This is a genomic window from Lentzea sp. NPDC006480 (assembly GCF_040611995.1).
Taxonomy (GTDB): Bacteria; Actinomycetota; Actinomycetes; order Mycobacteriales; family Pseudonocardiaceae; genus Lentzea.
The window spans coordinates 1-56,862 of sequence record NZ_JBEXPJ010000002.1; the positions used below are offsets into that span (position 1 = coordinate 1).

Consider the following 56,862-nt stretch of genomic DNA (forward strand, 5'->3'; position numbering starts at 1 on the left):
GCAGGTGCCCGCCGGGTGGCAGGTCGTCCACGGCGTCGCGTGCAAGCAGTCCTGTGTGGACTACGTGAACGCGGGCTGGGCCTTCAGAAGAGGCTCGGCGGCGCGGGCGTCCAGCAGCAGCGGGATGATCGAGCGGGCTTCCTGGCGAAGGGGCACGATGCGGTCGCCGCCGCGCAGGTACAGGGATTTGATGCCGTGCAGGCCGAGCTCGTCGGAGAACTCGCGGTACTGCGCACCGGTCAGCACGTAGCCGCACGGAGGCGTGGCGAGCACATCACCGGGCGCCGGAGGCTGGTTGTCGGCGCCGCCGAAGTAGATCGGGCCGGACCGGACGGCGCGGGAAGCGGCGTTGGCGGCTTCGATCTCCGCACCCCGAGCACGCACGAACGACTGGGTGCCGTCCAGCGCCTTCAAATGCGAATCGACGCGGAACGCGGGAGCGCCGTCGGCGTTGGTCTCGACGAGCAGGCCCATGCCGTGCTTCAGGCCGCCGGTGTTGCGGAGGATGCGTTCCTGGTGGTCGCCCGCCACCTGGCGGACGGGCTCGCCGGTCACCGGGTCCACGTAGATGCCGTAGACGCCCGAACTGCGGCCGGCCGCCTCGACCGAAGGCCGGACGTAGGAGCGCGACAGGGACTCGGAGAGCGAGTGGACCCCGGCGGCAACGTTGAGGTTGCGCGGCCACAGCCAGAGGACGTCCTTCACGTAGTAGGGCGCGGACGGGCCGAACTCGTGCAGGTCGTGGATGACGTCGGGCTGGTAGTCGCGGATCACGGCGGCCATCGCGCGGGCCTCGGCCGATCGAAGCAGCAAGTGGTCGCGGTTGATGTCGATGCCGGCGGAGTTGCCGCGGGTGTCAAGAACGCGGCCGTCCGGGTTGGCGTTCGGCACGAACAGGTAGGTCACCGAGGAAGAGCGCGGCAGCGAGCGCATCCGGATCAGGCAGGCTTCGCGACCCGCGGGCTCGTCGCCGTGCTGCGAGCAGATGAAGAGCACCACCGTGCGGGCCGACCGCGAGCCGACGCGCACCAGCTGGATCGGACGGCGTTGAGCAGTCACACCGATCTGGGCGACAGGAAGGCCCGTAGCAGTCAGGTAGGCCTGCTCCTCGGCCTCGGTGGTCCACTTGCCGGTCTTCTCGAAACCCGTCCGCGGCTCGGCAGTGGCCTGAGCGGGCACGGGCACCAGCAACGAAACAGCAGCCAGTAAAGCGATCAGTCCCCTCATAGAGGAGACTTTGCCGCCTGTGTCAACCGGCGGGCGGTGCGGTTCCAGTCGACGAAACCGTGGATCACCAGGCCCGCGAAGACCACGTACACGAGCGCGCTGAAGTACAGGCCCGACTGGATCTGCAGTGGCACGCCGACCGCGTCGACGGCCAGCCACACCAGCCAGAACTCCACCAGGCCCAAGCCCTGCAAGGCGAACGCGAGAACGGTGCCGACGAAGATCGCGGCGTCCGGCCACGGCGCCCACGAGGCGTGCAGCCAGTCCAGCACCAGCGCGAAGGCAACGGTGCCGGCCACGAACACGCCGGCCACGACCGAGCGTTCGAGCCAGGAACCCTTGCGCACCACCACACCGAACACCGGATCACGCCGGCGCACCCACGCGTACCAGCCGTAGACGGCGATCAGCCCAACGACGATCTGCCGGGTGGCGAGCCCGCCCAGGTGCGCGGACGCGTAGACCGTGAACAGCAGCGCGACCGACACGAGCTGAACCGGCCAGGTCAAGAGTGAACGACGTTGTGCCAGGAAGACCACCGCCAACGCGAGGACCTGCCCGAACAGCTCCGTGTACGCGATCTTCTGCCCGAAGATCGTCAGTCCCAGCTCGTACCACACGGCTTGTTCTCCCGCGGTTCAGTCGCCGTACACCGGTGTTTTCTACGTTCCCACCATGTCATCTTCCTCAGCGCTGGCGCTCGTGCCTTTGTTCCTCACAGGGCCTGTTTCCGCGCCCGCGACTCCCGTCATCACACCGACGGCGATCACGCAGACGTTCGAGGAGCCCGCCGACGCGGACGACCCGGCCATCTGGGTGAACCCGCGCAACACCGAACGCAGTGTGGTCCTGGGCACACTCAAGGAAGGCGGCTTGGCGGCGTTCGACCTGAACGGCCGCACGATCGGCGTGTACCCGGCGCCGCTGCCACCCACGCCCGGCACCAAACCGGGGCGCTACAACAACGTCGACGTGCTCGGCGACCGGGCGTTCGTCAGCGACCGCGGCCGTGACCGCATCCGGGTGTTCCAAGTGGACGAACACGGCGCGAAGGACGTCACGAACCCGGCCACCAAGCCGGTGTTCAGCAGCACCGAGCAGGAAGTCGACAAGCAGCACACCGTCTACGGCCTCGCCGCCGGACGCGTGAACGGCAAGGACGTCGTCGTCACCAGCCGCCGCAGCGAGGCCACCATCGCGCTCCTGCAGGCGACCGGCGACGACACCAGGAAGGTGTCCACTCTGGACCTTCCGAGCACCTTCACCCTGCCCAACGGCAAGCAGTGGACGGTGTGCACCGAGCCCGGCGAGGGCCCGCAGGTCGAGGGCATGGTGATCGACGAGCGCACCAACACCCTGTACGCGGCGCAGGAAGACGTCGGCATCTGGCGCATTCCGTTGCGCGCCAACGGCTTCGGCAAGCCGCAGCTGGTCGACAAGGTCAAGACCTGGGGCGCGCCGCAGAGGTACAACCCCGACACCGAGGAGTGCGAAGCGGACGGCCCCGACCCCGGCTTCGGCGGCAAGTGGCTCGAAGCCGACGCCGAGGGCCTCACCATCGCGGACGGCGTGCTGCTCGCGTCCAGCCAGGGCGACTCCCGGTTCGTCGCCTACCGCACGGCGGACATGAAGCCCCTCAAGGACTTCCGGATCAAGGACGTCGAACACTCCGACGGCGCCGACATCGTCCTCGGCAAGCTCAACCTGCTCGTCGTCCACGACGGCGAACGCCCGAATGGCACGGGTTTCGCGTTCATCAGGTTCTAACCTGTCCCCCATGGGGACCCAGCTGAGCCAGGACGCCCTCAACCGGGCGCTGATCGAACGACAGATGCTGCGCGAGCGTGCCGACATCGGCGCGTTCGCCACCATCGAGCGCCTTTTCGGCATCCAGGCACAGGAACCCAAGTCCCCGTACGTCGGCCTGTGGACGCGACTCAACAACTTCCAGCCGCACGAGCTCGAAGACCTCCTCATCAGCAGGCACGTGGTCCGAATCCTGCTGATGCGCGGAACGATCCACCTGGTCAGCGCCCAGGACGCCCTCGCACTCAGGCCCCACACCCAGCTCAAGCTCGACCGCGAGCTGCAGAGCGGCCCGTTCGCCAAACCACTGCGGGGCCTCGACCTGGACGCCGTCGCCGAAGCCGGTCGCAAGATCCTCGAAGACACCCCGCAGGGCACCGCGGAAGCGGGCAAGCAGCTCAAGGAGCTCTGGCCCGACCGCGAACACACCGTGCTGGGCAACGCACTGCGCAACAAGCTCGCCCTGGTCCAGATCCCTCCAAGAGGCCTGTGGCACAGGAGCGGCCGGGCGATCTGCACGACCCTGGAGTCCTGGCTGGACCAGGAACAGCACCCCATGAACCGCGAAACGCTGGTGCTGCGCTATCTCAAGGCATTCGGCCCGTCGACCGTGATGGACGCCCAGCAGTGGTCCGGCCTCACCCGGCTCGGCGAGGTCTTCGAAGAACTCAGGCCGCAACTCGTCACGTTTCAGAACGAGGCCGGCAAGGAGCTGTTCGACCTCCCGGATGCGCCGCGCCCCCACCCGGAAACCCCGCTCCCGGTGAGGCTTCTGCCCGAGTTCGACAACATCCTGCTCGCCCACGCCGACCGCAGGAGGGTCATCGCGGACGACCGGCTCGGCGTGGTCGTCGGCGGCAAGCCCACCGTCCTCGTCGACGGCTACGTCGTCGCCACCTGGTCCGTGGCCAAGGACAAGAGCATCACCGTCGACTACCTGGACAAGCTCCCGAAGAGCAGGCAGAAGGCGGTCGCCGAGGAGTGCGACCGCCTTCAGGACTGGATGAACCCTTAAGCAGCGACCTCGACGTGCGCGCCGTCACCGACGACCAGCCGGTGCTGGCGAGCGGACCCCACCCGAGCCTTGCGCCCGATCAACGACGTCTCGATCCCGGACACGTTGTGCACGGACGCCTCGTTCAGCACGATCGAGTCGGCCACCCCGGACTCGGTGATGCGGCAGTCCGCGCCGACCGACGCGTACGGCCCGACGATCGACTCCTCGACCAGCGTGCCCGGACCGATGATCGCGGGCCCGACGATGCACGACCGCACCACCCGCGCGCCCTCCTCGATCACCACGTCGCCGATCAGCCGCGACTCGGCGTCGACGACGCCCTGGACGTCCGCCCGCAGTCCCAGCAGCAGCTCGCGGTTGCACTCCAGCACGTCCTCGATCTTCCCGGTGTCCTTCCAGAACCCGGAGTAGCTCGACGCCCGCACATCGCGCTCGTGCGTGACGAGCCACTGCAACGCGTCGGTGATCTCGAACTCGCCGCGCCACGACGGCTCGATCGCGTCCACGGCGGCGTGGATCGCGGAGGTGAAGAAGTAGACGCCGATCATCGCGAGGTCACTGCGCGGTTCCCGCGGGCGCTCGATCAGCCGCGTCACGCGCGAGTTCTCGTCCACCTCCGCGACTCCGTACAGCCGCGGGTCCTCCACCTTGTCCACCAGCACCTGCGCGGACGGCCGCAGCCGCTCGAAGTCCTCGGCGATGTGCGAGATCCCGTCGGCGAACACCGTACCGCCCAGGTACAGCACGAAGTCGTCGTCTCCGAGGAACGGCCGGGCGAGCCGCACCGAGTGGGCCAGCCCGAGTGACGTCCTCTCGTCGAGGTACGTGAGCGTCACGCCCAGCACCGACCCGTCGCCGAACAGCTCCGCGACCTCGTGCTCGCCGTCCCCGATGACGACGCCGATCTCGGTGATCCCGATGTCCCGCAGGTTGTCCACGACGTACTGGAGCACCGGTTTGTTCGCGATGGGGACGAGCAGCGCCGGCAGCGAGCATCCCGCGGGACTTGTTCCCGCACCTCCGGACAGCACAAGGGCTTTCATGGGTCCTCCACCGGCAGCGGACAGTTCGGGTGAGTACGAGCGTCCGTGCGGTCACTGGACGACAGCTGGAGAACCGTCAGAACACGAAGAAGGGGCCCCAGAGCTGGGGCCCCTTCGACGAAGTGAGAACTACTTCTCGCCCATCGGCATGCCCGACGGCGGCGTCGGGGCGTCACCCATGCGGCCGCCCACGTTCGCGGGCATCTCCTGCGACGCGCGCGGCATCGGCGACTGGACGTTCGCCTCCTCCTGCATGCGGTTCAGCCAGCCCTCCCAGCGCGCCTGCATCGGGCGGACCAGACCGCCGCCCACACCGATGATGATCACGCCGGCGACCGTGGCGAGCACGGCGATCAGCACCGGCATCGTCACCGAGATCGCGATGCCCAGCTGGTTGAGCGCCGCGATGATGCCCAGCGCCATCACGAAGCCGTAGGTGATGTTGCCCAGGATCTTCGTGTACGAGCGCTGGCCGAGCGCGCCGGTGACGAGGCCCTTGAGCGCGGTGCCGATGGCCGACGCCACGATCACGAGCACCATCGCCACGACGATGCGCGGCAGGTACGCGATGACCTCGTTCAGCAGCGTGCTGACCGGGTTCGACGCGCCGAACACGCCGAACGCCAGCTGCAGCGCGATCAGCAGCACGAAGTAGTAGACGATCTTGGCGATCAGGCCGGACGCGTCCATCGGCGACTGCCTCATGGCGCTGTTCAGGCCGGAGCGGTCGACGAGCTTCTCGAAGCCGACGCGCTTGAGCAGGAACTGGACTGCCTTGGCGAGAGCCTTGGCGATGAACCAGCCGATGACCAGGACGAGCAGGAAGCCGAGGAGCTTCGGCACGAACGTGGCGATCATGGCCCACGCCTGGCCCAGGCCCTCGGTGATTTGCGAGCCCACGGGCCCTCCAAAGAACGATGTTGCGGTGAGTGAATATCCGACCAGTTGATCGTTTCGCGGTTCACCCCGCTCGGCAACTTCGACACTGTGACACGAAAGGGTGGCTGACGTGGATTTTTGTCTCAATACAGTCCAGAGTGGAACTACCGGTGGGGACCGGGGAGAGGGAAGCGCCCGACACGGAGAGTGCCGGGCGCTTCCACATATTCAGGGCCTCGCGCTGAGGCCGCGGCCGTCCAGATACGTCTGCAGCCGGTCCGGCGACAGAGCCGGAGCCGCACCGCCCTGGCCGTCCTTGGGCACGTCCGGCCGCGGGTCGCCGGCGCATTCGGAGCTGCTGCCCGGCAACGCCCCGTCGATCAGGTACCGGTTGACCTTCGCGTCTACGCACTTGTTGCCGCCGTTGTAGAGCCCGTGCTTGCCCTCGTCGACGACGGTGATCAGGTTGTCCCCGAGCCGCGCCGCCATCGCGGGCCCGCTCGCGTACTGCGTCTGCGTGTCACCCTCGGACTGCACGACGACGCCGACCGGGTACCCGTTGCGCGCGAGCTTGACCGGCTCCTCCGGCGGCGTGAACGAGCGGAACGTGCACGTCATCGGGGCGGCGCGGACGATGCCGAAGCCGAACGGGTAGCGCTCGCGGAAGGTCCGCATGTCCTCGTAGTACAGGTGCAGGTCGGTCGGCCAGTCCGACTCGCAGGTGACCGTGTCGAACACGCCGGACCGCAGCTCCTGCAGACCGGTCTTCGCGAGCACCTGCCCGGCCTTCGCGCCCTCGGTGTTCGCCGGCTTCTCGCCCGACCGCAGCTTGACGACGATCGCTGCCAGATCCGACCACAGTGGACGGTAGCGGGCACCCACACCCATCGCGCCGTCGAAGGAAGAGCGGTTGTGCTCACCGATCGGCGTGCCGTGCAGCTTCGCGGCGACCTTCTCGACCTCGGCGATCACCTCGTCCTGCGACTTGCCCAGGCCGAACTTCTCGTTGCGCTCCCCGACCCACGTCGCCCACATCTCGACGTCGTGCCGGTACGCCACGGCCTGCTGGCGGAACTGCTCGTGCCACACCCACTCCGGGTGCACCGCCGAGTCGAGCACGCTGCGGTCGAGCCGGTTCGGGAACAACGTCCCGTACACCGCGCCCAGGTACGTGCCGTAGGAGTAGCCCAGGTAGTTGATCTTCTGCTCACCCAGCACGGCCCGCACGACGTCCATGTCCCGCGCGGTGTTCGCGGTGCTGATGAACTGCCGGATCCCGCCGGCCGACTGCTGGCACGCCTCCTCGGCCTCGCGCGCCTCGGCCGCCCACTTGCCGAACTCGGCGTCCGCCGGCCGGGACTCCGGGTCGGCGATCGCGGGCGCGGCCCGGCAGTTCAGCGCCGTCGAGCCGCCGACGCCGCGCGGGTCGAAGCCGATCACGTCGTAGACCTGCGCGAGCTCGGACTTCGCCAGGAACAGCGGCAGGCTGAGCCCGGAGCCACCAGGTCCACCCGGATTGGTGAACAGCACGCCGCGCCTGCGGTCCTGCGCCGCCGCCTTCCTGCGGCTGATGGTCAGGTTGATCCGGTCGCCGGCCGGCTTGGTGTAGTCGAGCGGCGCCATGAGCGTCGCGCATTCCAGCTCGCTCAGCTTTCCGCTGCACTGCGCCCACTTGACCGGCTGGGCGTTGTACTCGGCGAGGGGGTCGGGAGGGTCGGCCGAGGCGGTCACGCCCGTGGCGGTGAGCGCGACCACGCCGAGGACGAAAACCAGGAACCTGCGCAAGACGAAACCTCCGTGCCGGACGAAAAGACCTCTGCTGCCCGACGGTATGGCCGTTGAAACGGCTGAGACGGTTCTGTCACCCGTCCCGGTGATGTCACCCGATGGGCCTTAAGCTGCGGATATGACGAAGGCAGCCAAGGCGAAGGAGGAGCACCCGCCGACCCTCTCCGCCCGCACGATGCGCAAGATCGAGCGCGCGTCCGGATCGCTCGCCACCGCGAGCGTCTCCGAGATGGAGGAGCGGCTGCCGTGGTTCGCCCGGATGCCCGCGGACCAGCGCGCGAGCGTGCTGCTGCTGATCCAGAACGGCGTGGCCGGCTTCGTCGAGTGGCTGCACGACCGGCAGCAGGCGATCCGGCTCAGCGCGGACGCGTTCCGCAGTGCCCCCAAGGACATCTCCCGCTGGGTCAGCCTGCGCCAGACCGTCGAGCTCGTCCGGATAGCGCTGGAGCTGTTCGAGGAGCAGATGCCGGAGATGGCGGCCGACGAGACCGAACGCGCGCTGCTCATGGAGGGCGTGCTGCGGTACGGGCGGGAGATCGCCTTCTCCGCCGCCACCTCCTACGCGACGGCCGCCGAGGCGCGCGGTGCGTGGGACGCCCGGCTGGAAGCGCTGGTCGTGGACGGCATCGTGCGTGGCGACCCGGAGGAGTCGTTGCTCAGCAGGGCCGCCGCGCTGGGCTGGGACCCGGCGCTCGAAGCCACCATCCTCGTCGGCAACCCCGGTGGTGAGGATCCGCCGGCGATCGTCTACTCGGTGCGCAGCAAGGCCGCCCGCGCGGGACGGCCGGTGCTGCTGTCCGTGCAGGGCTCGCGGCTGGTCGTCGTGCTCGGCGGGCCGACCGAGACCGGCGAGGACGTGCTCGGCCGGATAGCCGAGGGCTTCGGCGAGGGTCCGGTCGTGGCGGGGCCCACGGTGGCCAGCCTGTCCGAAGCCCACCGCAGTGCGAGCGACGCGTTGAGCGGGCTGCGGGCCGTGGTGGGGTGGCCGGCCGCGCCCAGGCCGGTCCGCTCGCTCGACCTGCTGCCGGAACGCGCGCTCGCGGGTGATCCGGAGGCCGAGTGGCAGCTCGTCGACAGGGTTGCGAGGCCGCTGGAGGACGCCGGGGGCGCGCTGCTGGAGACCGTGGACGCGTTCCTGGAGGTCGGCGGCGTGCTGGAGACGTGCGCGAAAAGACTGTTCGTGCACCCGAACACGGTCAGATATCGCCTTCGGCGCGTTCAGGAAATGACGGGAAGAAATGCACATGACGCTCGAGACGCGCTTGTGCTTCGCGTCGCTTTGTCTGTAGGACGCCTTGCTCGTTCCCGGGGGCTGTGGTAGCGAACCGGTTGTGACCGACTTCGCACACATCCGTTAGGGTGAGAGCCAAACGACCTTGCCACACGCTGACCTGCGGCGACGTCGGGCAGCGTTCACCTGGCTGACACTTTTGTAGGGTCTCTACAAATACGATCGCAGTACTTCGTTCTTTACGGCATGGGGTACCGGTGGGTTCACCAGCTTTAGTAATCGACGTGATCGCACTCCTCGCGCCCGGACAAGGGTCCCAGACGCCCGGCATGCTCGCCCCCTGGCTCGAACTGGAGGGGGCCGAGAAGCAGGTGCGCGCGTGGTCGGAGATCACCGGTCTCGACCTCGTCCGTCTCGGCACCACCGCGGAGGCCGAGGAGATCGTCGACACCGCCATCACCCAGCCGCTGGTCGTGGCCCTGGCGCTGCTCGCTTTCGGTGAGCTGCGCCGCCGCGTCGAGCTGCCCGCGGACGTGATCGTCGCGGGCCACTCGGTCGGTGAGCTGGCCGCCGCGTCGATCGCGGGCGTCATCAGCGCCGACGACGCGGTCGCACTGGCCGCCGTGCGCGGTGCCGCGATGGCCCAGGCGTGCGCGCTGGAGCCGACCGGCATGGCCGCGGTGCTCGGCGGCGACGAGCCGGAGGTGCTCGCGCGCCTCGAAGAACTCGGTCTCGTGCCCGCCAACCGCAACGGCGCCGGCCAGATCGTCGCGGCCGGCCCGCGTCCCGCTCTCGACGAGCTCGCGGAGAACCCGCCGGGCTCGGCGAAGGTCCGCAAGCTGGCCGTCGCGGGTGCGTTCCACACGAAGTACATGGCGCCCGCAGAAGACGCTGTGCGCGCGCGTGCCGCCGAAGTCACCACGCACGACCCGTTGATGCCGCTGCTGTCCAACAAGGACGGTCAGGCCGTCACCGAGGGCACCGAAGTGCTGCGCCGCCTGGTCTCCCAGGTCACCAGCCCGGTCCGTTGGGACGTCTGCCAGGCAACTCTCGTCGAGAAGGGTGTGTCCGGTTCCGTCGAACTGCCGCCCGCCGGCGCTCTCACGGGTCTCGCCAAGCGTGCGATGAAGGGCACGGCCACCCTCGCCCTGAAGACCCCCGACCAGCTCGAGAAGGTCGCGGAGCTCTTCGACACCGTTGGAGCCACTAAGTGACGACATTCCAGGCCCCGCAGGCATCTGCGGGTAGCCGCATCATCGGCCTCGGCAGCTACCAGCCCGAGACGGTGGTGAGCAACCACGACCTCGCTCAGCGGATGGACACGTCCGACGAGTGGATCCGCGACCGCGTCGGCATCGTGAACCGGCGCATCGCGGCCAAGGACGAGGGCGTCGTGGACATGTCGGTCACGGCGGGCACCAGGGCGATCGAGGACGCGGGCCTGACCCCCGCCGACATCGGCGGCGTGATCGTGGCGACGTGCACGATGCCGTCGACCATCCCGAACGCCGCCGCCCAGGTCGCGGACAAGATCGGCATCAAGGCGGCCGCCGCGTTCGACCTCAACGCCGCGTGCGCCGGCTTCTGCTACGCCGTCGCCACCGCGTCGGACATCGTCCGCGCCGGCACGCTCAAGAACGTGCTCGTCATCGGCGCCGAGAAGCTCACCGACTGGACCGACCAGGACGACCGGTCGACCGCGATCATCTTCGCGGACGGCGCCGGCGCCGTCGTGATCAGCGCCAGCGACGAGAACCAGATCGGCCCCGTCGCGTGGGGCTCGGCCGGTGACATGGCCGATGTCATCAACATCGTCGACCGCGACTCCTTCATCCACCAGGAAGGCCAGACGGTCTTCCGCTGGGCGACGACCCAGATCGCGCCCATCGCGATCCGCGCCGCCGAGCTCGCGGGTGTCGAACTGTCCGATGTGGACGTGTTCGCCCCGCACCAGGCGAACCTGCGGATCATCGAGGCGATCGCCAAGCGCCTGCGCAACAATGGTGCGCGCGAGGACCTGAAGGTCGCTCGAGACATCGTCGAATCCGGCAACACCTCTTCTGCTTCAATCCCCATGGCGCTGGACCACATGCGGGCGGCGGGCGAGATCTCCAGCGGAGACGTGGTGCTGATGGTCGGGTTCGGCGCGGGCCTGTCCTACGCGGGACAGGTGGTCCGGTGCCCGTGAGTACCACCCACGGTTTTTCCATCGTTTCAATCGAAAGGGAACTTCAGTGAGCGACAACGTCCTGTCCGGTCTTGCCGAGATCGTCGAAGAGGTCGCCGGCGTTGCCGCCGACGACGTCACCGCTGAGAAGTCCTTCGTGGACGACCTCGACATCGACTCGCTGTCGATGGTCGAGATCGCCGTCCAGGCTGAGGACAAGTTCGGCGTGAAGATCCCGGACGACGAGCTGGCCAACCTCAAGACCGTTGGTGACGCGGTGAACTACATCACCAGCAACAAGTGACTTCGGGCATCGAGGTCGTCATCACCGGGCTGGGTGCCACCACCCCGCTCGGTGGTGACGTCACGTCGACCTGGGACGCGCTCCTGGCCGGCAAGTCCGGGGTCCGCCCCATGACCCACGACTGGGTCGAGAAGTACGACCTGCCGGTCAAGATCGCCTCACAGCTCGTCGTCGACCCGACCGAGGTGCTCCCCCGAGTCGAGGCACGTCGCCTGGACCGCTCCGAGCAGGTCGCCATCGTGGCGTCCCGCCAGGCGTGGTCCGACGCCGGCCACAACGACGACACCGTCGACAAGCAGCGCCTGGCCGTCATCATCGGCACCGGCATCGGCGGCGCGATCACCCTCCTGACCCAGGACGACCTCCTGGAGACGCAGGGCCTGCGCAAGGTGTCGCCGCTGACCGTGCCGATGCTGATGCCGAACGGCCCAGCCGCCCACGTGGGCCTGGAGCTGAAGGCCCAAGCAGGTGTCCACGCCCCGGTCTCCGCCTGTGCCTCAGGCGCCGAGGCCATCGCGTGGGCCTACCGCATGATCATGTCCGGCGAAGCCGACGTGGTCGTCGCGGGCGGCGCCGAAGCGTGCATCACGGCGATCCCGGTCGCGGGCTTCTCCCAGGCCCGCACCATGAGCACCCGCAACGACGAGCCGGAAAAGGCCTCGCGCCCGTTCGACACGGCCCGCGACGGCTTCGTCCTGGGCGAAGGCGCGGGCGTCATGGTCCTGGAACGCCGCGAGTTCGCCGAGGCCCGCGGAGCCAAGATCTACGGCCGCCTGGCGGGCATCGGCACCAGTGCCGACGGCTACCACATCACCGCGCCGGACCCCGAGGGCGTGGGCCAGTCCCGCGCCATCGCCGCAGCCCTGCGCAGCGGCAACATCGACCCGTCCGACGTTGGCCACGTGAACTGCCACGCCACCTCCACCCCGGTGGGCGACGTCGCGGAAACCGTGGCAATCCGCAAGGCGATCGGCGACCACCCGGTCCTGACCGCCCCGAAGGGCGCCCTCGGCCACCTGCTCGGTGCCGCGGGCGCGGTGGAAGCCATCGTCACGGTGCTTTCCATCCGCGACGGCGTGGTTCCCCAGACGCTCAACCTGGAGAACCTCGACCCGGCGGTGACCCTCGACGTGGTCGCGGGCGAACCGCGCAAGGTCAAGCTGGACGCCGCGGTGAACGACTCGTTCGGCTTCGGCGGCCACAACGTGGCCCTGGCCTTCACCCCGGCCTAGTCCACCACCGCCAGCACCACAACGCCCCGGTCAGCTTCGGCAGACCGGGGCTTCGTGCTGTTGGCGGTGGTCACCGACGTTTTGATCATGAGCTGGTGGTACTCGCAGACGCCCGGACCAACCCGGCGCGCGTGAAGCGCTCAGCACTTCTCCATCTGGGGAGTCCGGTTCTCCGGAGCCTCATCCACCTTCAGCTCCCCGCCCTCCCACACCATCACGTACACGACCCGCCACCGGATGCACCTCTCCGGCAACGCGACCGGCGCCTTCTCCACGTCCTGAGTGGACACGAACGAGATCAACACCCGCAACCGCCGCCCGACCACATCGGACTCGACGCGCTGCACCACCACCCCGCCATCCCGAGTGGTCTCGTACGCAGCAGCCCAAGTCGACTCCACGGTCTGCGAAACCCGCCGTGCCGACACAGTCCCCCGCCACCGGGCGAAATCCCGCCGGTTGATCGCGTCGAAGAACCTCTGCAGCACCGACTGCACCGCGGTCCGATCCGGGTGGAAGAACGAGTCGGGGCTCAACCGAACCTGCGAGTTCCCGGGCAGAGGCTCCCCGGACACCACGGCGGACGACGCCACCACCGGGTCACCCTGAGCCTCGGGGGGACGGGAGTAGAGCGTCCGCCCCACCATCCCGGCCGCGACAGCAGCTCCGCTGATCACCACCACGGCCGGCACCAGCCACCGGCTTGCCCCACTCGCCACGCAAACAGCCTAGCCGTCACCCCCGCGCGGCAGCGCCCGGACAGCAGAGGCTCACTCACAAACGGTTCCGTTACATCGAAACATAAAACTTCACCCTAAAGACTACATTTCTCGCAGATGCAAGTTGCATGTAGCAAGACAATGATTGCTACATAAAAGTGCATGCACAATCTCATCCTCCGAATGAGTTCTTTCAGGTGAGTCCATACCGCCGATCAGCGGTACCAAACACGCATTCGTCGCGATTCTCGACTTCACCCGAAAAGAGCACAGAACACAGCGCGTGCACGAAGGTTGTGTACACCCAACTATAGGTCGAGATCCACTTGGAATACCGCAGCTCACCGCGTTGCACTCATGTGGAACGATACAGTGCCGTTTAGCATAACTGCACGACAGGTGCGCTGACTCACCAGTCAGCAAACCTCGCAGCCGGGTGAGATGGATCCAAACCTCATCACCAGCTGTCACATACGCGCCGGTAACCATGTCTCATTCGGACACGAACGGGGTACCCATATACCTCGAATGGCGGATTGGCCATAGCGGCTGAATTGTGGCCGAATATGCCGCGTCAACAAAACGCAAAACAGTCGAGGAGGGAATTCGGTGGACCTCAGATACGAGGCGTTCTGCTTCGCGGATCGACGGTTCTACGATCTGCAGAGCAGCACCGAAAGCGACCTCCCCGGTGACGACTTTTCGCGTGAGCTGCCCGAACTCCCGGCAGACTGGGTACAGGTCGAGCGCAACGTCTGGCGCCACCTGCACCCCCACGGAGTGCAGCTGCCGAAGCAGGGCTGGAAGATCCACGTCTCCGCAGGTCTCGACAACGCGGGCAAGGTGCTGAAAGCCACTTTCGACTACTGCGTCGAACGCCGAATTCCGTTCAAGTACCTGCCGACGATCTCGATCGTGCTGGCCCGCAACTCGAAGTACGCCCCCCGCGAGGGCAGCGGCAAGCTGATCACGATCTACCCGGCCGACACCGACCAGCTCCAGCAGATCTGCGCCGAGCTCGGCGCGATCCTGAACGGTGAGCACGGCGCCTACATCCTGAGCGACCTGCGCTACGGCAAGGGCCCGCTCTACGTGCGCTACGGCGGGTTCTCCGAGCAGTGGCTCGAGGTCGACGGCCAGCAGGTGCTCGCGATCGAGGGGCCGGACGGCAAGCTCGTCGCGGACAAGCGCAAGCCCGTCTTCAGCGTGCCGGAGTGGGTCGAGCTGCCGGAGTTCCTGGCGCCTCACCTCGCCGAGCGCAACGCCGGCGACCCCGGACAGTTCCCGTACCAGATCAAGCGTTCACTGCACTTCTCCAACGGCGGCGGCGTCTACCAGGCCACCCGCAAGAGCGACGGCAAGGAGGTCGTCCTCAAGGAGGCACGGCCGCACGCCGGGCTCGACCGCGAGGGCCGCGACGCCGTGGCACGACTGGAGCTCGAGCACGAGATCCTCACAAAGCTCAACGGTGTCAAGGGTGTGCCGGAGGTGTACGACCGCTTCACCGAGTGGGAGCACCTCTTCGTCGCCATGGAGTTCATGCCGGGCAAGTCGCTCGGGCAGTGGCTCGGTCACAACTACCCGTTGACGCACAAGGAAGCGACCGACGAGACGCTCGCCGAGTACAAGGAGCGCGCGCTCACCCTCGTCGGCAAGGTCGAGGACCTCATGAACAGGGTCCACGAACGCGGAGTCGTGTTCGGCGATCTGCACACGCTCAACATCCTGGTCGATGACGACGACGAGATCTCGCTGATCGACTTCGAGCTGTCGTCCACGATCGAGAACGTGCACCGGCCGACGCTGGGCGCGCCCGGTTTCCAGGCCCCGCCGGACCGCGAGGGCTTCGAGATCGACGAGCACCCGCTCGCGGCGCTCAAGCTGTGGATCTTCATGCCGCTCAACACGGTGCTGGAGCTCGCCCCCGCGAAACTCCCCCAGCACGTGCAGGTGATCAAGCAGCGCTTCGGGCTCTCCGACGAGTACGGCCAGGCGATCATCGACGTGCTCACCCCGCGCGTCGACCCGCCGACCGATCCGGCGTTCACCGAGTTCGACGAGGAGAACCCGGACTGGACGGTCGTGCGCAAGGAGATCGCCACGGCGATCCTGCACAGCGCGACTCCACAACGGACGGACAGGCTGTTCCCCGGTGACATCGAGCAGTTCGAGGTCGGCGGCACGTGCTTCGGTTACGGCGCGGCAGGCGTGCTGCACGCCCTCGCGGAAGCAGGCGAGGGGCGCTACCCCGAGCACGAGGACTGGCTGATCAAGACGGTCCGGCAGGACCCGCCGAAGCAGCCCGGTTTCTTCGTCGGCGCGCACGGTATCGCGCACGTGCTGGAGAACTTCGGCCACCACGACATCGCGACCGAGCTCGTCGAGACGTACGCGGCGCTCGTCCCCTCCACGAATGACCACGGGCTGAGCGCGGGGCTGTCCGGCATCGGGCTGAACCTGCTGCACTTCGCGGACACCCGCCACGACGACAGCTTCGCGATCAAGGCGGAACTGCTCGCCGAGCGGCTCGCGAAGCAGCTGGCCGACGTGGCAGGACCGGGCGACAAGGCACGGGCCGGACTGCTGCACGGCTGGTCGGGACCGTCGTTGTTCTTCCTGCGGATGTTCGAGCACACCACCGAACGACGCTGGCTGAAGCTCGCGGAGCAGGCGCTCGAACGCGACCTGGCCGAGACGATGGTCGCGCTCGACGGCTCGCTGCAGGTGCGGGACGGCACGTTCCGGAGCCTGCCGTACGTCGGCATCGGCGGCGCGGGCATCGCGCTGGCGCTGACCGAGTTCGCGAAGGTCGCACCCGAACGGCCGTGCGTCGAGAAGCTGCCCGATCTGCTCAGCGGCTGCACAGGAGAGTTCGTCATCCAGCCCGCGTTCACGCTGGGCAGGGCCGGTCTGATGGCCACCCTCGCCCACGCGGTCAGGACCGCACCGGACGAACGGCTCGAACGCTCTGTCCAGAAGCACCTGCGGGCACTCGGCTGGCACGCCGTGCGCTTCGGCGACGGGCTCGCGTTCCCGGGCGTCCAGCTGCGAAGGCTCTCCATGGACCTCAACACCGGCGGCGCGGGCGTTCTGCTCGCCATAGCGTCCACTGTGGACGGCCGTGCACCACTGCCCTTCCTGGGCTCACGAACGCCGGTCCCCAGCGACCGGTAGCAGTAACAGATCGATCCCTCGAAATTAGGAGATTGTCATGGGCTTCATCCTCGACATGCAGGAGCTCGAGACCCCCGAGGCGCCGAGCAACGCGATGGCGTCGGGCGGCGGCGGCGGTGGCTCCACGACGGCCTCCAACGCGTCGCTGCTGCTCCCGTGCTCGCACTCCACCGTCAGCCTGCTGGCCTGCTGACAACGCCTCAACTGAAACACCGCGGTGAGTGAGCGGCATAGGCGAAGTATGCCGCTCACCCGCCAACTGCAGGGCCCGGCAGCCGGCCAGCTGTCGGGCCCTCGCTCATGATGCGCCTTGACGACTTCCGGAGGAACAGAGATGGCCAAACCCGGTGACGCTCTGCTGTTCTCCACGGTCAGACGCGACTTCCGCCCGTGGCTGCTGCTCCTCAACGCCGCCGTGGCGACCACCGGCGGCCTTCTGCTCCCCACCGCGCTCGCCGCCGCCGTCGACATGGCGTTGAGTGGAACGTTCGTGCTGGTCACCGTCCTGTGGTTGCTCCTGCTCGCGGCCACCGAGATCGTCGGTGACGCGATCGGCATCGTGCTCGCCGCGAGCATCACCGCCCGGGCCACCGCGTGGCTGCGCAAACGGCTCTCCCGCCACCTGCTCGCGCTCGGGCATCCGTCCCGGTTCGCCGCCGGCGACGCGGTGAGCCGGTTGACCGGTGACTGCGGCAACGCGGGCAGCGTCGTCGTGACGCTGATGTCCTTGGTCATCACGGTGGTGTCGTCGGCCGGATCGATCATCGCGCTGGCGTTGCTGGACTGGCGGCTCGCCGCGGTGTTCGCGGTGAGCGTGCCGCTGGCGATGTTCCTGGTCCGTTCGCACATGCAGCTCACCGCCGACGACGTGCTGGCCTACCAGCAGGTTTCCGGCGAGATCTCGGCCCGCCTGCTCGACGCGGTGGCCGGCAGGCACACGATCGCCGCTGCGGGCATCGCCGACCGCGAGTCGGAACGCGTGCTGCAGCCGCTCCCCCGTCTCGCCGCGGCGGGTGCGGGCATGTGGCGCACCCAGGCGAAGATGATGTGGCGGGCGGGACTCCTGCTGCCGGCCGTGGAGCTGGCCGTGCTCGTCGCCGCCGGTTTCGGCATTCTCGAAGGCAGGCTGACCACGGGCGACGTGCTCGCCGCGCTCGGCTACACGGCGCTCGGCATGGGCATCGTCGGCCAGATGCCGCAGCTCACGGTGCTGGAACGCACGCGCGCCTCCGCCACCCGCATCGCCGAGGTCCTCGACACCCCGGTGCCCGCGCGCCCAGAACTCCTGCCCAGCACCGGCATCGAGTTGAAGAACGTCAGCGTCGACGGCGCCCTGCACGACGTGAGCCTCACGATCCCCGACGGCGCGTTCGCCGCGGTCGTGGGCAGCTCCGGCGCGGGCAAGTCGACGCTCGCCGCGGTGCTCGGCGGACTGTCCGCAGTGGACGACGGCACGATCGCCAGGGAAGGCGCTGTCGGTTACGCCTTCGAACGGCCGGCCCTGCTCGGCACGACGATCGGCCGTTCCATCGGCTATGGAACCGACGCCGACGAGATCCAGGTGCGGGACGCGGCGGTCGCCGCTCAGGTGCACGACGTGCTGATCCGCTTGCCACAGGGCTACGAGACCCCGGTCTCCGACGCACCTCTGTCCGGCGGTGAAGCGCAACGGATCGGGCTCGCGCGCGCAATCGTCCGCGATCCGAAGGTGTTGGTGCTCGACGACGCCACCGCCAGCCTCGACACGGTCACCGAGGCCAAAGTGGACGCCGCACTGACAACCGCTCTACCAGGCCGGACACGGGTCGTCGTGACCCATCGACCAGCCACGGCAGCACGAGCGGACGTCGTGGTGTGGCTGGAGAAGGGCCGGTTGCGAGGCACCGGCACCCACCAGGAGCTGTGGGACCACGAGGACTACCGCGCCGTGTTCACCGGGGGCGAGTGATGCGTTTCTACCTCTCCACGCTGGCCGGACACCGCCGAGGTGTCCTGATCCTGCTCGGCTGGTCCATGCTCGAAGGCGTGCCGGCGTTCTTCGGCGGCAAGCTCGTCGGCACCGCCGTCGACCAGGGCTTCGCCGCGGGTGATCCGCTGTCCGGTGTCCTGTGGCTGCTCGCCTTCGCGGCGCTCGCGGTCGCCGGGGCACTCGGCCAGCGCCAGGTCTTCGCGCGGCTCGGCAGCGTCGTCGAACCGATGCGCGACGCGCTGGTCACGCAGGTCGTGAAGGGTGTGCTGAACGACCCGACGCACCGCCGCACGCCGGATGCCAGCGCCGTAGCCATGATCACGCGGCACGTCGAGGTCGTGCGCGACGCCACCGCGGGTGTTCTGGTGCAGGCTCGCGCACTTCTCGTCACGACGGTCGCCGCACTGATCGGCCTCGCGACCACGGCGGCCGCGCTGATCTGGCTGGTGGTGCTGCCGATCGTCGCCGCGCTCGTGCTGTTCGGGCTCATGCTTCCCTCACTGGCCAAACGACAACGCGACGCCGTGATAGCCGACGAGCGCACCGCGGAAGCGTCCGGCGCGGTGCTCACCGGCATGCGCGACGTCGCCGCCTGTGCCGCGTCCGACGAGGCCTACCGGGACATCTCGAAGCAGATCGACCGGCAGGCCAGGGCGTCGGTCGTCGTCGCGTGGGCGAACTCGTTGCGCGCCACGGTGATCGCGATCGGCGGGTTCGCCCCGATCGTGCTGCTGGTGGCGTTCGCGCCCCCGCTCGTCGCGTCGGGCCAGCTGACCAAGGGTGCCGTGCTCGCCGCGGTCGTCTACCTCACCAGCAGCGTGAACCCGGCGCTGCACGGCCTGGCCCGCACCACCAGCACCGTCGTGATGCGCCTGATGGTCGCGCTCAAACGACTTCAGGAAGCCGCGCCGGAGAAAACCCGGGAGACAGGCCGGGAAGCTCCGTCCAACGGCGAATTCGTGCTGAAGGACGTCACGTTCGGCTGGAGCCCGGACGCGGAACCCGTGGTGCGCGGCCTGTCGTTCGGCCTCAAGCCCGGCGACCACCTGGCCGTGGTCGGACCGTCCGGCATCGGCAAGTCCACAATGGCCAGTCTGCTCACCGGCCTGATGCCCCCGGACAACGGCTGCGTCCTGTTCGGCGGTGCCCCCGTCGACCTGGTGGTTCCCGCGGTGAGGCACCACGCGATCGCGCTGATTCCGCAGGAGACGTACCTGTTCACGGGCAGTGTGCGGGAAAATCTCACACTGCTCGCGCCGTGGGCCACTGACGAAGATCTCGTCGAAGCGGTGAAAAAGGTTGGCGCCAAACCACTTCTGGACCGGCTGGGCGGACTGGACGCTCCGCTCGGCCACGCGGGCGAAGGACTTTCCGCTGGTGAGGCACAACTTCTGGCACTCGCGCGGGTCTACGTCACGTCCGCGAGCGTGGTGATCCTCGACGAGGCGACCTCACACCTCGACCCGGCCGCGGAAGCGCGGGTCGAACGGGCCTTTGCCCAAAGGGACGGAATTCTCGTGGTGATCGCGCACCGGTTGAGCTCGGCGCTGCGGGCGAACCGCGTGCTGGTCATGGACGGCGGGAAGCCGTTGCTCGGCACCCACGAGCACCTGTTGCAGACCTCGCCGCTCTACGGACAGCTCATGCTGGCCTGGGACCCCACGCGGCACGAGGAAACCCCGCTGCCCAAACGGTAGCGGGGTCCACTCAGGACTAACCGACCCAGAACTCAGCCAACACGGTGCAGCCAGGTCACCGGCGCGCCGTCTCCCGCACGCCGGAACGGTTCCAGCGCGTCGTCCCACGCCGCGCCGAGCAGTTCATCGACGCCGTGAGCGAAGGATTCACCGCCACGAGCCCTTGCGGCCAACGTGCGCAACTGGTCCTCGTTCACGACTATGTCGCCATTTGCCGAGGTCCGCGCGTGCCACAGGCCCAAAACGGGCGCGAAGCAGAAGCGCTCGCCGTCCTGACCGGAGGAGGGTTCCTCGGTCACCTCGAAGCGAAGCATTGGCCACGCGCGAAGCGCAGCCACGAGTTTCGCGCCGGTACCTGCGTCACCGGTCCACGCGCATTCGGCGCGCAACTGGCCTGGTGCCGCGGGTTGCGCTGCCCATCTGAGGTCGACTCGTTCACCGAGGGTGCCCGAGATCGCCCACTCGACGTGCGGACAGACCGCAGACGGCGACGAGTGGACGTAGACCACGCCACTGGTGCTGCCACGGGTGCTCACTGCTGACCTCCGCTACTCGACGAGGGACGTCTTCCCCTACGCCTTTGCCGAGTGAGGTGATCACCGTGATTCCCGTTCGCTGCATTCTGCCTCGACTTGAGGCATGTCCGCCATAAGAACCAGCTCGATCATCACCCGACCGGGGCAGATACAGGTCTTAAGTCCCGATCTCCCCGGCCGAGCGATGCGTGATCGTGATCTACAGAGCGTTTACCGCGGCCACGACGTCGACTAGGCCGGTGCCCTTGTCGAACGACGTCGTGTACGGACCCACCTGCTGGTAGCCCGTGCCGTACTTGTGGGCAGAGGACTTCAGCGCCCGCTCGATGTCGGCGGGGGTCGCGGAAGGCTTGGCCTGGAACAGCTGTGCGACGATGCCGGCGATCTGCGGCGCCGCCATCGACGTGCCGCTGATCGTGTTGTACGTGCCGAGGTCGAGCAGTCCGGGCCCGTTCTGCGGGGCCAGGCCGGTGGAGCAGATCGGCAGGTACAGGCGGCAGGCGGAGACGATGTTCTCGCCGGGAGCCGAGATGTCCGGCCAGGTCGAGGGATCCGTCTTCAGGCCGCGCGACGAGAAGTCGGACAACGTGCCGTCACGGGTGCCCGTGCCCTGGTCGTTGTACGAGGCCGCCGAGATCACGCCGGGCGTCTGGTCCTGGCCGGGCGGGTTCGACAGGTTCGCCGTGCCGTCGCCGCCGTCGTTGCCGTTCGCCCACACGACGACGACACCTTCGGCCACGAGCTGGCGCTGCAGCTTGACCGTCACGGACTCGGGGTCGAACGCACCGCCGCCGGTCGGACCGTAGGAGTTGTTGATCACCTTGATCGGCGGGCACGTCGACGCCGGCACCCCGGCACCGCACGGGGCGTTGTGGTTCTCCAGCACCCAGTTCAGGGCCGCGTCCGCGCCGAGGATGAGGATCGCCGCGCCGGTCGAGATGACCACGCCCTTCGCACCCGGCGCCGAACCGCCGACCACGGTGCCGTCGGCGAGCTGGTACGGCGTGCCGATCGCGATGCCGGTGACGTGCGTGCCGTGGCCGCCCAGCGACGTCGTGTCCGTGTCGATGATGTTCGGCACCGCCACGATGCAGCTGGTGTCCGTCGAGTTGTCGGCGACGCACAGGCTCTTCAGGCTGCGGACGATCTTGCCGCCCGCGAACGCCGGGTGCGTCGGGTCCACGCCGGAGTCGATCACCGCGACCGAGACGCCCGCGCCGGTCAGCCCGGACGCCTGCTGGGCCTCCCGGCTGCGCGTGGCCGCGGTGCCGGACGAGCCCAGGAACTTGGCGGCCTTGGCCAGCTCGACGTTGCTGACGCCCGGCTTCGTGCGTGCGGAGGAGATCTGCGTCGTGGTGCCGCGAGCGGCGACCACGCCGATCTTGCGGAAGCTCGTGAGCTTCTGCAGGCCGGCAGCCTCCACCGCGCGTTCGGCGGAGGCGAGATCAGTGCCGTGGACGTAAACCGTCGAGGTCGCTTGGGCAGCCCCGACAGGGGTAGAGGCAGCCACGAGCACTACGGCGAGCAAAGCGGCGCGTTTGAACATGGACCCTCCGTGAACATAGGCAGGCAATCCATCTAACGAGTGATCCACATACCGGTGACGGGTGTCACGCAACGTCTCGACTGGGTGCGTTCGGCCGACCCCGGACCGCTACCGTGTCCACCCGTGCGGAAAGGTGGGGACTCGTGCGGTTGATCCGTCTGGGCGCTGAACCCTCGGCCATTGGGGCGGACGTCCGTGCCGCGCTGACGGCGATCGGCGCCGGAACCGGGGTCCTCGGCGGCGTCGCGCTGATCGGCGTCCAGCCACCTGACTGCCCGGTGCCGCTGGACGCGATCGTCGTGCTGCCCAAGGGCGTGCTGGTGATCGTCGGCGTCGACCTGCCCGACCCGGCGGTGAAGCTGGAGGCGCCGCTCGGCGGTCAGTGGAAGATCGACGGGTGGCCGCTCGTCAGCCAGGACGGCGCGCCGAACCCGGCGACCGAGGCGGTGGCGGCGGCGACCGCGGTGGCGCAGCGGATCCAGGCGATGCGCGCGGAGCCGTTGCCGGTGAGCACGGTCGTGGCGGTCGGGCCGTTCGTGAGCCAGGTCGTGCAGCCCACGTCGGATCTCAACCGCGGTGTGCGCGTGCTGCATCCCAAAGTGTCCACTTTGCTCTCCGCGGCCCGTGAGCTCGCCACGTCGTCGGTGCCGTGCACGGCGGATCACGCGGTGAAGCTGCTCGCGATCCTGCAGACGACCGGGACTCCACCGGACGCGCGGATGTTGCTCGCCGAGGGGTTCAGCGACGCGGTCTCCCCCGATCTCGCGGCCGCGCACACGATGCTGATCCCCAAGGTCCACGCCCGGATCCCGATGCCGCGCAAACGCTTGCCCACCAAGGCGGTGTACCTGGCGCTGGGCGGTCTGGTCGCGCTGCTCCTCCTCATGTGGCTGCTGGTGGCGTTGCCCGGTGACGACAAGCCGGCGGACGCGACTCCCACGCCGTCCGCTACGCAGCCGACGACGGTGGTCGTGGACGGCACGACGTTCGTGCCGAAGGACACCAGGAAGGACAAGGACTGCCAGGCGCAGGCGTTCGGCGACGTGAAGGCGTGGCTCATCGCGAACGAGTGCGCTGAGCTGCAGCGCGCCACCTACGAGACGACCGTGCAGGGCAAGCAGGCCACGGTGCTGGTGGCGGACCTCGACCTGCTGGACGTGCCGAGCGCCGCCGCGTTCCACAAGGTCGTCGCCGCGCCCGGTTCCGGCGGCGTGAACGGGCTGGACGGAAAACCGGTGCCGAACGCGACGTTCTCGGCCGGGGTCAAGGGCACGCGCGTGCAGCTGACGTTCGTGGTGTGGTCCGGCGGCGCGGGCGACCCGGCGCTGGACCCGATCGCCAAGCAGGCGTTGCGGCTGCCGACCGCCCGGTAGAGGGTGGAGGCATGGTCGGACAACTTCGTTCTGTCGTGCTCGACTGCCCGGACCCCTCCGAGCTGGCGTCCTTCTACGAGAAGCTGCTGGGCGCCGAACGCCTCGCCGGCGGTGACGACACGTGGGTGGTGATCGTCGCTTCCGGCACGCGGATCGCGTTCCAGCTCGCGCCCGAGTACCAGCCGCCTGTGTTCCCCGATCCGCACGGTTCTCAGCAGTTCCACCTCGACGTGCTGGTCGACGACATCGAGGAAGCCGAGCCGCGCGTGCTGGAACTCGGGGCTCGGTTGGTGCAGAAGGACAACGACGACACGTTCCGGGTCTACGCGGACCCCGTCGGGCATCCCTTCTGCCTCGTGTGGCTTTCTTGATCGAGGCCTAATGTGGGCCGCATGGACTTCGACGTCATCGTCATCGGTGGTGGGCCCGTAGGTGAGAACGTGGCGTGGCGGACGGCCGCGGGAGGCCTGTCCACCGCCATGATCGAGAAGGAGCTGGTCGGCGGCGAGTGCTCGTACTGGGCGTGCATGCCGTCGAAGGCGTTGCTGCGGCCTGGTCACGCGCTCGCGGCCGCCCGGCGCGTGCAGGGTGTGCAAGCGGGTTCGCTGGACCCCGCCGAGGTGCTGGCGCGGCGCACCAGCTTCACGTCCAACTGGGACGACTCCGGCCAGGTCAAGTGGGCCGAGTCGGAGAACATCACGGTCATCCGCGGTGATGGCGAGGTGACCGGCGAGCGCGAGGTCACGGTCGGCGGGGAGGTCTACCGGGCACGTCAGGCTGTGGTGGTGGCCACCGGCAGCGTGCCGAAGATGCCGCCGCTGGACGGCATCGCCGACACTCCTGTGTGGACGTCGCGCGATGCCACCTCGGCACGCGAGGTGCCGGACTCGCTGGTCGTGCTGGGCGGTGGCGTCGTCGGTGTCGAGATGGCGCAGGCGTGGGCGCGGCTCGGGTCGAAGGTGACGCTCGTGGTGTCGGGCGACCGGCCGTTGCCGCGGCTGGAGGAGTTCGTCGGGCCGCTCGTCGTCGAGGGTCTGCGGGAAGACGGCGTCGAGGTGCTGCTGAACGCCCGTGCGTCGGCGATCGCGCCGGGTGCGCTGACGTTGCGGGACGGCCGGGTCGTGAAGGGCTCGGAGATCCTGGTGGCGACCGGACGGGTGCCGGCGACCAAGGACGGCAAGCCGCTGACCATCGACGACTCCGGCCTGGTGTCCGGAGTGGACGGACGCTGGCTGTACGCGTGCGGTGACGTCACCGGGCGGGCCCTGCTGACGCACCAGGGCAAGTACCAGGCACGGGCGGTGGGGTCGGCGATCCTGGAGCGGTCGCGCGGGTTCGAGCCCAAGCAGTGGTCGGCGGGACAGGCGTGGGCGGACCACGTGGCGGTGCCGCAGGTGGTGTTCACCGACCCCGAGGTGGCGTTCGTCGGCCACACCGCGGAGGAGGCACGCGCGGCCGGGCGCGAGGTCAAGGTGGTCGACCTGGACATCGCGGTGGCCGGCTCGTCGCTGCACGCCGACGGGTACAAGGGCAAGACGCGCATGGTCGTGGACGAGCGCACGCGGACGCTGGTCGGCGTCACGTTCGTCGGCCAGGACGTCGCCGAGCTGCTGCACTCGGCCACCGTCGCGATCGTCGGGGAAGTCACCGTGGACCGGTTGTGGCACGCGGTGCCCTCGTACCCGACGATCAGCGAGGTGTGGCTACGGCTGCTGGAGGCTTACGGCCTCTGAAGCCGGTGGTTCCAGAACTGCTCCGAGCATGCCGGTGAGCAGCTCGTTCGCCGTGCCGACCACGTACGCGCGGTCGTCGGAGTCGACGCGTTCGGCGAGCTTGAACAACGCGTCCGCGGTCTGCACGGCGATCCGGAAGGTGAGCATCACCGGGGCGTCGCCGTGCGCGCCGAACCGGTTGACGAACATCTCCGCCAGCCGTTCGGCCATGAGCTCGTACTGGTCGACGCTGGAGTCGAGCCGGTGGCTGTCCAGCATGTCGCTGAACCGCACCCGGCCGAAGCCGGGCACGTCCGTCAGCATCCTCATGTAGACGCTGACGATCTGCGTCATGGCCTCGCGCCACGTGTCCGCGATGAGGTCCGTGGCGAAGAGCTCCTCGACCTCGCGGAGATAGGTCTCCATCCCGCGAAGTGCCAGCGCGTGGACAACAGATCGTTTGTCCGGGAAGTACTGATAGAAGGAACCAATGGGCACACCGGCCACATCGACGATGCGCGCCGTGGTGATGTCGTCGTAGTCGTATTCGTTCAGCAGGCTCGCACAAGCGTCCAGGATCGCGGAGACAGTAGCCGCGCCACGCTGTTGCACCGGCTGTCGACGCATCACCCTGGCTAACCTGCCTTTGGCCGGGTCTTCATGCACGCGAACATCTTTATCCATACGACCCGCCAAGCCCAAGCACAGGTTCCCGACAGGTTTCAGCCTGGATCTCCACGTCGTTTGCGATGAACTACCCAACCGAAGTCCACAACGCAGACAACGGCGAGTAGTAAAAGGATGATCCCGAGCGGGACGAGGTCAGCTCTGAGCGCCAGCCACCCGGCCACCGAGTTGAAGACCAGGCCGAACCCGGCGAGCCACAACCGCAGCGTCAGCGCACTGCGCGGGGGTGCCGGGGGTGGCAGGTAGTCGCTCACGTCACCCGGTTTCCCTCAGCAGGGGCGTCTCAACCCGTCGCAGAGGCCTCGGAGGTTTCGTCACATAGGGCCTAACGAGACGCGTCAGGGCCAGACCAGGAGCGATGAGCGGGACCACGGCGGTCAGCACGGCGGCTGTGATGCCGGCTCGCATCACGTCCCCGGGCATGACGGCGATCTTGTCGACGACGAACGCCCGCCGCCCGGCCAGTGACACGACCGCGAGGATGATCAGGAACACGACCATGCTGAGCATCGCGCGCTGGACCGCGTGTTCGTATCCGGCTGCTTCTCCTGCGATCAGCACCGCGAGCCAACCGGCGAGCGCGGGCAGCTGACCCTGCTCGGTGGTCGCGGCCCAGCTCAGGCCACCCAGGGTGGCGAGCCAGGCGAGAACGCTCGCACGCTCCTGCACCCAGACGGATGCCGCGTCGAGGGGAATACCGGTCCAGGCGAGTACGCCGAGCGGGGTGAGGGGTGTGTCGGCGAGTTGGCCGAGCACCCAGGCGAGCGTCCACGCGGACAGCAGAACCGCGAGGACGAGCTGCCACCTCGGCCGGCGCACCACGCAGCGGGCGAGCCGGGCGATCTCCGCACGCGTCATACCCCCACCATGCCGTTTCCAGGTGGTTTGCGGAGAAACGTCACCCCAACGCTCACCCTCCTGGACCTCTCGCAGGCGGGTTGATCACACAGCGCAATCCACGATCGGGGGACAGATCTTTTCTATGCTGAGCACATGAGCATTGATCAGCTTCTGCGGCTGCCCAGCTACCTGATGCTCCAGCTGGTCAGGGAAGCCCGCCGGCTGGCGCGGGGCGACCTCCGCCCACCGCACGTGACCGTGCTGGCGTTCCTGGCCGAGCAGGAGGCGGTGGCGCAGAAGCGGATCAGCGACGGCGTGCGGATGGACCCCAGTGATCTGGTGTCGGTGCTCGATGATCTTGAGGGGCGCGGGTTCGCCCAGCGCAAACGGGATGAGCGGGACCGTCGCCGCTTCACCGTGTCGATCACCGACGCAGGTAGACGGGCCCTGCACTCGCGGCTGGAGGCGGCTCGGGCGCACGAGGAGGAGCTGCTGGCGCCGTTGACGTCGCAGGAGAGGGTTGAACTCACCACACTGCTGCGGAAGGCGTACCTGCATCACGCTGATTTGCGTGTAGATTAGTCAGTCTGCGCTCACACGAACGGAGTGCGGGCAGGGAGATGTGGAACGGGATTAAAACCCGACGCCGCATTGTATCGAGAAATGAGGCAAGTTGTCAAGCCCCTCCGATGACCTCCGGCTCGCCGAAATGGAGCCGGAGCAGGAATACGTGGCCATGTTGTACGGCCGGCTCGACGACCTCCGTGAACAGACGTCGAAACGACTCGCACAATCGTTGCGACAAACTGGCGGCACGCACCAGATGCGGTCAGAGCGCGACACCTCGGTCGCGATGTACACAGATCAATTGGCTCAGTACAGCGCGGTGGAGAACGGGCTCGCGTTCGGGCGGCTCGATTTCCACAACGAAGACCGCTTCTACATCGGCCGAATCGGTCTGTTCGACGAGGACAAGGAATACGAGCCGCTGCTGATGGACTGGCGCGCGCCCGCCGCCAGGCCGTTCTACCTCGCGACCGCCGCCTCGCCCGACGGGGTGCGCCGCCGCCGGCACCTGCGCACCCGCTCGCGCAAGGTCATCGGCCTCGACGACGAGGTGCTCGACATCAACTCGGCCGACGTGTCCCGCAGCGAGTCGCTGACCGGCGAGGCGACACTGCTCGCCGCGCTGAACGAGTCGCGCACCGGCCAGATGAGCGACATCGTCGCGACGATCCAGGCCGAGCAGGACGTCATCATCCGGTCCGAACTGAACGGGGTCGTCGTCGTGCAGGGCGGACCCGGCACCGGCAAGACCGCCGTGGCCCTGCACCGCGCTGCATACCTGCTGTACACACACCGTCGACAGCTGGCGAAACGCGGCGTGCTCGTGGTCGGCCCGAACACGACGTTCCTGCGATACATCAGTCAGGTCCTCCCGTCGCTCGGCGAGACCGGCGTCCTGCTGTCCACAGTCGGCGAGCTGTATCCCGGCCTGACCGCCACCGGTCGCGAGTCGGCCGAGGCGGCGGCCGTGAAGGGCCGCATCCAGATGGCCGACGTGATCGCCGCGGCCGTGCGCGACCGCCAGGAGGCCCCGGCGTTCGTCGAGATCCGCTTCGACAACGACACGCTGCGCCTCGACCGCCGCGCGATCGCCGAGGCACGCGGCCGAGCCCGTCGGACCCGTCGCGCACACAACGAGGCCCGCCGCACGTTCGCCCGCGAGATCGTCTCGACGCTGGCTTCGATGGTGGCGTCTCGGCTCGGCGGACATCTTCTGGACAAATCCGACATGGACGACATCCGCCGCGAACTCCGCGAGTCCCCGGAGGTCCAGGCCGCCATCTCGTCGCTGTGGCCGGTCCTCACCCCGTTCTCGCTGCTCTCCGAGCTCTACGCGAACCCGAAGCGCCGCAACCGCGCCATGTCCAAGTTCACCCGCGAGGAACGCGACCTGCTCCAGCGCACCACGGACGACTGGACCCCGGCCGACGTCCCGCTGCTGGACGAAGCGGCGGAACTGCTGGGCGAGGACGACACCGAGGCCAAAGCGCGCGCCGAACGCCAGCGCCGCCAGGCCATCGAGTACGCCCAGGGCGTCCTCGACATCCTCGACCTGGAGGACGACGCCGACCCGGACATCCTGATGGCCACGGACCTGATGGACGCCTACCGCCTGGCCGAACGTCACGGCGTCGACCGCTACGAGACCGCGGCGGAACGCGCCGCCGCCGACCGCACCTGGACCTTCGGCCACATCATCGTGGACGAGGCCCAGGAACTCTCGGCCATGGCCTGGCGCACCCTGATGCGCCGCTGCCCTTCGAAGTCCATGACGGTCGTGGGCGACATCGCGCAGACCGGCGACATCGGCGGCGCCACCTCGTGGGACACCGTCCTGTCCCCGTACGTGCAGAACCGCTGGCGTCTCACCGAACTGTCGGTCAACTACCGCACCCCGGCCGAGATCATGGAGGTGGCCGCGGACGTCCTGGCCTCCGTCGACTCGTCCTTGGTGCCGCCGACGTCCGTGCGCGAAACCGGTGTGCCGCCTTGGGTTTCGCGCGTTCCATCTCTGGTCTCCGAGCTCCCGTCGCTGATCTCCGACGAGGTCACTGCAGTCGGCGACGGCAAGGTGGCGGTCATCGTGCCGGCCGCTCTGCTTCCGTCCGTCGGTTCAGCTGTGGTGGCCGCTGTGCCGGGGTCGTCCATGGGCAACGACCTGGAAGAGGCTCAGGTCGTGGTGCTCGGGGTGACCGACGCCAAGGGTCTGGAGTTCGACTCGGTCGTCGTGGTCGATCCGGTTGGAATTCTTGAGGAGTCGCCGCGTGGCGCCTCGGACCTGTACGTGGCTTTGACCCGCGCGACGCAACGGCTCGGCGTCGTGCACACCGGCACGCTGCCGGACATGTTGTCCCGCTTGAAGGACTGAGGCCGGCTGTCCTCCTCCGCGAAACGATCCCGGCCTGCTCGACGACAGGCCGGGTGACGCGGAGGGGGACGCTTGCCCAGCATCGAGTCAGCGGTCATCCGAGTGGTTGCCGATGTCAGCGAGTCGCTCGCGGACCGGCTGGCCGCCACGCTGGAACCTGAGCCTGTCGAGTTCTCGGTTCCCCGAGCAGAAGAACTCCTTCAGACTCTCGGTGCCGACGCCGAGAAACTGCTGCACTACCTCGACTCTCTCGACTTCGCAGCCGTAGCGGCCCAGTGCCGCATCCGTCCCACGCTGGGAGATGACGCGGAAAACCAGGTGCGGCAAGGCCTTCGGCTGGCCGGCCTGCCGGAGGCGCTCCTGGAGCAGACCTCTCGCGTAGTCCATGACACGCTCATCCTGGCGTGCGAGGAAGTCGCACCGCTGTTCGGACGGCACAACGGGCGCATCGACCAGATCGACATCGCCGCCTCGGCCGCCACCAGCAGCCGCATGCTCGGGCGGCTCAAGTCGCTCACCAGGTTCCGCGCCTTCGCGGCCCGCATGTGCGACCAGGTCGCAGCACTGCACAACAGCATCCGGCTGCCGCACATCGGCGTCAGCAGGGCGGTGCGCTACAACCAGCTCTACGTACGTCCGGACATCATCTCCGACGACCAGTTCCGGTTGGGCGCCCCCGGCGACCGCACGGTCATCCTCGGCGATCCGGGCGCGGGCAAGTCGACGCTCGCGGCCAAGTTCGCCCACGACATCGCCCGCGACGGTTCGGGCCGAGTGCCGTTCCTGGTGGTGCTCAGGGAGTTCACCGGCACCTTCGACCAGGGCGGTCATGATCTCCTGCACTACCTGGAGATGGTGAGCCAGGCGCCGTACAACGTCAAAGCTCCCCCGGACGCCGTCGAGTACCTGCTGCGCACGGGACAGGCCGTCGTGGTGCTGGACGGACTGGACGAGGTGGTGCAGACCGAGCTGCGCCGCCGGGTCGCGGCGCTCGTCGAGGGCTTCGCGCACCTCTACCCGTTGGTGCCGATCGTGGTCACGGCACGGCGGATCGGGTACGAGGAAGCACCTCTCGACAAGGACAGGTTCGCGACCGCGCACATCCAGGAGTTCTCCGACGAGCAGGTGAAGACGTACGTCCGCCGGTGGTTCGTGCTCGACGAGGCCACCTCTCCGGCCGAGCGCAAGCGGCTCACCGACTCGTTCATCGAGGACAGCGACCAGATCGTCGAGCTGCGCAGCAACGCGCTGCTGCTCGCCTTGTTGTGCGCCATGTACTCCAGCGACCGCTACCTGCCGCGGAACCTCGCCCAGGTCTACGAGCGGTGCGCGGTGATGTTGTTCGAGCAGTGGGACGCCAAGCGCGGAATCCCGCTGCCGCTCAAGTTCCACGGCCGGCTGCGCGGCGCGGTCCAGCACCTGGCCTGGACGATGTTCACCGCACCGGAGTCCGGCCGGGCCCAGTCGCGCACCAGGATCGTCAACATCCTGACGCGATACCTGGAGGACAAGCTCGACGACCACGACGAGTCGATCGCCACCGCGGAGCAGTTCCTCGCGTTCTGCACCGGTCGTGCCTGGATCCTCACGGACGTGGGCGCTACCGACACCGAACCCCAGTTCGGTTTCACGCACCGGACTTTTCTCGAGTACTTCGCCGCCGAGTACCTGGTGCGGACTCATCGCACCGCTGCGGATCTGTGGGAGGCCCTGCGTCCGAACATCGGCCAGTGGGAGGTCGTGGCGCAGGTCGCGTTGCAGCTCTACGACCGCAACGTCGAGGGCGGTGCCGACGAGCTCCTGACGGAGGCGGTTGCCGCTGGAGGTCTGGACTTCGCCGCCAGGTCACTGCACCACATGCATCCCAGCACCCGGACCGTCCGGCGGATCGCCGAGGAGGCTCTGCGGCAGTCGGTTCTCCTGCCTATCGACCACAGAACCCAGATCGGCCTGGCCACTTCTACCACGAGGATCTTCGACGGAGCGCTGTACACCTGCATGTACGGCTGCTCACCCACGAACCTGTCTGCCGTCGAGCACACCGTGCAGTCCGGCTTGGCGACGTTCCTCGAACGCGGCGAACCCGGCGCGATCGTGGTGCTGGAGTTGATGTGCAGCACCGACCCTGAGGTCGACAGCGACCCCTGGCCCGGCATCCGGTCAGAGCTGGCGGTGAAGCACGCGGTCAGGATCAGCGAATCGACCACGTCGTCCCCATGGGGCGCAATCGGTCTATCCCACGATGCCGAGTCCCAGAGACAGATCATCCAGCGGTTCGGGGCACGCGCCATCTATCTGAACTGGAGCTACTACAACATCACCCTCCACAGTCTGGGCGTGAGGCACCTGAATGGAGCCGCTGCACCGCACACGACGCAGTCGGCCGAACTGCTCGCCACAACGCTGGCAGAACAGCCCACGCCGTGGGCACGCTTGGACGAGTTCAAGGACGCCGAACGGATGTTTGACAAAATCGGCGAGGCCAGCAGCCTCACGCTGATGCTGTCACTCCCGTTCCTCGAGTTGGCAACCAGCGGTCGGTCCAGCTTCACATGGCCTCAGTCGTACTCCCGACTCCGGCAAGGCCGGTCGGAGCCCAGCGATCGCAACGCCGCTTTGCGGTGGCTGGAACTCGCGGAGCTGCATGCCGTCGTACGTGAGTTCCTCGACCGCTGGGTGCGCGGCGAGATCAGCGTGACAGCAGAACCCCCAGAGCCGCCGCAGGAAGACCAAGAGCAAGACTCACCAGAACGTTGAGCAGTGCCAGGCGGTACTTCCCGGCTTCCAGCAGCTTCACCGTCTCGTAGCTGAACGTCGAGTACGTCGTCAGCCCACCGCAGAACCCCGTCCCGAGCAACGGCATCCAGTCCGTGCCAACGAAGAACCCGATCAGAAAGCACCCCACGACGTTGACCGTCAAAGTGCCCCAAGGGAAGTCGGACTCGTGCTTCGACTGCACGAACCGGTCCAGCAGGTACCGGCAAGGAGCACCCAAAGCCGCGCCGAGGAACACCACAAGCGCTGTCATCGCGTCACCCGCAGCCCGAGAAACGCCGCAGCCACAGCGCAAACCGGCGTCAGCAACAAGAACACGGACCACGACAGCGCGTACGACGAGAAGGTCGTGAACCCGCCGAGAAGCCCCACCCCGAAGAAGGCGCGCACCAACGGCCGAGGCACCAGTCCCATCAGCACCCCGATGAGGAACGACCCCAGCACGTTGATGACGAACAGCCCGAGAGCACCCGGCACCGCCAACGACAACCCGTACCGCGCAACACCTCCGAGGCCGCCGCCCAGTGACACCAAAGCCACGAACGGCAAATGCAACTCAGTGCGTTGAGCCGGGACGTGCAGGTCGACGTCCGGGTCGACCGGCTCAGGTGGGTTCGGCAAGGTGCTCAACCAGGTGGTCGAGGGCCTTCAGCGCGCGCACGACGTCCTCGCGCTCGGAGGCCTCCAGTTTGCCCAGCGCGGCGCCGATTCTCTTCTCGTGCTCGCGCTGCCAGACGAGCAGCTGTTCGTGTCCACGGGGTGAGACGGATAGTCGTGCTACCCGCCTGTCCTTGGGGTCTCCGCCGCGCACGACGAGGCCTGAGTCGATCAGTTGGGACACCAGGCCGGAGACGGTGTTGGGGGCCAGGCGAAGGGCAGAGGCAAGATCGCCGACCTTCATCGGCGGGCGTTCCGCGAGGGTCTGCAGCAGCTCTACCTGCGCCATCGGCAGGGATTCCCAGGGCCAGTCCGCCCGGATGCTCGTCCGCAGCGCCCGGCGCAGGCGAGTGACGACGTCGGTGAGCGTGCGGGCTTCGTCTGACATGCGGAAATCTTACTGAACACGCATCAATAGCTCTGGGTCAGATATAATCTGGATACGATGAACTGGTTCGTCACGGAGTCACCCAGACCGGCGTGGATCGTCCGCCGGTCTTACGCGCCGTGGCTGGTCATCGCGACGGTGTGCTTCGGGGCGTTCATGGGGCAGTTGGACGCCTCGATCGTCACGCTCGCGTTCCCCGCGATGAGCGACCACTTCCGAGCGGATCCCGAGTGGATCTCGCTCAGCTACCTGATCACGCTCGTGGCGCTGCTCGTCCCAATGGGCAGGATCGCGGACCGGCTCGGTCGCAAGATCGTTTACATCTACGGCTTCGCGGTGTTCACGGGCGCGTCCATCGCGTGTGTGTACGCGCCGGGTTTTGACGCGCTCATCGCGGCCCGCGTCGCGCAGGCGGTGGGCGCGGCGATGTTGCAGGCCAACAGCGTCGCGCTGGTCACCACCGCGGTCGCGCCCGGGCAACGGCGCAAGGCGCTCGGCATCCAGGCCGCCGCGCAGGCGACGGGGCTCGCCGCCGGGCCGTTGCTCGGCGGGTACCTGACCGAGCACTACGGCTGGCAGGCCGTGTTCGCGATCAACGTGCCCATCGGGATAACGGCCATGATCGCGGCTCACTACCTGCTCCCCCGCACGAAGACCAAGCCGGAGAAGGCGAGCACGAACCGGAAAGTCCTGCCAGGCCTCACCGGCGTGCTGCTCACGTACGCCGCCTTGTTCGCGCCGATGACGTTGCTGCCGTTCACCATGAAACAACCGTTGGCACATATAGGACTCACGACCGCGGCCCTGCCGCTGGGGTTCGCCCTCGCGGCGACGACGCTCCACAAACCGGGCATCAGGACGGGTGCGCTGATCGCGGCGTCCGCGCTGATCATGCCTGTGCCGCAAGTACTTCAGCTGGCCATCGCGGGCATCGGGCTCGGGATCATCGCGCCCGCCTGCACGAAACGGGTCATGAGCGCGTTGCCCGAGGCGTCGGCGGGGGTCGGGAGCGGGCTGGTCAACGTCGCGCGAGGACTCGGGACGGCGCTGGGGGTCGCGGTCGCCACCGCGCTGATTCACACTTTCCAGTGACAGCAGCGGTTTGTGATAGGCCAAAAGGGCTCCACCCCTGCCGCACGCGCGTGGCGTCTCAGTAGCCTGGGCGCATGTCTGAGCGGATGAGCTGGGTTCCTGAAGGTCTCGACACGGGGAAGCCGAGCGCGGCTCGTCTCTACGACTACCTGCTCGGCGGCGGGCACAACTTCGCCGCGGACCGGATGCTGGCCGAGAAGTTCCTGCAGGCACAGCCGAACGCGCGCACGATCGCGCGGCTGAACAGGGCGTTCCTGCGCCGGGCCGTGCTGTTCATGATGGACAACGGGATTCGCCAGTTCCTCGACCTGGGCAGCGGCATCCCGACCGTCGGCAACGTGCACGAGATCGCCCAGAAGGCCGACCAGGAGGCCCGCGTCGTGTACGTGGACTTCGAGGAGGTCGCGGTCGCGCACAGCCAGCTCATCCTGGAGCAGGACCCGCGCGCGACGATCATCCAGGAGGATCTGACCAAGCCCGCCGCCGTGCTGAAGGCCGCAGGTGAGAGCGGTCTCCTCGACTTCGCGCAGCCCGTCGGCGTGCTGACCGTGGGGGTCTTCCACTTCGTGCCTCCGCAGGCCGATCCGCGGGCGATCGTGGCCGCGTACCGCGATGCCGTGCCGATGGGCAGCTACCTCGCCTTCTCGCAGTTCACCCAGGACCTGCAGCCCGAGGAGATGGCCGGGGTCGTCGAGGTCATGAAGAAGAGCCAGAACCCGATGTTCCCGCGCACGAAATCCGAGATCGAGGGGGTCTTCGGCGGGTTCGAGCTCGTCGAGCCCGGCATCGTGCCGCTGCCCTTGTGGCACCCGGAGGGCACGAACACCGACGATCCGGACAAGGCGGGCATCTACGCTGCCGTAGGCCGTAAGGTCTAGCAGCGTTGCGGATGTTGGCCACGGGGCAGTGAGTCCGTACGCTCTGTATGCAGAATGGAACTTCCGGAGCTCGCCGCCCGCTGGATGAACGCGTTGACCCCGACCGCGTACATCCCGCTGTCCCACGCCGAAATCGAGCAGGCTCTGCTCGATTCGCTGGTGGAGTTGCCGGAGTCACCTGAATCGGTAGCAAATCGATTGGTGTCACTCCACGCAACCGGCCCGGACTCGTTGCGTGCCACGATCGAAGTGCTGTCGCCCACCTTCGAGCTACCTCTGCTCGCCAGGTTGAGCTCCGCGTACGCACAGGCCATGCGGATGGACGCGTTCGACCAGCAGGAGCAGATCAAGGTCGCGATCGTGCGGGCCAAACAGCGGGTCGAGCGCACGCTGAAGGTCAGCGAGGCGCGGTTCCGGGAGGTCTTCGAGTCCGCCGCGCTGGGCATCGTGATCACCGACCTCGCCGGCCGGTGCGTCGAGGCGAACGACACGCTCGCCGAGATCGTCGGGCTGGAGTCGGGTGCGGACCTGAACGACCGCGACCTCACCGACTTCTACCACCCGGAGGACGTCGCCGCCCTGGGCGCTCAGTACCGGAAGGTGCGGGAAGGGCACGTCGACAGGTTCCGCGACCAGCGCAAGCTGATCCGGGTGGACGGTGAGCCGGTGTGGGTGTACCTCGCGGTGTCGCTGCTGCGCGACGCGGACGGCGAACCCACGCACCACGTCACTATGGTCGAGGACATCAGCGAGCTGCACCTGTTGCAGCGCAGCCTCGATCACCAGCTGCTGCACGACTCGCTCACCGGCCTGTCGAACCGCCAGCACTTCGTCACGCAGGTGGAGCGACGCGTCCCGAACGACCCGATCACGTTGTACCACTTGGGTTTGGACGCGTTCTCGGTCGTCAACAACGGCCTGGGCCACGAGACCGGCGACAAGCTGCTCAAGATCGTCGCGGCCCGGCTCGGCAGGCTGGCCGGCGAGAAGAAGGCCGTGCTGGCCCGGATCGGCGGCGACGAGTTCGCGATGATGACGATCTCCGACAACGTCACCACGACCATCGAGGAGATCCAGGAAGTCCTCGCCGAACCGACCTTTGTGGACGATCACGGCATCGCGCTGTCGGCCAGCATCGGGGTGGTGGACCGGCCCGCCGCGTTCACGACCACGGCCGAGCTCATGCGGTGTGCCAATGCCGCGCTGCGCCAGGCGAAAGCGCGCGGCAAGCGGCAGTGGGCGTTGCACGACCCGCACGACGACGCCCGCCGCCGCGGCAAGTACGCGCTGGCCGCGTCCATGCCGGGGGCGTGGGAGCACGGCGAGCTGGAGATCGTCTACGCACCGGTGCACGATCTGGAGTCGCGCGAGGTGCTCGGCGCCGTCGCCCGGCTGCACTGGGACGACCTGAGCCACAACGACATCATGGCGCTCGCCGACTCGACCGGGCTGTCGCTGCCGATCGGCAGGTGGCTGCTGCGCGAGGCGTGCGCACAGGCCGCCAGATGGGTGCGGGAGTTCGGTGAGAGGGCGCCCACTCTGCACATCTCGCTGGGCGCCTTGCAGTCGCGCGACGAGGACCTGGTCGCGGACGTGAAGCGAGCGCTCGACGAAACGGGCCTGCCACCCGAACGGCTGCGGATCTCGCTCGACATCTCCTCGGTCCTGGCCGGCGACGACAACGCCGTGGTGCTGCACGACAGCGGCATCGTGACGGCGCTCGACGGGTTCCACGGCGGGCACGACGAACTGGCCGTGCTGACCGAGGTGCAGGTCCGCGCGGTGATCACCCGCGCGCCCGCCCCGAGCGCGGACTCCCCGCTGCACCAGGCGATGCGCGACTTGATCAAAACCGTGCACAGCTTCGGCGTGCGGTTCGGCGTCGACGAGGTGCACACCGTCGAGGACGCCGAGTACTGGCGTTCCGCGGGCGCGGACGGCGTGATCGGCCTGCTGCCCGCGCTCTCCGCCGACGAGGTGACCGAACTGCTGACTACAGCTGCTTCACCGCCGCTAGAAGCTTCGTGAGCGAGTCCTTTGCGTCGCCGAACAGCAGCGTCGTCTTGGGGTTGTAGAGCAGCTCGTTGTCCACGCCCGCGAAGCCCGGCCGCATCGACCGCTTCATGAACACCACGGACTTCGCGCGGTCGACGTCGAAGATCGGCATGCCGTAGATCGGGCTGGTCGGCTCGTCCCGCGCGCCCGGATTCACCACGTCGTTCGCGCCGACGACCACCGCGACGTCGACCGACGTGATGCCGGGGTTGACGTCGTCGAGCTCCTTGAGCTGCTCGTACGGCACATCGGCCTCCGCCAGCAACACGTTCATGTGCCCGGGCATCCGGCCCGCGACGGGGTGGATCCCGTACGAGACGGACACCCCCCGGCGTTCGAGCTGCGCCACGAGCTCGCGCACGGCGTGCTGCGCCTGTGCGACGGCCAACCCGTATCCGGGCACCACGACGACGTTGTTCGCGTACCCCAACAGGATCGCGACGTCCTCGACCGTGCCGGACTTGACCGTCCGCTGCTCTTTCCCGTGCGCCACCACGGCGGAAGCCTTGAACGCGCCGAACAGGATGTTCGCCAGCGAACGTCCCATCGCCTGCGCCATCAACCGGGTCAGGATCGTGCCGGACGCGCCGACCAGCGTGCCCGCGACGATCAGCAGCGTGTTCGCCAGCACGTAACCGGAAGCCGCCACCGCGAGGCCGGTGAACGCGTTCAGCAACGAGATCGCGATCGGCACGTCCGCACCACCGACCGGCAGCACGAACAGCACACCGAGCGCGAGCCCGACCGCGGCCAGCAGCCACAGCAGGAAGCCGTTCGGTGTCGCGATCGTCAAGGCGCACAAGGCGACCGCCGACACCCCGGCCGCGATCGCGAGCTGTTGCCCGGCCGGCAGCAGCACCGGCCGCGTCGTCATCAATTCCTGCAGCTTCAGGAACGTGACCACCGAGCCCGAGAAGCTGACCGAGCCGATCAGCACCGTGAGCACGGTCGCGAGCAGGTACAGGAAGCCCGGGTCCCGCACCGCGAAGAACTCGGCGAGAGCGACGAGTGCCGCAGCCGCGCCACCGACTCCGTTGAACAGAGCGACCATCTGCGGGATGGCGGTCATCTTCACCGACCGCGCGGCCGGGATGCCCACCACCACACCGAGAGCGACCGCGATCAGGATCCACAGTCCGTTGTGGACGACGCCGTGCAGGTACGCGGTGACGACGGCGACGAGCATGCCGAACGCGCCGATGAAGTTGCCGTAGCGCGCGTATTTGGGCGAGCTCAGGCCTTTCAGCGCCAGGATGAAGCACAGCGCCGCGACGAGGTACATCAGCTGGACCGTCATCGGCGGAACATCTCCAGCATCCGGTCGGTCACCACGAAGCCGCCGACCACGTTGACCGTGGCCAGGAACACCGCGAGCAGCCCGAGCACCAGCTCCAGCGTGCTCTCGGCGGACCCCGTGATCAGGATCGCGCCGACGAGGATGACGCCGTGGATGGCGTTCGCGCCGGACATCAGCGGCGTGTGCAGGATCGTGGACACCTTCGAGACCACCTCGAAGCCCACGAACACGGCCAGCACGAAGATCGTCAGCAGGTCGATCACGGCAACTCCTTGCGGATCTGACCGTCGTGGGTGAGGCAACAGCCGTCGAGCACCTCGTCGTCGAGATTCGGCTGCACCACACCGTCCACGATCATCAGCTTGAGCAGGTTCAGGACGTTGCGCGAGTAGAGGCGGCTCGCGTGCACCGGCATCGACGACGGCAGGTTCAGCGCGCCGTGCACGAGCACCTCGCCGACCCAGGTCTCCTGCCCCGCAACGGATCCCGCGTAGTTGCCGCCGGACTCCGCGGCCAGGTCGACCACGACCGATCCTGGTGCCATGGCCTTGAGCATGTCGGTCGTGACGAGCACCGGGGCCTTGCGGCCGGGGATCGCGGCCGTGGTGATCACGACGTCGGACTGCGCGACGTGCTCACCGATGAGCTCTCGCTGGCGTTCCAGGAACTCCTCGGACTGCACCGACGCGTAGACGCCGGACTGCGTCTCCAGGTCGAGCTCCAGGAACTTGGCCCCGAGGCTGCGGACCTCCTCGCCCGCGGCCTTGCGGACGTCGTAGGCCTCGACGACCGCGCCCAGCCTGCGCGCGGTCGCGATGGCCTGCAGGCCCGCGACTCCCGCGCCCAGCACCAGCACCTTGGCCGGCGGCACGGTGCCGGCGGCCGTGGTGAACATCGGCAGGAAGCGCGGTAGTCGTTCGGCAGCCACCAGAACCGCCCGATAACCGGCGACGAGTGCCTGCGAGGACAGGGCATCGGCGCTCTGGGCACGCGTGACCCGTGGCAGCAGGTCGAAGCTGAACGACGTGACGCGCCGGTCTTTGTAGACGTCGAGCAGCTCACGCTCCTGAGCGGGCTGCAGGAAGCTGATGGTGACGGCGCCGGGTTTGAGCAACCTGGCCTGGTCGATGGTCAACGGCTGCACGGACACGACGACATCGGACTCGGCCGTCGGATCCTCGGCCGTCACACTCGCCCCGGCCGCGCGGTACGCGGCGTCGGGGGCGTGGGCGTGACGGCCTGCGCCTTCCTGTACGTGCACGGTCAATCCGGCGTCGACCATCGGCGATACCGTTTCCGGTACGCAGGCGACACGGCGCTCGGCGGGCCGCGACTCTGCGGGTGTTCCCACTCTCACCGTACGCACGTTACGCGATCAAAGGTGACCTGGGCCACATCACAGTTGCCAGAGCACCGCACCGGCGAGCGTCAGGCACCCTGCCAGCCCAATCGCGGGAACCACTCGCTTACCGAGCGTCCACGCGCTGGCGTTGGCGATCGCGTAGTAGAGCAGCACGCAGAACGAGCTGAACACGATCGCCCGCGTGACGTCGACGGCGAGCACCAGCGCGATCGCCGCCACGCCCGTCACGATCTCCGCCCAGCGCAGGTCCGCCATGAAACCCGGCAACCGGCGGTCGCGAGCCATCGCCAGCGCGGTCCGGCTCACCCCCAGCTGCAGCGAGAGCAACGACCCCAGCGCGGCGAGGCACGCGGCGACCCGGATCACCGGCGCCAACGCCGGGGACACGTCGGCCAGCGTCTTCGTGGCCAGATCGCCACCCAGCGCGCTCAGGGCCGTGAGAGCGACCGCGGTGTAGACGACCAGCGTGATGGCCAGCGCGATGATCACCGCACGCGGGATCGTCTTGCGCGGTTCCTTGACCTCTTCGCCGAGGGTGGCGATACGCGCGTAGCCGGCGAACGCGAAGAAGAGCAGGGCGGCGGCCGGAAGAATGCCCGCCGCCTTGAAGTCGGCCGGAGCCGCGGCCTCCCCCGCCGTGACCGCGGTCGCCGCCAGCACGAGCAGCACCGCGATCACGATGATCCGGGTGACCATCGCGGACTTCTGGACGCCCGTCAGGTTGAGGATCGTCAACGCCACGATGGCCGCCACCGCGACCAGTTTGGGTGCACCGACGTAGGTGCCCACCGTCAGCGCCATGGCCGCGCACGAGGACGTCTTGCCCAGTACGAACGCCCACCCGGCCAGGTCACCCCAGATCCGGCCGAGGCGTTCGCGCCCGTAGACGTAGGTGCCACCGGACTGCGGGTACTCAGCCGCGAGCCACGCGCTGGAGAGAGCGTTGCAGCACGCGATCACACCCGCGATCACGAGGCTGACGAGCAACGCACTGCCCGCGGCGGCCGCGGCGGGCGCGAACACCGCGAACACGCCCGCGCCGATCATCGAGCCGAGGCCGACGAACACGGCGTCGGTCAGGTTGAGGCTCCTGGTGAGCTGCACCAGCCCATCCCACCCTGCCCGGCCTCACCCGTCCAGGTGAGCCTCGTCCTGTTCCATGCCGGGAACCTTCATCCATCAGCCAGACCGCGCATAGTGCCCACCGAGAGCGCTCTCATGCCCCCGGTTCTCGATGAACGGCGCTTTTGTGCACCTCAGATGGACAAAAGCGCCGTTCATGGCACACACAAGCCAACGGCTCAGTGCGCCACCGGGCAACCAGAGGGCTTGCCGGCCGGGAAGAAGTTCGGCAGGAGGTCTCCGCTGTCGTAGTAGCGGTGGTAGACCGGCGTGAGACCACCGGACACCGGCGGCACGATCCACGACCAGTCCGCGGGGCACGGCCGGCCCGCGGCTTCCTCCTTCTCCAGGTGCGTCAAGAACCTCCGCGACTCGGTGTGGTGATCGGTGATCGTGACCCCGGCCTCGCCGAACGAGTGCAGGACGGCGCGGTTGAGCTCGATCAAAGCCCTGTCGCGCCACAACGTCGCCTCCGACGACATGTCCAGGCCCATCCGCTTGGCGAGGTACGGCAGCAGGTCGTACCGGTCGTGGTCGGCGAGGTTGCGGGCGCCGATCTCGGTGCCCATGTACCAGCCGTTGAACGGCGCCGACGGGTAGTCGATGCCGCCGATGCGCAGCCGCATGTTGCTGATCGCGGGGACGGCGTGCCACTTCACGCCCAACGCCGCGAGCCACGGCAGGTCGGGGTGTGACAGCGGCACTTCCAGCACGGCGTCGGAAGGAATCTCGACGAGCGCCGGCTCCTCTCCCTCGCAGGTCACCATCAACGGCAGCACGTCGAACGGGCCGCGCGACGCCGGTGGCTGCCAGCCGCGCTTCAACGCGAGCTCCGTCAGCGCCAGGTTGCGCGCGTCCCCGAGCACGCCGCCGTCCGGACCGCGATAGGCGGCGTAGCGGACGATCTGCTCGTTCAGGATCGACGGCGCCGGCATGCCGGGCTCGGCCGGGGCGAAGATCGTGATGACGGGACGGATCTTGCCGCCGTTCGTGGCGAGGCGGAGGTGTTCGACGCACTCCGCGGCCACGTCGGCGGGGGTGGAGGTCTCGCGCAGGTCGCGCACCTTCAGGCTGCGCCAGTACAGGCGGCCGATGCAGCGGGAGCTGTTGCGCCAGGCCACGCGGGCGCCGAAGGTCAGCTCGGCGGTCGTGTGGCGGTAGGTGCCGGTCGCGGCGATCTCCGCGTGCACCTCGGCCAGGCGCGCCTCGACCGGACCGAGATCCGGGTGCTCGGCGTGGTGCTGGCGGACGAAGTCCTCCGCCTCGGCGATGTCGAACTCGGGGGTGTTCTCGACCTGCGCCGGGGGAAGCGACGTGAGGGAACGGGGCATCACATCAGTCGGGACGGGGGTCATGGTTGAGGCACCGTAGTTGCGCTTTCGGGTACCCGAAACCGCCTGTCGCGTTACGCCATCTGGATCACTGGACCGCGTCCGACACGTTCAGCGAGTACTTGATACAGCAACCGGGTGACAAAGGGCGCGACAAAGGGTGGTTTTCGACTGTTATCTGGCCGAGACCAAACATTGACCGGTGATCTAGTTCACCGGTGGATTCGACCCGTTCGAGTGAACTTGAGAAGAGATTCGCCTGCGAAGTTCGGCGGTCGCCGTCCGTGCCAGGCGAACCCACCGCAGTCCGAACACGACCGCGAGCGCCACGAGTGTGATCCCGCCACCGCGGAAGAGCAGAACATCAAGCCAGGGCTTGGAAACCACGACCGAGTGGTCGGACGCGAGCACCTCGATGCCGACCTCGCGATCGGACGGAACCGAACGCACAGGCATCTCGCTCGCGTACCGCGCACCGTCCACTGTGTACTCACTGGAGCACCTCACCGTGCGGCCGCTCGGCCCGCACGTCAGCACGTGCGCGGTAACGGACACCGTGGGTTGAAGAGCGGGAATGGTCTGCTGCTGGCCGCCAGTGCGATGCCGGCCAGCGACAACGTGAGCCCGGTCGGGACCGCCATGATCACCCGGCGGAACACCACGAGATCCACCAACGTCATCGTGGCATCGCGGGCACCTGCCACGAGGAGAAACGGGTCATCCCGCGCACGGCCACCGAGCCCGGCAGCACGCGGTACACCGAGTTCCGCAACGCCAGTGCGACCGGCGACCGCACCTCGATCCCGAACTTCCCCGCGAGCTTCGAGGCCTTCCACAGGGTCTGCGCGCGCGGTCGCCGCAGCGCGTCGTACCGCACCAGATCACCGTCGACGGATGCGAGCGTGACGGCGTCCTCCAGCGCCATGCACGCCCCTTGCCCCATGTACGGGACCATCGCGTGCGCCGCGTCGCCGAGCAACGCCACCCGTCCCGAGACGAACGTCGGCAGCAGCGGCAGCTCGTAGATGTCGTGCCGCAGGATGTCGGGTGTCGTCGCCAGCAGCTCCGGGAACGGCTCGTGCCAGTCCGCGAACACCTCCACCGGATCCAGATCCGCGTTGGCAGGCGCGACGGTCGAGACGTACCAGCACAGCCGGCCGTCCCCGAGCGGCAGCAGGCCCGCCTCGCCGCCGGGACCGAGTGTCTGCGAGATCGGCAGATCGAACGGACCCGGCGCCACCCCTCGCCACGCCGTGGCCCCCGCGTACACCGGTCCCGGCGCGTCGGGCAGCAGCGCCGCGCGAAGGCGGCTGTTGATGCCGTCCGCCGCCACCACGAGGTCTGCGTCCAGCTCCTCAACGCTCGTGACGTCGACGTTGTTGAAAAGGATCTCGGGCGGCAACGCGCGCAGCAGCACCCCGTGCAGATCGGCCCGGTGCATCGCGATGATCTTCTCCTGGCCGACCGCGGGCAGATGCGCGAGCCAGCGCCCGTCGGACGACTTGATGCCACCCGACACGCGCGGTGTCCCGAGCCTCCTGGCCTCGTCCGCGACCCCCATCCACTCCAGCGCGCGCACCGCGTTCGGCATCACGCCGATCCCCGCGCCGACCTCGCCGAAAGCGGCAGCACGCTCCAGGACCTGGACTTCCCAGCCCACGCGCCGCAACGACACCGCCGCCGCCAGCCCACCGATGCCGCCACCGACCACGATCGCCTTCATCGCACGCCTCCTCTACAGGTGTAGAAGACACTACACCTGTAGACTACAGCTGTAGAGAGACAGGGACCACGGTGCGAAAAGACCTGATCACGGACGCGGCGATCGAACTCGTCGCGGAACTCGGCATGCGCGGCCTCACCCACCGGGCGGTCGATCGCAAGGCCGGTCTGCCCGAAGGTTCGACGAGCGCCTACTTCCGCACCCGCAGGGCGTTGATCGAAGGGCTCGTGGACCGGCTCGCCGCCCAGGAGCAGGCGGAGATCTTCCTCGACCCGCACGACCCCGCCGGCGGCCTCGCGAAGACGCTCGACAACTGGCTGGTCGAGCGCAACCGCACACTCGCCCGGTACGCGGCGATGCTCGAAGCCACGCACCACCCAGAGCTGAAGTCGATCCTCGTGCACTCCCCGCGCCGGCGGGCCACCGACATGGCTCGGGCGCTGGGCCACGAGGACCCCGAACGCGCCGGCGCGCACATCAGCGCGTTCCTGGAGGGCCTGATCTTCTACCGGCTCGTCGGCGGCGGCAGCACGACCGGGCCGACGCCGGGCACCGAGGAAAGCGTGCGGGACCTGAAGAAGGCGATCGAAAAGGCGTTGCGACCGTAGGTACCGTGGGTCTCATGGGATTCGGGTACGGGGTCTTCTACCTCTGATTCACGACGTGTGCCACCACACCACGTCCTGATTTCGCGTACCCGGAAGAGGATCCCGCATGCGCACGCATGTCCATTTGACGACCCAAGACCTCACCAAGGGCTATGAGGCCGGTCCTGTCGTCGACGGCATCTCGCTCAAAGTCTCCGCAGGCCAACGCCTCGGCATCATCGGCGAGAACGGCCGCGGCAAGACCACCCTCCTCCGCCTGCTCGCCGGCGATCTCGTGCCGGACCAGGGAACTGTCACCCGGCACGGTTCGTTGAGCCTGGTGCAACAGGAAATGCCGTTCCACGACAGCGAAACGGTGGGGGACCTGCTGTCCGAAGCACTGCGCGAGAGCCGTCAAGCACTGTCCGAACTGGACAGTGCCGCCGAGCCGTTCGACGAGCGGCGTTACGAGCGGGCCCTGGCCCACGCCGAGGCCATCGAGGCGTGGGACGCCGAACGCCGCGCGGACATCGCCCTCAAAGCTCTGGACGCCGACCACCCGAAGTCCAGGCGGCTCAAGGAACTCAGCGTGGGCCAGCGCTACCGCGTCCGGCTCGCGTGCCTGCTGGCTGAACGCGCGGACGTCCTGCTGCTCGACGAACCCACCAACCACCTGGACGAACACGCGCTGGGCTTCCTGACCGAACGCCTGCAGCAACACCACGGCGTCGTGGTGCTCGTGAGCCACGACCGCACGCTGCTGGACGACGTCTGCACGCAGCTGCTCGACCTCGACCCAGCTCCGGACGGCGAGGTGCACCTGCACGGCGGCGGCTACCGGGCGTTCCAGGAGGCCAAGCGCGCCGAACGCCGGCGGTGGGAACAGCGGTTCGCCCAGGAGGAAGCCGAACACGGCGAACTCGCCGAGAAGGTCGAGCGCGCGCAAAGCCGGTTGAAAGACGCGTGGCGCCCGCCGAAGGGCACGTTCAGGCACCAACGCACCACGCGCGCGGCGAACAAGATGCGCAACGTCGCTCGCCGGCTGGAGGAGTTGGACGACCAGCGCGTCGACGCTCCCCCGCCGCCGTTGCGCTTCGCCCCGCCGGAGCTCTCGGCCGACGGCGACCTGCTGCACGCAACGCCGCTGGAAGTACCCGGAAGGCTGCACCTCACCGAGCCGATCTCGTTGTCGGCAGGCGAGAAGCTGCTCATCACCGGCCCGAACGGCGCCGGCAAGTCGACGCTGCTGAACGTCCTCGCGGGCCACATCACGCCTGCGCACGGCACGGTTCATCAAGTCGGCGAGGTGGCGCTGCTGGCCCAGGAGTCCAGGTTCGAGAACGAGGCGGCCACCGCGCGCCAGCTCTGTTCGCGGGTGGAGGAACTCGGTCTGCTCAGAGGGAAAGAGCTCGCTCGCCCGGTCTCCCGCCTGTCCACTGGACAGCGCCGGCGACTGGAGCTGGCGGTCGTGCTCAGCCGCGGCCCGCACGTGCTGCTGCTCGACGAACCGACCAACCACCTGTCGATCGCGCTGGTCGACGAGCTGACGGAGGCGCTGCGGCAGACCAGGGCCGCTGTGGCCGTCGCGACCCACGACCGGCAGATGCGGACAGATTTCGGTTCGTGGCGGAGCGTGATGCTTCACAGATTGGTGAATGTTCTGTAGCTTCGAAAACAGGTCTTCTACCGAGCACTGGGAGGTGTGCGAGATGACCGAACTGATCACCGAAGAGCTGCCCACCGCGCGGCCGAACGCGTTCGACCCGCCGACCGAGATCACCGAGATCCGCGACAAGGCGCGGATCAGCAGGCTCGAGTTCGCCGACGGTCACCTCGGCTGGCTCGTCACCGGTCACCACCAGGTGCGCGAGATCCTGGGGAGCCCGAAGTTCACCAACGACCCGGGGACTCATCACCTGCCGGACAAGCGCCGCCAGGTGGACGAGAGCGGCACGAAGCGCAAGGTCGAACCCGGCATGTTCCTCAGCCAGGACCCGCCGGACCACACCCGGCTGCGCAAGATGCTGCAGGGCCAGTTCACGGTCAGGCGGATGAACCAGCTGTCGGAGTGGATCGGCACGATCGTCGACGACCAGCTCAAGCACCTGCGGACGTTCGACGGCCACGCGGACCTCGTCAAGGAGTTCGCGCTGCCGGTGCCGTCACTGGTGATCTGCGCACTTCTCGGCGTCGACTACGACGAGAAGCACAGGTTCCAGGAGGACACGGCGAAGATGCTGAGCCTGGACACGCCGGTCAAGGAGGCCATGGCCGCCTTCGAGCGCATCCAGGCGTTCATGCGCGAGCTGATCGCCCGCAAGAAGGCCGATCCCGGCGGCGACGACATGATCAGCGACCTGCTGGCCACGGGTGAGCCGACGGACGAGGAAGCGTCGAACATGGCGATGCTCCTGCTGCTCGCCGGACACGAGACCACGGCGAACATGCTCGGCATCGGGACGTTCACGCTGCTGCAGCACCCGGATCAGCTGAAGATCCTGCGCGACGAGCCCGAGGTGGTCGACAACGCCGTCGAGGAGCTCATGCGGTATCTGTCGATCATCCACTTCGGACCGCTGCGCACCGCGACCGAGGACGTGGAGATCGACGGGCACCTGATCAAGGCCGGCGACACCGTGCTGATGCACATCCCGGTGGCCAACCGGGACCCGGAGAAGTTCCCGGGCAACCCCGAGGAGCTCGACCTGCGCCGCCCGGCGACCGGGCACGTCGCGTTCGGGCACGGCATCCACCAGTGCCTGGGCCAGCAGCTCGCCCGCATCGAGATGCGGATCGCGTTCGCCAAGCTGTTCCAGGAGTTTCCGGACCTCCGGCTGGACATCGAGCCGGAGGAGGTGCCGCTGCGCACGGACATGGGGATCTACGGGGTCCACTCGTTGCCAGTAGCGTGGTCGGCATGAAGATTTCCGTCGACCAGTCGAAGTGCTGCGGCTCCGGGATGTGCGTGCTGACGGACCCGGACCTCTTCGACCAGAGCGAAGAAGACGGCACGGTCGTACTCCTGGTGGAGCACCCCGACGCCGAGCACGAGGCCACCGCGAAGGAGGCGGCGGGCCTGTGCCCGGCGAGCGCGATCACGATCAGTTGATCCGCACGAGGTAGCCGTTGGAGAGCAGCCAGGCGACATTCAGTGCCCCGTCGCCTGGCACCAACGCCCTGTCCAGCTTCTGCTGCAGCCCACCGCCGGTCTGCTCGAACCACGGCGCGATCGGCCCCTCCCACACCGCGAACGCCTTCTTCACCTGGTAGGCGTGGTAGTTGCACCTGTACGCGGCGTCGAAGGTGTAGAGGCTCTGCGGCGGAATCGCGCGCGTCGAGTAGTGCGCGCCCTTGTACGCCAGGAATCCGCCGAACTCACTGCCGAACCGGTCGAGCTTGGTGCTGGGCCAGATCGTCGTCCTGTACTTGATCGGCTCGCCGTCCGGCCTGAGCCGGAAGCCGTCCTGCGGCGGGTAGTTCCAGCCCGTGCCGTTCCAGTACTTCGTGAGAAACGCGTCCTTGTTCAGCTGCCCGAACCGCTTGTACCCGGCCACGAGCGGACCCACGGGTTGTTGCCACGGCTTGGGCAACATCTCCGGCCCCAGCCGACTATCCCCTCGATACGCACCCGCACACGCTTCAGTGGTCGTCTGAGCTGTGGCGATTCCGGCATTGACGCCGAACAGGACAAGAGTCGCGGCAGTCAGCGCCGCCAATAATCGTTTGCCTGCGAACATACTCGCATCTTCGCGCGTGGCACGGTTTTCCGCACTACCCTCATCCGCGTGAACCTCGCCCCGGGCTGGTACCCCGACAACGCCGACCCCCGCTTCGTCCGGTGGTGGGACGGCACGCAGTGGACGCCCCACACGCAGCCGCGCCAGCAGCAGACCGACGCCCATCACATGGAGATGCAGATGGGCGGCACGGGCCAGGACCGCGTCGCCCAGCAGGTCCAGCGCGCGGGCGCCCAGGGAGCGGGCCAGGGAGGCGGCACGCTGTTCACCGAGCCGGTCCTCGTCGTGAACCAGAAGGCCAAGCTCATCGAGATGTCGAACTCCTACGTCATCTACGACCAGCACGCTCGCCACATCGGCACCGTCGAACAGGTCGGTCAGTCCGGAGCCGCGAAAGCGTTGCGCGCCTTCACGAAGCTCGACTCGATGCTCGACGTCCGGCTGGAGATCCGGGACGTGCAGGGACATCCGCTGTTGCGGTTGGTGCGGCCAGCGACGATGTGGAAGTCCAAGGTCCTCGTCGAGCGCGGCGACGGCATGCCGATCGGCGAGATCGTGCAGGAGAACGTGTTCGGCAAGGTCCGGTTCGCGTACGTGTGCAACGGGATGAAGGTCGGCGGCATCTACGCCGAGAACTGGCGGGCGTGGAACTTCTCGTTGCGCGACCACACGGACACCGAGGTCGCCCGCATCACGAAGACCTGGCAGGGCATGGCAAAGGCGATGTTCTCGACCGCGGACAACTACGTGGTGCAGTTCCACCGCCAGGTGCCGGACCCGTTGCTCAGCATGATCGTGGCCTCCGGCGTCACCGTGGACACGGTGCTGAGCCAGAACCAGGGTTAGCGAGCCAGCCAACTCGCCAACCAGCTAGCTCTCCAGGCCCCGCGAAGCCCCAACGGCAGCGGTATGGCGGACGCCGACGGTGCCAACGTGCCCACGCTGCAAGCGATCGGGCTTGACTTTGGGATCGAGGTGCCCGAAGTCAAGCCCGATCGCAATCGTCGAGAAGCGGCGATGACGCAACCAAAGCTCGGTTATGGCTTGAAACGCAACCCACGCTGGAACGCGACAGAACCGCACCGGCGCGTCAGCGCCCAACCTACGAAGTAGCCAACCGAAGCTCATCCACCTCAGCCTGGAACCCAGCCGCGGTAAGCGTTTCCTCAGCCAACCGCCACTGCTCCCGAGCCTCCTCCACCCGGCCGGCCCGCTCCAGCGCATTCCCGAGCACCCGCAACGACCGCCCCAACTCAGGCGGCGAATCCATCTCCCGCGACTGCTCCAACGCCAGCGAAGCCAACCGCAACGCCTCCTCAGGCGTGGCAGCCAGCGCGGATCTCAACCGCCACACCCAGATCCGGCCGTGCCGGTCGTCGTGCTCCTCGAAGAACTCCCAAGCCAGCCGCAGTTGCTCCTCGGCCAGCCCAACCTGCCCAGACCGGATCAAGGTGTCAGCCAGGAACAACCGCATGTGCGCCGCGAAGTCCGGATCCCCGAGCTTCTGCGCCGCGGCCAACGAGGACCGCAGGAACGCGGCCGACATCTCCAGCTCCCCGGTGAACTGGTGCAACCGCCCCAGCTCCAGCGTCGCCGCCAGCTCACTCTGCTCGTCCCCGAGCTGACCGGCGACCCGGCGCGCCCGCTCCAGGTACTCCTGCGCCGCGGCCAGCCCACCGGCACGACGCTCGATCGCGCCCAGCGAGCACAGCACCTCGACCTCGCCGTGCGGGTTGCCGGAGGCCACGAACCGCGTCATGGCCTCGCGATGAGCCGACCGGGCCTCCAGCGAGCGCCCGCTGAACTCGTGAATCCACCCCATGCCGTACCAGCTGTAGGCCTCGCCCCACACATCTCCGGCAAGAGCGAAGGCCTCCTGCGCGGCAGCGAAGTCGGCGGACGCCTCGGTGTACTTGTGCATGCGCGCGTACAGGATTCCGCGCTGCTGCAACAGGATCGGCTTGCGCTCCGGCGGCGCGCACGACAGCCCGAGCTCGTTGATCTGCGCCCAGTCGTCGAAGCGGGCCCGCAGATCGCAGAACGCCGTCGAGCGGATCACCAGTTCGGCGGCCAGCGCGCACAGGCCCAGGGCGGCGGCCTGGTTGATCACCGCGTGGATGTTCTGCCACTCCGCGTCGAACCACGCGGCCGCGTCGCCGAGGTCGAACCGTTCCAGCGCGACCGGCTCCAGCCGGATCGCCTGGTGCGGCAGCTCGGCGTCCGCGCGCGTCGTCAGGTCCAGCCACTGCTCGAACAAGGCCTTCAACGCGACCGAGGGATCCTCGTCCGCCGCCTCCCGGCCGAACGCGCGCAGCAGGTCGTGCAGCCGATATCGCACCTGGCCCAGCGCGTCCCGGCCGGCGTAGTCGACCAGCCGGGCGTCGACGAGCGCCTCGACGTGGTCCTCGGCGTCGTCGAGCTCCAGGCCCAGCAGCGGTGACGCCATCCAGGCCGGGAAGTCGGGCGTGTCGACCAGCGACAGCAGCCGGAACGCGGTCCGGTGCGACGAGTCCAGCCCGTCGTAGGACAAAGCCAGGGAGGCCCGGACGTCCAGGTCCCCCAGCGACAGCTCGTCGAAGCGGCGACGCTCGTCCGACAACCGACCGGCCAGCTTCGCCAGCTGCCAGTGCGGACGCGCCACCAACCGGGCAGCGGCCACCCGCAACGCGAGCGGCAGCTGCCCGCAGTAAGTCACGATCGCCTGCGCCGCAACGGGTTCCGCCGCAACCCGAGCCTCACCCACGGCAGCCTGCAGCAACGTCAGCGCATCAGCAGACGGCAACACGTCCAACGGCACGACGTGGGCGGCTTCGAGCCCGGCCAGAGCTGCCCGCGACGTCACCAGAGCCGCACCGGAAGTCGTCCCCGGCAGCAACGGCCGAACCTGAGCCTCGTTGATCGCGTTGTCCAGGACCACGAGAATCCGCCGGTCGGACAACAGATCGCGGTAAAGATCCACCCGATCGTCCACAGAGGACGGAATCGCGCCACCCGAAACACCGAGACCGCGCAGCAACCGGTCCAGCGCGGCAGCGGGTTCGACGGGCTTCTGCTCGCCACCGCGGAGGTTCAGGTACAGCTGCCCGTCCGGAAACGCGTCCCGCACGACATGCGCGCAGTGGACGGCCAGAGAAGTCTTGCCGACACCACCAGGCCCGGTGATCGTCCACGTCCCGCCGGCACGCAACCCGGCCGTCAGCCGCGCGACCTCGTCAGCCCGCCCGGAGAAGTCCCCCACGGCAGGCGGCAGCCAGGAAGGCCCGGCCTGCACCGCAACAGGCGCCGACGACCCGGCCAGCACCTCCATGTGCAGCGCGCGCAGCTCGGCGTTCGGATCGATCCCGAGCTCGTCGGCCAGCACGTCACTGGCCCGGCGGAACACGTCCAGCGCCTGCGCCTGCTGCCCGGTCCGGTGCAGAGCGAGCATCAGCTGGTACCAGAACCGTTCGCGCAACGGATGCTCGGCGACCAGGGAACGGAGCTCGTCGACGATCTGGTCGTGCCGGCCCAGCTGGAGCTCGGCGTCGTTGCGCCGCTCCAGCACCTCCCAGCGCTGCTCGTTCAGGCGCTGCACGTCGGTCTGTTCCATCCGCAGCGACGACACCTGGTCCAGCGCGGGCCCGCGCCACAACGCGGCGGCCTCGCCCAGCAGCCGGGCCTCGGTCTCCAGGTCGGGCGCGCGGCGGGCCTCGGCGCGCAGCCGCTGGAACGTCAGCAGGTCGAGCTGGTCGTCGTCGACGTGGATCGAGTAGCCGGTGGGCCAGGTGCGGACGAGCTGGCGGTCCGCGAGGTCGTCCAGCGACTGCCTCAAGCGCATGACGTACGTCTGCAGAGTCGCGCGCGCCGACCCGGACGGCTCCTCACCCCAGAGGTGCTCCATCAGCTCGTACGACGAGACCGGCGCGTTGGCCTTCATCAGCAACGCGGCGAGCAGGACACGCTGTTTGGCCGACCGCAGCTCGACGACCCGGCCCGAGTCGATGACCTGCAACGATCCGAGAACCTTGAACCCCCACCGCCGTTGCATGTGCCGATCCTAACCAGCCGGTAACCCGAGGTGTCAGCGAAATGTCAGCGGGTCGAGTGATGCTTCTCGCCCATGAAGAGGACAACCTTCGTCGCCGCCGCCGCGTTGCTCCTCGGAGTGGCCACGTCTGGTGAGGCGCAGGCGGAGAGCGCTCCCGGCTGCGGACCGGTGACGCAGATCGGCAAGACCGCCTACATCGGCGACCACGGGCAGAAGTGGGCGTCGGTCAAGCAGTTCAAGGGCTGCGGCAAGAACTGGGCGTACATCTACACCTGGGACAGCGTGCACGGTGGTGGTGCCCCGTACACCCCCGAGTTCGTGATCATCGCGAAGTGGGGCAACGAGTGGTCGCGTGAGCCTTACGGTCACGAGGGCCGCAAGGACGGCCGCTACCGGCAGCAGGAACTGTGGTCGTACGGCACCGACACGCTCGACACCTGCACGAACGCCTACGCCGAGTGGAACTCCGGCGCGATGACCTACCGGGCGGAAACCGACATCCGCTGCTGAACCCAGACCCCGAGCGGCGCCAAGGCCCCCCAGCTGGGCGCTGTTCGGCCGTGGTGCCGCCGGGACCCGAAGCCCAAACCTCTCCTCGGGTCCCGGTGGCGCCTTCCACGTTCTACGCGGCTCCCTGCTGCGAGGACATGAACTCCCCCAGCCGCGACGACAGCTCGTCCGCGGCCTCGTTGCCCCGCAACCGTTCCGCCTCCTGCTTCAGCGGCCGCATCCGGTCCCGCGTGCGCGCCGAGCGGATCGGGCCGGACACCGCGATCGCCTGTTCCCCGATGTCGCGCGCGTGCTCGGCCTCGTTCTGCACCAGGTAGTTCACCGCCAGCGCGGCGAGCCGGAACGACTGGCTGCGCGAAGCCTCGTCACCATCAGAAGCAATCGCCCTGGTCAGCAACGGGATCGCGGACCGCGCGTACTTCACGTCGCAGGTGCGGGCGAGTTCGGTGTGGACCATGCCACCGATCGACACCAGGTCGGCCAGGTCGAAGAAGCGCGCCCACGGCGGTGGATCCTCGCCCTCGGCGCGTTCGAACTCCTCCTCCGCACGCGCGAACTGGCGCAACGCCTGCCTCTCGGCGCCCATCTTCGCGAACGCCCACGCCTCGTTGGCGTGCAGGATGGATACGGCCAACGTGGAGCCACTGGCCTGTGCGATGGGCAGACCGCGCTGGAACGACGCGAGCGCGTCCTCGGCGAGTTCGTAGTGCAGATGCACGCGGCCCATCCGGTAGTGGATGTTGGCCTCCAACGCGCTGTTGCCCGACGTGCGCGCGAGGTCCATCGCACGGCCGAAGTGCACGTGTGCGGATTCCAGCAGTCCCATGTCGAACGACGCCCAGCCGGCCAGGTTGTGCAGGTCCGCGATGGCCACCTGGAGCCGTTGCAGCACATGGCCGGACGAGCCGGCGTCGAGCAGGGGGTTCGCCCAGTTCAACAACGCGACGCAGGCATCCCGGCAGGCGCCTCCGCCGTATTCGTAATCGAGCGCTCGTAGCGCACTCGTCAGCGTTTCCACGTGCCGCACGTCTGTTTTGTCCACGCGAGCCGGAAATGCTTCGCCGTTGAACATAGCTGGTCCTCCTGACGTGCGTCGGACACCCGCTGTACAGGTACCCGTTACACACCGCCGGTACTCACCGCGCCGCCGTCACCATCCCGCTGTCCGGCCTGGTCGGGAAGGGTCTTTCGACTCTCCCGGGACGCGTCGGCGCGACCACCACAACGCCGTGGTGGTCGCGCTTACGATTCTGGACGAACAGCGTGATCGGAAAGGGGCCATCGAGGTGTCAGCCAAGAGGAACTGAATCAATTTCCAGTGATGGCGCCTCACCGGAACGGCCGATCAAGTCACTCTTCCAGGCTCACCGCTCCGGCCGGGCACCTGTCCACCGCGTCACGAACGCCGGGAAGCAGCTCGGCCGAGGGCTCGGAGATCAGCACGAGACCGAGCCCGTCGTCATCCGACTGATCGAACACGTCCGGTGCGGCGAGCACGCACTGACCTGATCCGATGCACCGCGTCTGGTCTATCCGGACTGTCACTTCACCACACCACCGGAATCGCGGAAGCGCCGTAGGTGATCATGTCTTCCCGGAACGACATCTCCGTGACAGGCACCGCGGGGCGAATGTTCGGGAACCGCGTGAAGAGCGACCGCAGCAGGATCTGCAGCTCCGTGCGGGCCAGGTTCGCGCCGAGGCACTGGTGCGGGCCGAAGCCGAACCCGAGGTGCGACACCGCCCGGCGTTCGAGATCCAGCTCGCTCGCGTGCGGGCACAGCTCCTCGTCCATGTTGGCGTGCAGCGACACCACGGCCCACTCGCCCGCCTTGATGGTCACGCCGTCGACCTCGACGTCCTCCAGAGCCCTGCGCTGGATCCCGGCGCCGCCGAGCCGGCCGATGGTGTACCGCATCAGCTCCTCGACGATCACGTCCGCGCGGCTCGGGTCGCGCTGCAGGATCTCCAGCTGGTCGGGACGTTCGAACAGGGTGAGCGTGAAGAGGCCGAAGAAGTTCGACGTCGTCTCGTGCCCGGCCACCAGCAGGCCGATGGCGAGCAGCATCAGCTCTTCCATGTCGAAGTCGGTCTCGTTGACCATCAGGCCGATCATGTCGCCGGTGTCGCCCGAGGCCTTCTTCTCCTGGACGACCTTGCCGATCACCTCGCCCAGCTGCTCGGCCAGCGCCTCGTACTCCACCTTGGAGCCGTTCTTGCCCAGCATCTGCTTCGCCGTGGCCTGGAAGAGCTCCTGGTGCTCCGGCGGGACGCCCAGCAGGTCGGCGATCACCAGCGACGGCACCGGAAGGCACAGCGACGCCACGAGGTCGGCGGGTGCGCCCTGACGCTCCATCGCGTCGAGGTGCTCGTCGACGATCTGCTGGATGCGCGGCCGCATCTCGGCCATGCGCTTGACCATGAAGCCCCGCGAGAGAGGACGCCGCAGCCGCAGGTGCTCGTCGCCGTCCATCGCGTTCATGTTGCCGGGCTGCGACGAGTCGAGGACCGGCTCGCCCTCGGTGCGCATCGCCGGAGCGCCGTCCCGGTTCGCGCTGAACCGCTTGTCGGAGAGCACCTGCCGGACACCGGCATAGCTGCTGATGACCCAGCCCTCGACGCCGTTGGGCCAGATCATCTTGGCCGGGCCGTTGCTGATGGCCTCCTCGAACCCGGCGGGCGCTCCGAGCGGGTGGACGCGGTTCTCGTGGGGGACCGGGCAGACGGCAGCTTCAGTCACGGGAGTCTCCTCAACAGAACAGAACTGTTCTTTTGAAACCATGACCGAACGTAGCGAAGAAACTACGATCTGACGAGTTATTTGGTTCGAAAGGTCCCGATCAGCGGTCTCAACAGGCCGTCGACGATGCTGTCGATGACGCCCGCCTCATCCGACCGGAGGACGAAAGTCGAGATCAGCGCGGTGATGAGGACGTCGGTGTCGAGTCGCTCGGGAAGTTCGCCGCGCGCCTTCGCCCGGTCGATCGCGACCCGCAGGTGCTCCGTGTAGGCGCGGTCGACGTGTTCCTCGCGCAGGCCCGCGAGATCGGCGTCCTGACGGCTGCCTTCCAGCAGTCCGAGGAAGATGCCCGCGGTGTCGAACGGCGTCGGCTCGCCCCACGCCCGCATGATCACCCGGACGTCCTCGGCGAACGTGCCCTCGTCCGGCTGGCGCAGTTCGGGCAGGTTCGCCTTGAGCGCGTCCGTGATCAGCCGCGCCTTGGACGGCCAGCGCTGGTAGAGGCTCGCCTTGCTCGCGCGCGCCCGGTTCGCCACGAGATCCATGTTGAACCGGGCGTAGCCGACTTCGGCCAGGACGTGGAGCACGGCGGCGAATACCTCTTGCAGACGCTCCGGCGCGTCCAAAGGCGTTCGACCCACCGCACTCCCTTGCCCACTGCCGTCTAAGTGACGTGCACCGTACCGCCGGGCGCGTC

Annotated in this window: 56 protein-coding genes (1 of these 56 only partly in view); 27 read left to right on the forward strand and 29 right to left on the reverse strand. The window is 68.1% G+C overall.

The window, feature by feature from the left end; translation table 11 throughout:
* Positions 1-60: 60 nt before the first annotated feature.
* Positions 61-1,227: a M14 family zinc carboxypeptidase gene (locus tag ABZX92_RS01215; RefSeq protein WP_355552132.1), complete on the reverse strand. Its 1,167-nt coding sequence runs from the start codon at positions 1,225-1,227 to the stop codon at positions 61-63.
* Positions 1,224-1,847: a nicotinamide mononucleotide transporter family protein gene (locus tag ABZX92_RS01220; protein ID WP_355552135.1), complete on the reverse strand. Its 624-nt coding sequence runs from the start codon at positions 1,845-1,847 to the stop codon at positions 1,224-1,226. Before ABZX92_RS01220 ends, ABZX92_RS01215 begins: the two co-directional genes overlap by 4 nt.
* A gap of 55 nt (positions 1,848-1,902) precedes the next feature.
* Here ABZX92_RS01220 and ABZX92_RS01225 point away from each other — a divergent pair, with 55 nt between their 5' ends.
* Positions 1,903-2,994: a phytase gene (locus ABZX92_RS01225; protein WP_355552138.1), complete on the forward strand. Its 1,092-nt coding sequence runs from the start codon at positions 1,903-1,905 to the stop codon at positions 2,992-2,994.
* A gap of 10 nt (positions 2,995-3,004) precedes the next feature.
* On the forward strand, positions 3,005-4,048 hold the full coding sequence (locus tag ABZX92_RS01230) for a winged helix DNA-binding domain-containing protein (RefSeq protein ID WP_355552141.1): 1,044 nt from the start codon (positions 3,005-3,007) through the stop codon (positions 4,046-4,048).
* On the opposite strand, the gene ABZX92_RS01235 is transcribed toward ABZX92_RS01230, so the two are convergent.
* The 3 genes from ABZX92_RS01235 to ABZX92_RS01245 form a co-directional block, all read right to left on the reverse strand.
* On the reverse strand, positions 4,045-5,094 hold the full coding sequence (locus tag ABZX92_RS01235) for a glucose-1-phosphate thymidylyltransferase (protein ID WP_355552144.1): 1,050 nt from the start codon (positions 5,092-5,094) through the stop codon (positions 4,045-4,047). The genes ABZX92_RS01230 and ABZX92_RS01235 overlap by 4 nt on opposite strands.
* Positions 5,095-5,223: 129 nt before the next feature.
* Entirely contained in the window at positions 5,224-5,994 is a 771-nt protein-coding gene (locus ABZX92_RS01240; protein WP_355552147.1) for a hypothetical protein, read from the reverse strand.
* A gap of 207 nt (positions 5,995-6,201) precedes the next feature.
* Positions 6,202-7,758 carry an alpha/beta fold hydrolase gene (locus tag ABZX92_RS01245; protein WP_355552150.1) on the reverse strand — a complete coding sequence of 519 codons (1,557 nt, stop codon included), beginning with the start codon at positions 7,756-7,758 and terminating at the stop codon, positions 6,202-6,204.
* A gap of 121 nt (positions 7,759-7,879) precedes the next feature.
* On the opposite strand from ABZX92_RS01245, the gene ABZX92_RS01250 reads away from it, so the two are divergent.
* From ABZX92_RS01250 to fabF, 5 genes are all read left to right on the forward strand, one after another.
* Positions 7,880-9,082 carry a helix-turn-helix domain-containing protein gene (locus ABZX92_RS01250; RefSeq protein ID WP_355552153.1) on the forward strand — a complete coding sequence of 401 codons (1,203 nt, stop codon included), beginning with the start codon at positions 7,880-7,882 and terminating at the stop codon, positions 9,080-9,082.
* A 194-nt stretch (positions 9,083-9,276) separates the two neighbouring features.
* Positions 9,277-10,206, forward strand: a complete 930-nt coding sequence (locus ABZX92_RS01255; protein ID WP_355552156.1) for an ACP S-malonyltransferase — start codon at positions 9,277-9,279, stop codon at positions 10,204-10,206.
* Entirely contained in the window at positions 10,203-11,180 is a 978-nt protein-coding gene (locus tag ABZX92_RS01260) for a beta-ketoacyl-ACP synthase III (protein WP_355552159.1), read from the forward strand. Before ABZX92_RS01255 ends, ABZX92_RS01260 begins: the two co-directional genes overlap by 4 nt.
* 46 nt (positions 11,181-11,226) lie before the next feature.
* Positions 11,227-11,463, forward strand: coding sequence for an acyl carrier protein (locus ABZX92_RS01265; RefSeq protein WP_030465146.1), 237 nt, complete (start codon positions 11,227-11,229; stop codon positions 11,461-11,463).
* Positions 11,460-12,695: a beta-ketoacyl-ACP synthase II gene (gene fabF, locus ABZX92_RS01270; protein WP_045309237.1), complete on the forward strand. Its 1,236-nt coding sequence runs from the start codon at positions 11,460-11,462 to the stop codon at positions 12,693-12,695. Before ABZX92_RS01265 ends, fabF begins: the two co-directional genes overlap by 4 nt.
* Positions 12,696-12,835: 140 nt before the next feature.
* Here fabF and ABZX92_RS01275 read toward each other — a convergent pair whose 3' ends face one another.
* Positions 12,836-13,414, reverse strand: a complete 579-nt coding sequence (locus tag ABZX92_RS01275; RefSeq protein ID WP_355552163.1) for a hypothetical protein — start codon at positions 13,412-13,414, stop codon at positions 12,836-12,838.
* 609 nt (positions 13,415-14,023) lie between these two features.
* On the opposite strand from ABZX92_RS01275, the gene lanKC reads away from it, so the two are divergent.
* The 4 genes from lanKC (at position 14,024) to ABZX92_RS01295 (ending at position 20,254) form a co-directional block, all read left to right on the forward strand.
* Positions 14,024-16,588, forward strand: coding sequence for a class III lanthionine synthetase LanKC (lanKC, locus tag ABZX92_RS01280; RefSeq protein ID WP_355552166.1), 2,565 nt, complete (start codon positions 14,024-14,026; stop codon positions 16,586-16,588).
* Positions 16,589-16,625: 37 nt separating this feature from the next.
* Positions 16,626-16,781, forward strand: coding sequence for a SapB/AmfS family lanthipeptide (locus ABZX92_RS01285; protein ID WP_355552169.1), 156 nt, complete (start codon positions 16,626-16,628; stop codon positions 16,779-16,781).
* Between the two features lie 141 nt (positions 16,782-16,922).
* A complete protein-coding gene (locus ABZX92_RS01290) occupies positions 16,923-18,536 on the forward strand; it encodes an ABC transporter ATP-binding protein (protein ID WP_355552172.1) in 1,614 nt (537 codons plus the stop codon).
* Complete coding sequence (locus ABZX92_RS01295; protein WP_355552175.1) at positions 18,536-20,254, forward strand: ABC transporter ATP-binding protein; 1,719 nt, start codon at positions 18,536-18,538, stop codon at positions 20,252-20,254. The genes ABZX92_RS01290 and ABZX92_RS01295 overlap by 1 nt, the downstream gene beginning before the upstream one ends.
* 32 nt (positions 20,255-20,286) lie before the next feature.
* On the opposite strand, the gene ABZX92_RS01300 is transcribed toward ABZX92_RS01295, so the two are convergent.
* Together ABZX92_RS01300 and ABZX92_RS01305 are read right to left on the reverse strand one after the other, a co-directional pair.
* Positions 20,287-20,790: a DUF3145 domain-containing protein gene (locus ABZX92_RS01300; RefSeq protein ID WP_355552178.1), complete on the reverse strand. Its 504-nt coding sequence runs from the start codon at positions 20,788-20,790 to the stop codon at positions 20,287-20,289.
* A 199-nt stretch (positions 20,791-20,989) separates the two neighbouring features.
* Complete coding sequence (locus ABZX92_RS01305; protein ID WP_355552181.1) at positions 20,990-22,336, reverse strand: S8 family serine peptidase; 1,347 nt, start codon at positions 22,334-22,336, stop codon at positions 20,990-20,992.
* A gap of 143 nt (positions 22,337-22,479) precedes the next feature.
* On the opposite strand from ABZX92_RS01305, the gene ABZX92_RS01310 reads away from it, so the two are divergent.
* From ABZX92_RS01310 to ABZX92_RS01320, 3 genes are read left to right on the forward strand one after another with little or no spacing between them, the layout of a single operon-like run.
* Positions 22,480-23,709: a hypothetical protein gene (locus tag ABZX92_RS01310; protein WP_355552184.1), complete on the forward strand. Its 1,230-nt coding sequence runs from the start codon at positions 22,480-22,482 to the stop codon at positions 23,707-23,709.
* An 11-nt stretch (positions 23,710-23,720) separates the two neighbouring features.
* Entirely contained in the window at positions 23,721-24,080 is a 360-nt protein-coding gene (locus tag ABZX92_RS01315) for a VOC family protein (protein WP_355552187.1), read from the forward strand.
* Between the two features lie 21 nt (positions 24,081-24,101).
* Positions 24,102-25,442 (forward strand): NAD(P)/FAD-dependent oxidoreductase, encoded by a 1,341-nt coding sequence (locus ABZX92_RS01320; RefSeq protein WP_355552190.1) that lies wholly within the window; start codon positions 24,102-24,104, stop codon positions 25,440-25,442.
* On the opposite strand, the gene ABZX92_RS01325 is transcribed toward ABZX92_RS01320, so the two are convergent.
* From ABZX92_RS01325 to ABZX92_RS01335, 3 genes are all read right to left on the reverse strand, one after another.
* The gene (locus tag ABZX92_RS01325; protein WP_355552193.1) at positions 25,413-26,048 is read right to left on the reverse strand and encodes a TetR/AcrR family transcriptional regulator; all 636 of its coding nucleotides are present in this window, start codon (positions 26,046-26,048) and stop codon (positions 25,413-25,415) included. The two genes, ABZX92_RS01320 and ABZX92_RS01325, sit on opposite strands and share 30 nt — an antisense overlap.
* 95 nt (positions 26,049-26,143) lie before the next feature.
* Positions 26,144-26,362, reverse strand: a complete 219-nt coding sequence (locus ABZX92_RS01330; protein ID WP_355552196.1) for a DUF6343 family protein — start codon at positions 26,360-26,362, stop codon at positions 26,144-26,146.
* Position 26,363: 1 nt separating this feature from the next.
* Positions 26,364-26,966, reverse strand: a complete 603-nt coding sequence (locus ABZX92_RS01335; RefSeq protein ID WP_355552199.1) for a hypothetical protein — start codon at positions 26,964-26,966, stop codon at positions 26,364-26,366.
* A 135-nt stretch (positions 26,967-27,101) separates the two neighbouring features.
* Here ABZX92_RS01335 and ABZX92_RS01340 point away from each other — a divergent pair, with 135 nt between their 5' ends.
* From ABZX92_RS01340 to ABZX92_RS01350, 3 genes are all read left to right on the forward strand, one after another.
* Entirely contained in the window at positions 27,102-27,530 is a 429-nt protein-coding gene (locus tag ABZX92_RS01340) for a MarR family winged helix-turn-helix transcriptional regulator (RefSeq protein WP_355552202.1), read from the forward strand.
* Between the two features lie 127 nt (positions 27,531-27,657).
* The gene (locus tag ABZX92_RS01345) at positions 27,658-29,883 is read left to right on the forward strand and encodes an AAA family ATPase (protein WP_355552606.1); all 2,226 of its coding nucleotides are present in this window, start codon (positions 27,658-27,660) and stop codon (positions 29,881-29,883) included.
* A gap of 72 nt (positions 29,884-29,955) precedes the next feature.
* The gene (locus ABZX92_RS01350; RefSeq protein ID WP_355552205.1) at positions 29,956-32,640 is read left to right on the forward strand and encodes an NACHT domain-containing protein; all 2,685 of its coding nucleotides are present in this window, start codon (positions 29,956-29,958) and stop codon (positions 32,638-32,640) included.
* Here the strand turns inward: ABZX92_RS01350 and crcB are convergent.
* Genes crcB through ABZX92_RS01365 form a run of 3 tightly spaced genes read right to left on the reverse strand, consistent with a single transcriptional unit; the run spans position 32,573 to position 33,703 of the window.
* Positions 32,573-32,911, reverse strand: coding sequence for a fluoride efflux transporter CrcB (gene crcB, locus ABZX92_RS01355; protein WP_355552208.1), 339 nt, complete (start codon positions 32,909-32,911; stop codon positions 32,573-32,575). The two genes, ABZX92_RS01350 and crcB, sit on opposite strands and share 68 nt — an antisense overlap.
* Positions 32,908-33,279, reverse strand: coding sequence for a CrcB family protein (locus ABZX92_RS01360; RefSeq protein WP_355552211.1), 372 nt, complete (start codon positions 33,277-33,279; stop codon positions 32,908-32,910). The genes crcB and ABZX92_RS01360 overlap by 4 nt, the downstream gene beginning before the upstream one ends.
* Positions 33,263-33,703 (reverse strand): MarR family transcriptional regulator, encoded by a 441-nt coding sequence (locus ABZX92_RS01365; RefSeq protein WP_355552214.1) that lies wholly within the window; start codon positions 33,701-33,703, stop codon positions 33,263-33,265. The genes ABZX92_RS01360 and ABZX92_RS01365 overlap by 17 nt, the downstream gene beginning before the upstream one ends.
* A gap of 57 nt (positions 33,704-33,760) precedes the next feature.
* Between ABZX92_RS01365 and ABZX92_RS01370 the strand changes: the two genes are divergently transcribed.
* The 3 genes from ABZX92_RS01370 (at position 33,761) to ABZX92_RS01380 (ending at position 37,701) form a co-directional block, all read left to right on the forward strand.
* Complete coding sequence (locus ABZX92_RS01370) at positions 33,761-34,795, forward strand: MFS transporter (protein ID WP_355552217.1); 1,035 nt, start codon at positions 33,761-33,763, stop codon at positions 34,793-34,795.
* Between the two features lie 74 nt (positions 34,796-34,869).
* On the forward strand, positions 34,870-35,673 hold the full coding sequence (locus ABZX92_RS01375) for an SAM-dependent methyltransferase (RefSeq protein ID WP_355552220.1): 804 nt from the start codon (positions 34,870-34,872) through the stop codon (positions 35,671-35,673).
* A gap of 54 nt (positions 35,674-35,727) precedes the next feature.
* Entirely contained in the window at positions 35,728-37,701 is a 1,974-nt protein-coding gene (locus tag ABZX92_RS01380) for a diguanylate cyclase (RefSeq protein ID WP_355552223.1), read from the forward strand.
* On the opposite strand, the gene ABZX92_RS01385 is transcribed toward ABZX92_RS01380, so the two are convergent.
* The 8 genes from ABZX92_RS01385 to ABZX92_RS01420 form a co-directional block, all read right to left on the reverse strand.
* Positions 37,667-39,025 (reverse strand): NAD(P)(+) transhydrogenase (Re/Si-specific) subunit beta, encoded by a 1,359-nt coding sequence (locus ABZX92_RS01385; protein WP_355552226.1) that lies wholly within the window; start codon positions 39,023-39,025, stop codon positions 37,667-37,669. The genes ABZX92_RS01380 and ABZX92_RS01385 overlap by 35 nt on opposite strands.
* Complete coding sequence (locus tag ABZX92_RS01390) at positions 39,022-39,288, reverse strand: NAD(P) transhydrogenase subunit alpha (protein WP_355552229.1); 267 nt, start codon at positions 39,286-39,288, stop codon at positions 39,022-39,024. Before ABZX92_RS01390 ends, ABZX92_RS01385 begins: the two co-directional genes overlap by 4 nt.
* Entirely contained in the window at positions 39,285-40,391 is a 1,107-nt protein-coding gene (locus tag ABZX92_RS01395) for an NAD(P) transhydrogenase subunit alpha (protein ID WP_355552232.1), read from the reverse strand. The genes ABZX92_RS01390 and ABZX92_RS01395 overlap by 4 nt, the downstream gene beginning before the upstream one ends.
* Before the next feature lie 30 nt (positions 40,392-40,421).
* Positions 40,422-41,492: an APC family permease gene (locus ABZX92_RS01400; RefSeq protein WP_355552235.1), complete on the reverse strand. Its 1,071-nt coding sequence runs from the start codon at positions 41,490-41,492 to the stop codon at positions 40,422-40,424.
* Positions 41,493-41,689: 197 nt separating this feature from the next.
* On the reverse strand, positions 41,690-42,841 hold the full coding sequence (locus ABZX92_RS01405; RefSeq protein WP_355552609.1) for a nitric oxide synthase oxygenase: 1,152 nt from the start codon (positions 42,839-42,841) through the stop codon (positions 41,690-41,692).
* A gap of 207 nt (positions 42,842-43,048) precedes the next feature.
* The gene (locus tag ABZX92_RS01410; protein ID WP_355552238.1) at positions 43,049-43,297 is read right to left on the reverse strand and encodes a hypothetical protein; all 249 of its coding nucleotides are present in this window, start codon (positions 43,295-43,297) and stop codon (positions 43,049-43,051) included.
* A gap of 74 nt (positions 43,298-43,371) precedes the next feature.
* Entirely contained in the window at positions 43,372-43,521 is a 150-nt protein-coding gene (locus ABZX92_RS01415) for a hypothetical protein (protein ID WP_355552241.1), read from the reverse strand.
* Complete coding sequence (locus ABZX92_RS01420; RefSeq protein ID WP_355552244.1) at positions 43,518-44,564, reverse strand: FAD-dependent monooxygenase; 1,047 nt, start codon at positions 44,562-44,564, stop codon at positions 43,518-43,520. Before ABZX92_RS01420 ends, ABZX92_RS01415 begins: the two co-directional genes overlap by 4 nt.
* 71 nt (positions 44,565-44,635) lie before the next feature.
* Between ABZX92_RS01420 and ABZX92_RS01425 the strand changes: the two genes are divergently transcribed.
* The 4 genes from ABZX92_RS01425 to ABZX92_RS01440 all read left to right on the forward strand — a co-directional run bounded on the left by ABZX92_RS01425 (position 44,636) and on the right by ABZX92_RS01440 (position 48,260).
* Entirely contained in the window at positions 44,636-45,172 is a 537-nt protein-coding gene (locus ABZX92_RS01425) for a TetR family transcriptional regulator (protein WP_355552246.1), read from the forward strand.
* A 106-nt stretch (positions 45,173-45,278) separates the two neighbouring features.
* Positions 45,279-46,817, forward strand: a complete 1,539-nt coding sequence (locus ABZX92_RS01430; RefSeq protein ID WP_355552249.1) for an ABC-F family ATP-binding cassette domain-containing protein — start codon at positions 45,279-45,281, stop codon at positions 46,815-46,817.
* 43 nt (positions 46,818-46,860) lie between these two features.
* Positions 46,861-48,072 carry a cytochrome P450 gene (locus tag ABZX92_RS01435; RefSeq protein ID WP_355552251.1) on the forward strand — a complete coding sequence of 404 codons (1,212 nt, stop codon included), beginning with the start codon at positions 46,861-46,863 and terminating at the stop codon, positions 48,070-48,072.
* The gene (locus ABZX92_RS01440; protein ID WP_355552253.1) at positions 48,069-48,260 is read left to right on the forward strand and encodes a ferredoxin; all 192 of its coding nucleotides are present in this window, start codon (positions 48,069-48,071) and stop codon (positions 48,258-48,260) included. The genes ABZX92_RS01435 and ABZX92_RS01440 overlap by 4 nt, the downstream gene beginning before the upstream one ends.
* On the opposite strand, the gene ABZX92_RS01445 is transcribed toward ABZX92_RS01440, so the two are convergent.
* Entirely contained in the window at positions 48,253-48,717 is a 465-nt protein-coding gene (locus ABZX92_RS01445) for a TNT domain-containing protein (protein WP_355552255.1), read from the reverse strand. The genes ABZX92_RS01440 and ABZX92_RS01445 overlap by 8 nt on opposite strands.
* A gap of 219 nt (positions 48,718-48,936) precedes the next feature.
* Here ABZX92_RS01445 and ABZX92_RS01450 point away from each other — a divergent pair, with 219 nt between their 5' ends.
* Both ABZX92_RS01450 and ABZX92_RS01455 read left to right on the forward strand, forming a co-directional pair.
* Positions 48,937-49,734, forward strand: coding sequence for a phospholipid scramblase-related protein (locus ABZX92_RS01450; RefSeq protein ID WP_355552258.1), 798 nt, complete (start codon positions 48,937-48,939; stop codon positions 49,732-49,734).
* Between the two features lie 63 nt (positions 49,735-49,797).
* Complete coding sequence (locus tag ABZX92_RS01455; RefSeq protein ID WP_355552261.1) at positions 49,798-50,001, forward strand: hypothetical protein; 204 nt, start codon at positions 49,798-49,800, stop codon at positions 49,999-50,001.
* Here ABZX92_RS01455 and ABZX92_RS01460 read toward each other — a convergent pair.
* Positions 49,991-52,915, reverse strand: a complete 2,925-nt coding sequence (locus ABZX92_RS01460) for a BTAD domain-containing putative transcriptional regulator (protein ID WP_355552263.1) — start codon at positions 52,913-52,915, stop codon at positions 49,991-49,993. The genes ABZX92_RS01455 and ABZX92_RS01460 overlap by 11 nt on opposite strands.
* A gap of 72 nt (positions 52,916-52,987) precedes the next feature.
* Between ABZX92_RS01460 and ABZX92_RS01465 the strand changes: the two genes are divergently transcribed.
* Positions 52,988-53,425 (forward strand): hypothetical protein, encoded by a 438-nt coding sequence (locus ABZX92_RS01465; protein ID WP_355552266.1) that lies wholly within the window; start codon positions 52,988-52,990, stop codon positions 53,423-53,425.
* A 112-nt stretch (positions 53,426-53,537) separates the two neighbouring features.
* Here the strand turns inward: ABZX92_RS01465 and ABZX92_RS01470 are convergent, their stop codons facing one another.
* The 5 genes from ABZX92_RS01470 to ABZX92_RS01490 form a co-directional block, all read right to left on the reverse strand.
* Positions 53,538-54,467: a hypothetical protein gene (locus ABZX92_RS01470; RefSeq protein WP_355552269.1), complete on the reverse strand. Its 930-nt coding sequence runs from the start codon at positions 54,465-54,467 to the stop codon at positions 53,538-53,540.
* Positions 54,468-54,775: 308 nt separating this feature from the next.
* The gene (locus ABZX92_RS01475; protein WP_355552272.1) at positions 54,776-54,970 is read right to left on the reverse strand and encodes a ferredoxin; all 195 of its coding nucleotides are present in this window, start codon (positions 54,968-54,970) and stop codon (positions 54,776-54,778) included.
* A gap of 1 nt (position 54,971) precedes the next feature.
* Positions 54,972-56,165: a cytochrome P450 gene (locus ABZX92_RS01480; RefSeq protein ID WP_355552275.1), complete on the reverse strand. Its 1,194-nt coding sequence runs from the start codon at positions 56,163-56,165 to the stop codon at positions 54,972-54,974.
* Between the two features lie 77 nt (positions 56,166-56,242).
* Positions 56,243-56,806, reverse strand: a complete 564-nt coding sequence (locus ABZX92_RS01485) for a TetR/AcrR family transcriptional regulator (RefSeq protein WP_355552278.1) — start codon at positions 56,804-56,806, stop codon at positions 56,243-56,245.
* Positions 56,807-56,829: 23 nt separating this feature from the next.
* Positions 56,830-56,862, reverse strand: the 3' portion of a protein-coding gene (locus tag ABZX92_RS01490; RefSeq protein ID WP_355552281.1) for a bifunctional polysaccharide deacetylase/glycosyltransferase family 2 protein. 1,860 nt of this gene lie beyond the right edge of the window; 33 of the gene's 1,893 nt are visible here — the last part of the coding sequence; its start codon lies off the right edge, out of view; the stop codon is at positions 56,830-56,832.

Bases quoted from the DNA above. Each gene is read 5' to 3' on its own strand.
- ABZX92_RS01215 (WP_355552132.1), bottom strand. From the start codon at position 1,227: ATGAGGGGACTGATCGCTTTACTGGCTGCTGTTTCGTTGCTGGTGCCC.
- ABZX92_RS01225 (WP_355552138.1), top strand. From the start codon at position 1,903: ATGTCATCTTCCTCAGCGCTGGCGCTCGTGCCTTTGTTCCTCACAGGG.
- ABZX92_RS01230 (WP_355552141.1), top strand. From the start codon at position 3,005: ATGGGGACCCAGCTGAGCCAGGACGCCCTCAACCGGGCGCTGATCGAA.
- ABZX92_RS01235 (WP_355552144.1), bottom strand. From the start codon at position 5,094: ATGAAAGCCCTTGTGCTGTCCGGAGGTGCGGGAACAAGTCCCGCGGGA.
- ABZX92_RS01250 (WP_355552153.1), top strand. From the start codon at position 7,880: ATGACGAAGGCAGCCAAGGCGAAGGAGGAGCACCCGCCGACCCTCTCC.
- ABZX92_RS01285 (WP_355552169.1), top strand. From the start codon at position 16,626: ATGGGCTTCATCCTCGACATGCAGGAGCTCGAGACCCCCGAGGCGCCG.
- ABZX92_RS01290 (WP_355552172.1), top strand. From the start codon at position 16,923: ATGGCCAAACCCGGTGACGCTCTGCTGTTCTCCACGGTCAGACGCGAC.
- ABZX92_RS01295 (WP_355552175.1), top strand. From the start codon at position 18,536: ATGCGTTTCTACCTCTCCACGCTGGCCGGACACCGCCGAGGTGTCCTG.
- ABZX92_RS01305 (WP_355552181.1), bottom strand. From the start codon at position 22,336: ATGTTCAAACGCGCCGCTTTGCTCGCCGTAGTGCTCGTGGCTGCCTCT.
- ABZX92_RS01315 (WP_355552187.1), top strand. From the start codon at position 23,721: ATGGTCGGACAACTTCGTTCTGTCGTGCTCGACTGCCCGGACCCCTCC.
- ABZX92_RS01320 (WP_355552190.1), top strand. From the start codon at position 24,102: ATGGACTTCGACGTCATCGTCATCGGTGGTGGGCCCGTAGGTGAGAAC.
- ABZX92_RS01325 (WP_355552193.1), bottom strand. From the start codon at position 26,048: ATGCGTCGACAGCCGGTGCAACAGCGTGGCGCGGCTACTGTCTCCGCG.
- ABZX92_RS01335 (WP_355552199.1), bottom strand. From the start codon at position 26,966: ATGACGCGTGCGGAGATCGCCCGGCTCGCCCGCTGCGTGGTGCGCCGG.
- ABZX92_RS01340 (WP_355552202.1), top strand. From the start codon at position 27,102: ATGAGCATTGATCAGCTTCTGCGGCTGCCCAGCTACCTGATGCTCCAG.
- ABZX92_RS01345 (WP_355552606.1), top strand. From the start codon at position 27,658: ATGGAGCCGGAGCAGGAATACGTGGCCATGTTGTACGGCCGGCTCGAC.
- crcB (WP_355552208.1), bottom strand. From the start codon at position 32,911: ATGACAGCGCTTGTGGTGTTCCTCGGCGCGGCTTTGGGTGCTCCTTGC.
- ABZX92_RS01365 (WP_355552214.1), bottom strand. From the start codon at position 33,703: ATGTCAGACGAAGCCCGCACGCTCACCGACGTCGTCACTCGCCTGCGC.
- ABZX92_RS01370 (WP_355552217.1), top strand. From the start codon at position 33,761: ATGAACTGGTTCGTCACGGAGTCACCCAGACCGGCGTGGATCGTCCGC.
- ABZX92_RS01375 (WP_355552220.1), top strand. From the start codon at position 34,870: ATGTCTGAGCGGATGAGCTGGGTTCCTGAAGGTCTCGACACGGGGAAG.
- ABZX92_RS01380 (WP_355552223.1), top strand. From the start codon at position 35,728: ATGGAACTTCCGGAGCTCGCCGCCCGCTGGATGAACGCGTTGACCCCG.
- ABZX92_RS01385 (WP_355552226.1), bottom strand. From the start codon at position 39,025: ATGACGGTCCAGCTGATGTACCTCGTCGCGGCGCTGTGCTTCATCCTG.
- ABZX92_RS01405 (WP_355552609.1), bottom strand. From the start codon at position 42,841: ATGCCCCGTTCCCTCACGTCGCTTCCCCCGGCGCAGGTCGAGAACACC.
- ABZX92_RS01410 (WP_355552238.1), bottom strand. From the start codon at position 43,297: ATGCCTGTGCGTTCGGTTCCGTCCGATCGCGAGGTCGGCATCGAGGTG.
- ABZX92_RS01415 (WP_355552241.1), bottom strand. From the start codon at position 43,521: ATGACGTTGGTGGATCTCGTGGTGTTCCGCCGGGTGATCATGGCGGTC.
- ABZX92_RS01420 (WP_355552244.1), bottom strand. From the start codon at position 44,564: ATGAAGGCGATCGTGGTCGGTGGCGGCATCGGTGGGCTGGCGGCGGCG.
- ABZX92_RS01430 (WP_355552249.1), top strand. From the start codon at position 45,279: ATGCGCACGCATGTCCATTTGACGACCCAAGACCTCACCAAGGGCTAT.
- ABZX92_RS01435 (WP_355552251.1), top strand. From the start codon at position 46,861: ATGACCGAACTGATCACCGAAGAGCTGCCCACCGCGCGGCCGAACGCG.
- ABZX92_RS01440 (WP_355552253.1), top strand. From the start codon at position 48,069: ATGAAGATTTCCGTCGACCAGTCGAAGTGCTGCGGCTCCGGGATGTGC.
- ABZX92_RS01455 (WP_355552261.1), top strand. From the start codon at position 49,798: ATGGCGGACGCCGACGGTGCCAACGTGCCCACGCTGCAAGCGATCGGG.
- ABZX92_RS01460 (WP_355552263.1), bottom strand. From the start codon at position 52,915: ATGCAACGGCGGTGGGGGTTCAAGGTTCTCGGATCGTTGCAGGTCATC.
- ABZX92_RS01465 (WP_355552266.1), top strand. From the start codon at position 52,988: ATGAAGAGGACAACCTTCGTCGCCGCCGCCGCGTTGCTCCTCGGAGTG.